The organism is uncultured Mailhella sp. (assembly GCF_944324575.1).
In the GTDB taxonomy this organism is placed as follows: Bacteria; Desulfobacterota; Desulfovibrionia; order Desulfovibrionales; family Desulfovibrionaceae; genus Mailhella.
This window is the reverse complement of record NZ_CALUWV010000170.1, coordinates 1-40965: the sequence shown is the minus strand read 5'-3', so window position 1 is coordinate 40965 and position 40965 is coordinate 1. Positions and strand designations below refer to the sequence as shown.

The window sequence follows — 40965 nt, the reverse complement described above, 5'->3', positions numbered from 1 at the left end:
CTGCTAGGGCGCGGCTGGTAAGAAAGCCTTACAGGCGCATAAGAGGAACCACCGGCTATGCCGGTGGGGCCCCATTTGTGACTGTCCGGGCGCATTCTGGGATCGGGTGTGGTTTCCCGTTGAAAATCTCCTCGTCCGTGCCAGAGAGACGGAAGCACGGAACGTCGTGCGCTTCCCCTGCCGGGACGCCTTGCAGAAAAAGGGCGAGGTGAAACGGCGCTTCGGAAAGTGAGGAGCCGGGGACTGTTCATCGGGGGCCGAGCGGGCTATACTTTTGAACAGAAGCCAGTTCTTTGGGCTGCCGCTCGGCATGACGGAAGTTTTTCAGGCAAGGATGAATTCAACTGAGGGAGCAACGATGAAGCATTTTGTCGTGGATGAAAAGGTATTTGACGCTCTGCCCGGATACTGCCTCGGCGTGGTGGCGGCCCGGGGACTGGACAATGCCCGTGAAAACGGAACCATTGCCCGTATGCTGGAGAAAAGCGCCGCCGAATTTGCCGGAGAGTTCCGGGACGTGAACGTGAGGGAACTTCCTTCCGTTGCCGCATACCGCGCGGCGTTCACGAAGCTGGGAATGAACCCCAACAAGTTCATGTGCTCCATCGAGGCCCTGACGAAGCGGGTGCAGAAGAGCGGTCATCTGCCGCACATCAATCCCGTGGTGGATCTCGGCAACGCGTTTTCTCTTAGGTATCAGCTGCCCATGGGCGCGCACGATGTGGACAGGCTGGAAGATTGCGGCATGGCCATACGTTTTTCCACGGCACAGGATCATTTCCTCGGCATGGGGGAGGAGAAGGCTGAAGCCATGCCGGAAGACGAACTTGTGTATGTGAGCGGCCGCACCGTGAAGACAAGGCGCTGGATATGGCGGCAAAGTGACGACGGCAAGATTACGGAAGCGACCAGTCATGTCTTTTTCCCCATCGACGGCTTTGAGGACGTCAACGGGAAGGCGGTGCTCGCGGCGCGCGACGAGCTTGCCGGATTCCTGCGGCAGGAGTTTCACTGCGAGGTCTGGACGGGATGGATCAACGACAAGAATCCTGTGTTCGACTTCTCCTGGACATAGCGGAACGTTTTTCACGTATTCTGCATGACAAGATCCGCCGCTCCGAAAAACGGGGCGGCGGATCTTGTCATGCAGGTTCCGCAGCCGGGAAGGGAAACGCCGCAGGCGTCCATGAGGTGCGGAGAAGAGGGGTGAACGTCAGCTCTTCGTGAAAAGTCCGGGCCATCTGTGTTTTTGCCGGAAATTTCCCACGAGGCGGAGGGAATGAGCCAGCGCAGGGGCACGGACGTCCATCATCGTTTTGCGGTGTTAACGCTCCTGCCGCCGACGGGGATGGCGTCATTTTTCCCGGGGCATGGGCAGGCCGAGCTGCTTCATTCTGGCCCGCAGGGTGGTGTAGTGAATGTCGAGTATCTGCGTGACGCTGTTTTCTCCGGTCAGCTTACCTCCGCATTTGTCCAGCACGGCACGGATATACCGGTTTTCCATTTCCACCAGCGTGGGCCAGTCTGAGGAGTTTTTGTCCGTCCCGGCGGAAGGCCACGGCGCCTGACCGGAGTCATCCCGTTCGATCTGAAAGTGCAGAGCTCCGCTTTTGCCGCGGGCGAGAATCATGGCTCGCTCTACCACGTGTTCCAGCTCGCGCACGTTGCCCGGCCAGCTGTAGGCATAGAGTCTGGCCAGCTCTTCTTTCGGAATGCGCATGGTTTCCGGCAAATCGAACTGTGCCGCCTTGGTGTGCAGAAAGTGGCGCAGCAGTATGGGAATGTCTTCCTTGCGTTCGCGAAGAGGCGGTACGTGGATGGGAAAGACGCTGAGGCGGTACCACAAATCCTTGCGGAAGGTGCCTTCCCGTACTTTTCGCTGCAGGTCGGCATGGGTGGAGGCTATGATGCGTACGTCGAGGGAAACGGCGTGGGGGTTGCCGACGCGCATGATGCTTCTGTTTTCCAGCACGCGCAGCAGTCTCACCTGAGCGGAGAGCGACATTTCTCCGATTTCGTCCAGAACGATGGTTCCTCCCTGAGCCGCCTCAAAGTAGCCCCTTCGCGTGGTCAGAGCGCCGGTGAAGGCTCCTTTTTCGTAGCCGAAGAGTTCACTGTCCAGCAGAGTGTCCGGGATGGCGCCGCAGTTGACCTTGATGAGCGGACCGTTGCGCCGGGGGGAAAGTTCGTGGATGGAATCTGCTACGGATTCCTTGCCTACCCCGGTTTCCCCCATGATGAGTACGGTGCTTGAACAGGGGGCTACCTGTTCCACAAGATGACGAACATGGGAGAGGCCGGAGCATTCCACAAGCTTGTCGCTGCCGCAGGTCAGAGAGCGGTTGGAGGGAAGTGCCGGGCCTTCCAGGTCGTTGGCGAGTTCTTCGGCAAAGCCGCTGGTCACCTTCTGAAGGACGGACAGGTCTTCTTCCCGGAAGGCATTGTATTCGTCCGACCAGAAGTTGATGACGAAAATATAGGATTCTGTTCTGCACAGCGGCAGTCTTGCCAGAGAGCAGTGGCGCAGGAAGGGAAGCTTTTCCGCCGTGGGGTCTCCTTCCAGGTGTTTTTCCTTGTATGGGTCGAGATTGGCCACAATGAGGGGACTGTCCAGTTGCTCCCATAGCAGAAGAGGCAGCTGTCTTCCTTCTCTTTTTATATTAACAGGACGATTTTCCTGCGTATCCACCATGGTGATGACGTTGGACCAGTCCGCAGGAATATACAGGCCGTTGATGTGGGAAACGGCCAGCGGTCCTTCCAGAAAGTCCCGCAGACAGGTGCAGGTCTGAAAGAGGCCGCGGGTACGGTAGATGAGCTTGAAGGAAAGGGCACTGGCACGCAGGGAATCTTCGTCGAAATACATGGGGGAAAACCGGGTTCTTCTGAGGTGGAGTGGAGAGAAAAAACTATAGGCCGTTTTTTATAAAAACGCAAAGTTAAATGATGAAAACGCAAATAAAACGACAGGAATGTATCAGATAATACTGTGTTTTTATTAGATAATTATTTTGGTATGCATTTTGCATTGAAGACAGAGCAAAATTCATCAATACGCCCTCCATCGCAATAAGGAGAAACACATGCCCCCGGTCATCAATCAGGATTTATGTATCGGCTGCGGTACCTGCGCCGACATCTGTCCCATGAACGTCTTTGAGCAGGAAGCCCCGAAAATGGTTCCGACCGTCGCGTACGGAGAGGAATGCTGGCATTGCAACGCCTGTGTGCTCGACTGCCCCAAGAAAGCGGTATCATTGCGCATTCCCCTCAACTACATGCTGCTGCACGTGGATGCGGCCCAGTTCAAGGAGTAGGTCATGCTCACGCTGAAAAATACGTTGGAAACGGATGTTCTGGTTATCGGCGGCGGCATCGGCGGCCTGTGTGCGGCCATTTCCGCAGCTCAGGGCGGTGCAAAGGTCATCGTGCTGGAAAAGGCCAACAGCAGGCGCAGCGGTTCCGGTGCCACCGGCAACGACCATTTTACCTGCTATTATCCCAAGGCTCACGGCAACGACATGGCTCCCATTCTGAAGGAGCTTCTGGACAGCATGCTCGGTCTCTGCCACGACACCAGGCTGTCGGTGCGTTTCCTCGAACGCTCCATCAGCATTGCGGACAAGTGGCACGAATGGGGCATCAACATGAAGCCCTTCGGTGACGACTATGTGTTCATGGGGCATGCCTTCCCCAACCGTCCGCGCATTTTCCTCAAATATGACGGCCACAACCAGAAGCAGGTGCTCACCGCTCAGGCAAAGAAGGCCGGGGCCGTCATACTGAACCATCATCCCGTGCTGGATCTTCTGCGCAACGATGAAGGCATTACCGGCGCCCTGGCCCTCGACATGAGCGGCAAGGAACCTTCCTACACCGTGGTTCGTGCGAAAAAGGTAATTATCGCCACGGGTGCTGCTTCCCGTCTCTATCCGCCGGCGGGTACTCCGGGCTGGCTGTTCAATACCGCCTTCTGCCCTTCCTGCACCGGCGCGGCTCAGGCGCAGAGCTGGCGTATCGGCGCCAAGCTCGTGAACATGGAGCTGCCCAATCGTCATGCCGGGCCCAAGTATTTTTCCAGAGCCGGCAAGAGTACCTGGATCGGCGTTTACCGTTATCCCGACGGCAAGCTGCTCGGCCCCTTTGTCACCAAGGCGACGAGGGAAGTGGGCGACATCACCTGCGACGTGTGGAACTCCGCCTATTCCGACGTGCTCATGAACGGCAGAGGCCCCGCCTACATTGACTGCACGGGAACCGGTCCTGAAGACATGAAGTTCATGCGTGCCGGTATGATAAGCGAAGGTCTCGGCGCGCTGCTCGATTACATGGACGACAAGGGCATAGATCCCTCGAAGCACGGCGTGGAGTTCATGCAGTATGAACCTCACCTCATCGGACGCGGCCTTGAAATCGACATCAACGGCGAAACGTCCGTACATGGCCTCTATGCCGCCGGCGACATGGTCGGCAACTTCCGTTCCGACATTTCCGGCGCCGCCGTCTGGGGCTGGATGGAAGGCGAGCACGCCGCGGCCAATCTGGAAAGCGGCTCTCTGGTCGAAGCCGAGAAGTCGGAATGGGCGCAGGAGCGCATGGCCTACTACGACTCGTTCCTGACCCGTCCTTCCGGGGCGCACTGGAAGGAAGCCGCCCTCGGTCTGCAGCAGATCATGGGCGACTACGCCGCCGCCGGTCCGCACAGAGTCCGCTCCGAAACGCTGCTTTGCGCCGGTCTGAAATATCTTGCCGACCTGCGCCGCAATGCCGAAGCCAACGTGAAGGCGGCCAACGCCCACGAACTTCTGCGTGCCGTGGAAGCCTTTGAACTCATGGACAACGGCGAAGTCATCATGCACGCCGCCCGTGAGCGCAAGGAAAGCCGCGGCATGCATCAGCGCTCCGACTACACCTTCACCAATCCTCTGCTGTCGGATAAGTTCCTGACGGTACGCAAGGAAAACGGAAACGTCATTACGGAATGGCGTCAGCGCTGGTCCGCGTAGCCCGGCCCGAACCCTTTTCTCTCCGGACCGGTTCAAAGCTCGGCTCCAGACCGGTCGGGAGATGTTTTCTTCTTCATGAGAAGAGCATGCGGAAGGCGTGAGAGGCCTTCCGCTACTCCGAAGTCCCCGTGCACGCACAGCCGGGCGACTTTGTGAAAGCCGTATACTGGAGACATCATGGCACTGGAAAAACTGCTTACCCCGGGGCGCATCGGCGGCATGGAACTCGACAACCGCCTTGTTTTCGCCCCCATAGCCACCCGCGGAGCCGGGCCGGAAGGCACGCTCAGCGATGCTCTGGCACGTTTTTATGAGGAAAGAGCAAAAGGCGGCATGGGACTTGTCATCATGGGCCACACCTACTGCTGGCGGGAGGAACAGACCGACGGCGCCATGGGCCTGTGGTGCGATGCCCATATCCGTCCTCTTGCCGAGTTGATGAAGCGCATGCATGCCTATGGTCCCAAGGTGGCCGTGGAGCTCGGCGGTCGAGGTACGCGCCGTCCCGACGGGCATTCCATCGCTCCTTCGCCCGTGCGTTTCGCTTTTGAAGACAGAATTCCCAAGGAAATCTCCGTCGAGCAGATTGAATATTTCGTGGAGTGCTACGGGCAGGCCGCCCGCCGCGCGCGTGAAGCCGGTTTCGATGCGGTGGAAATACACGCCGCCCACGGCAAGCTGGTGAGCCTTTTCCTTTCGGCCTACAGCAACAGACGTACCGACGCCTACGGCGGGAGCCTTGAGAAGCGCACGCTTTTCCCCCGTCAGATCGTGCAGGCCATACGCAGGCAGGCAGGCGAGGATTTTCCCATCATCTTCCGCTTCAGCGTGGACGACATGGTGGAGGGCGGAAACACGCTGGAGGACGGCAAGGAAATTGCCCGCATCATGGCGGCCGAGGGTGTGGACGCCTTCGAATGTTCTGCCGGCAATCAGGAAAAGGGCTGGAACACGTCCTTCAACTATTTCTTCCCCCGCAACTGCCTTGCTCATCTGGCCCGTCCCATCGGGGAGGCTTCGGGCAAGCCCGTCATCACCGTAGGCAAGGTTCACGACCCGCTTGCCGCCGAACTGCTTCTGGAAGAGGGGGCGGCGGATTTCATTTCTCTCGGTCGCCCCTTCATCACTGATCCCGAGCTGCTCATCAAGGCCAAGGAAGGACGCTACCGCGACATCAAGCGCTGCATCTACTGCCTGAACTGCTTTACCTACAAGTCCCGCAAGGACCGCATCCCCACGCCCGGCATCACCTGCACGGTGAACCCCGCCGCCATGCGCGAAGCCGAATTCCCCACGCCCGAACCTGCCGCGACGCCGAAGCGCATCCTCATCGCAGGCGGCGGTCTGGCCGGCATGGAAGCCGCACATACGCTGGCCGAGCGCGGTCATCACGTGGATTTGTATGAAAAGGCCGACGAGCTCGGCGGTCAGTGGATTGTTGCCGGCAAGGCGTCCTACAAGTCCGATTTCCGCACGCTCATTCCGTGGATGATGAATGCCATGAAGCAGGCCGGCGTGCATGTCCATACGGGCGTGGAAGTGAACCGTGCACTGCTTGAGAAGGAACACCCGGACGTGGTGGTACTCGCCACGGGCGCCGTGCCCCGCGGTCTTCCTCCGGTGGACCGTCCGGCTCACGGCGGACCTTCCGTAGTGCAGGGCATGGACGTCATCATGGACCGTGCCGAAGTCGGGGATCGTGTGGTTGTCGTCGGCGGCCGGTACATCGGCATGGAAGTGGCCACCAAGCTCGCAAAGCAGGGCAAGGACGTTTCCCTGCTCGAAGCTCTGGAAATCGGACATGGCGGCATTCCGCGTCTTGTGGGCATCTACCGCAACGAAATGGTGCAGGCCAAGGTCCGCTTCTATCCCAATTCCCCTCTCCTGCGTCTGAACAGCGAAGGCGTGGATGCTGCAAACAACGGCTCCATGCTCACGCTTCCCTGTGATACCGTGGTGCTGGCCATAGGCACGGTGCCGGTGAACAGCCTTGTTGCCGATCTTGAGGCGCTTGGTCTGGAATATCATGCCATCGGCGACTGCCGCCAGATTGGGGATGCGCTTTACGCCATCCGCGAAGGCGCGCTTCTCGGTCGCAGACTCTGATTTTTGCATTCATGGCGAGAGCCATAGATTAACCTGTTTTTCCAAGGAGATTCTTATGAACACCACGTTCCGCAAACTCGGTAAGGTCTGCGCTGCCGTCCTGCTCGCCCTTGGCATGGTTGCCCCCGCTCAGGCCGCCTATCCTGAAAAGCCCATCACCGTCATCATCCCCTTCGGCGCCGGTACCGGCGCCGACAACAACTTCCGTGCCGCCCAGCCTTTCTATGAAGAGGCGCTGGGCGTGAAGATCGTGACCGACTACAAGGCCGGTGCGGGCGGCGTGGTCGGCGCCAACTACTACATGAGCACCAGGCCCGACGGCTATACGCTGCTCTTCTACAATTTCCCCCACATCTCTCTGCAGCAGGTCTTCCAGAAGACCTCCTACAACACCGACAACCTCGTTCCGATTGTGTCGTCCGTGCTTTTTGACGAAATCATCACCGTTCGTGAAGACAGCCCCTTCAAGACGCTTGAAGACCTCATCAAGTACGCCAAGGAGAACCCCGGCAAGGTGACGGTGGGCAACACCGGATCCTACAGCTCCAACCACCTCACCTTCGCATCCTTCGTCAAGGAAACCGGTGTCGACATGGTCCGCATTCCCTTTGAGAACGGCACGAAGCTGAACGTGGCTCTGCTTGACGGTCAGATTGACGCCGCCTGCTCCAACGCTCAGTGGCTGACTACCCACAAGGGCAAGATTCGCGCTCTGGCTTCGGCCTCCAAGGAACGCATCATCGAAGGCGTGCCCACCTTTGCCGAATACGGCATCAACATGGACGGCTGCACCATGTTCAACTGCCTCATCGGCCGCGCCGACATGCCCAAGGAAGCCCTGGACTATCTGACCAGCCGTCTTGCCACCCTGCGCGACAACAAGGACCTGGCTGCCTCCATTGCCAGAATCGGTTCCACTTACGGCTTCCAGGACAGCAATGATCTGAAGGAAACCATCGCCAAGATGGACGCCAAGGTTGAAAGTCTGAAGGATACCATCAAGGCTACGGCGGATTGAGGTCGGCATGGTGGAAGCCTGCATCGCAAAGAGTCTGTGCTTCCTGAAAAATATGTGATTGCCGGGAAAACAGTGTTCCCGATACGTTCCTTTTTTCTGGGAATTGTCAGTGAAGAAAAAAGAACCGTCAGACAGGTTTTGCCTGACGGTTCTTTAAAAATTGGCCAAGCCCTTATCGTAAGGATATAGTATGTTAGAATTACTATGGGACGGACTTGTAACATGTCTTGCACCTATCAATATACTGGCGATAGCGCTTTCCGTGTCGCTGGGAATCATAGTGGGGGCACTGCCCGGTTTCGGCGCCTCCATAGGCATGATTATTATTCTGCCGTTGACCTATACCATGGACCATACAACGGCCCTTATAGCACTTTCCGGTGTTTATGTCGGATGTGAATATGGCGGGTCGATTTCTTCCATACTTCTGAATACACCTGGAACATCGGCGGCCATGGTCACGGCCTTTGATGGCTATCCCATGGCACGGCAGGGAAAGGCGAGAGATGCCCTTCTTATTTCCAATATTGCCTCCTTTACGGGCGGCATCATGTCGGCTTTAAGCATGCTTTTTTTCCTGCCGCTGCTTGCTCCTTTTGTTATTAAATTTGGTGCCGTGGAACTCTTTTTGCTGGCAGGTATGGGCCTTTTTCTCGTTGGAGCCATCAGCTCGCAGGACCCTCTTAAGGGTATCATTTCTGCGGCACTCGGAGTGTTCACCACGTGCATAGGTGTAGACGCCTATGTTGGCAATCCCCGTTTCACACTCGGAAGCATTGAGCTTATGGGCGGTATTCCGTTCATTCCCGTCATGCTCGGTACGTTTTCTCTCCCCAGCCTGCTGTCCATGGTCATGAGTACCAACTGCACGCTGGATCAGGAAATCGTTTTTGAAAAGGTCAGAATGCGCGACAATATTTCGGCGTTCAGTCGTCTATGCCGGTTGCTTTTTGGCAAAATGAAGATGCTTCTTTTCCGCTCTGGACTTATTGGTGTCGGCGTTGGCATCGTTCCCGGCGTTGGCGGCTCCGTGGCCACCATGCTTGCCTACTCGGATGCAAAGCGTTCCTCCAGCGAACCGGAAAAGTTTGGCAAGGGGTCGGCTGAAGGGATCGTCGCTTCGGAATGCTCCAACAATGGTCTTGTGGGCGGCGCCTTCATTCCCGTGCTTGCGCTGGGCATTCCCGGGTCTCCCGCCGCTGCGGTGTTTATGGCCGCCATCTTCATGCACGGCATGACTCCCGGTCCGAATTTCCTTACAGAACAGGGACCTGTCGTTTACATGGTTATTATGGCGTTGTTCCTGTGCGCGGTGATGCAGCTCCTCCTCGGTCTGTTCACCATAGGTTCTCTGGCCAACATCCTCCGCATTCCTTCGGACAAGCTTTTTCCTGCGGTTATCGTCATCTGTGCCATCGGCGCCTATGTTGTTCGAGGTCTTAATTTTGATATCTGGATTTTCGTCCTCTTCGGTATCGTCACATACTTCCTTGTCAGACTGGGCTTCAATCCCGGAGCGTACGCGCTCGGCGTCATTCTCGGTCCCATAGTGGAACGCTCCATGCTGGAGGCGCTGTCTCTGGCCAAGGCCAAAGGGGCGTTAGTGTACTTTATGAGCCGTCCCGTGGCTCAGGTCATGCTGATACTCATCATCCTGTACGTCGTATTCCGCGTGTATCAGGCTAGGCGTTCCGGTAAAACGGTGGCAAAGAAGGCTCTGGCTGGTGATATTCCCGGACTTTTCGAAGGAATGCGCGGCGCCGACCTTATTTCGGGCATCATCATGTTGCCGATAATCGGTGCTCTTGCCTCAGCACTTCCCAGCTATCCCGTCAAGACGGCCATGTTCCCTGCCATCGTGCTGGGCCTGCTGGCGCTGCTTATGTTGGCTGTTATTCTCAAGGCCGTGTTCAGGCCCGCAAAGTATGCCGGACAAACGGCAGCTCCCTTTGCCTGCATAAACTGGAAAGGCATAGGCATGCACGCCGTGCTGCTCATCGCCTATGTGCTGGGCATAAAGTACATCGGCTTCTACGTCGCATCGGCCGTGCTCATCTTCGTGCTCTGCAACATTCTGAAGAAGGACGAGCTCTCTTCCAGAGACGTGCTGTGGAACGTGGTGTTCACGGTCGTGTTCGTGGCCGTATGCTACGTCATCTTCTCTCTGGGCTTCGGCGTCGCCACGCCGAGAGGCATTCTGTTCTAGGCCCTTTATTCCCGTAAGCGGAACATCCGCCGGGGGCGGCATGCCGTACCGGCGGATGTTTCATATGTTTTTCATTCAGTATCGTCCGGAGAGATCCGACTCCTCGGGCGTACGAAGTTATGGCGTCACTGAGCGCCGCTTCGATAATGAGCTCTTTTGCGGGAAGGGGCTACTTTTCCGAAGAGCTCTTCCGGAAACGCGGGACGTTTCCCTCCAACCGGTTCAGAAGGAGCCGTACCATGTCTTTTTCTCATCTTTTCACTTCTGCAAAACTGGGCAATCTGGAAATTCCCAACCGTTATGTGCAGACTTCCGTGCAGACCAGAGGCGGAACGGAAGATGGTTTCGTAGGCCAGCCGCTGTTTGATTTTCACAGGGCGCGTCTCGGGCAGGCCGGACTTGTTACCGTGCAGCAGACCTTTGCCTGGCCTTCCGTAAAGCTGGCCCGCGGCCTTGCCCTGTGGGACGACAAGTATATCGAAAAGCTGGCCGAGCTGGCCGCGCTCATCAAGTCCGGGGGCGCAAAGGTATTTCTTCAGCTCGGAGGCGCAGGTTCGCGCGCGGGCACGAAAAAGGAATGCATCGCCCCTTCTCCGGTGAGAGGCTCGTGGGATCTTGTGGTGCCCCGGGAAATGACTCGTCAGGAAATACTGGACTACATCGAATGCTATGCTCAGGCCGGCAAAAGACTGTACGAAGCCGGGTTTGACGGTTTTGCCCTTCATGGCGGCTCCGGCAAGTTCATCAGTCAGTTCCTGTCTCCCTACAGCAACCGTCGTACCGATGATTTCGGCGGAAGCGCCAGAAAGCGCATCACGCTGCCCCGCATGATTGTGGAAGCCGTCCGTGAGCGTACCCGGTCGGACTTCCCCGTCTATATCCGCTTCCCCAAGTGCGATTACATGGAAGGCGGCATGACGCTGGAAGAGGGCATTGAGGAAATGGGATATCTGGCGGAAGCCGGAGTGGACGCCTTTCTCATGGCCGCAGGCGGTCAGGAACGCCTGTGGCACGGTGTGCCCATCTATGCCGAGGGCGAGGAGAGAAACGTTGAGGATACGGCCAAGGTCAAGAAGGCGCTTCCCGATGTGGCCATCATCGCCAGCTGCGGCATGCACGACCCGCATCTGGCGGATAAGATGATAGCTGAGGGTGTGGCCGACTTCATCGGTATCGCCCGGCCGCTGCTGGCCGATCCGGATTATGTGGGCAAGCTGCGCCGGGGCGAGGAGAACAGCATTCGCCGCTGTGTGCGCTGCAACAACTGCCAGACCTGGGCTTCCCGCCCGAGACTCGCAAACCGCGGCATGTGCTGTACCGTCAATCCTTCTCTGATGATGGAAGGCACCTATGTGCCGACTCCTGCTCCGACGCCGAAGAAAATTTATGTCGTCGGCGGAGGTCTTGCCGGAATGCGCTGTGCGCTGACGCTGGCCGAGCGCGGGCATCAGGTGGAACTTTTTGAAAAGACCGGGGAACTGGGCGGTCAGTGGCTGGTCGCTTCCGCCGGTAAGGACAAGGCAACCTTCCGCACGCTGGTTCCGTGGCTGCATGAGAACATGTTGAAGGCGGGCGTGGCCATCCATCTCAATACGGAACTGGACAGAGAGCGCATTCTCAGCGACAGACCCGATGACATCGTGTTGGCCACGGGTGCTACGCCCCGTCCGCTGACGGGTGTGGACGGGCTGGATAGCGGCATGAATATCGTCTATGCCATGGACGTTCTGCGCGGCAAGGTCGCCACCGGCGAGCGCTGTGTGGTGCTCGGCGGCCGGTATATCGGTCTGGAAACGGCGCTGGAGCTGGCGCGCGACGGCAAAAAGGTCTGCCTTGTGGAGCTGAATGAACTCGGGCGCGGACTCATTTCCCGCATCCGCGGCTGGCTGTTCAAGGAAATAGCCGCCTGTGACAATATCCGCCTCTTCCCCAACTCCTCCCTGTTCCGTCTGACGGAACACACGGTGGAAATTGCTCATGGTTCCGCGCTCTTCCCTGTGAAGGCCGATACGCTGGTGCTGGCCATCGGCACCGTGCCGGACAAAAAGCTGGAACAGGCACTGGAAGGCTGCGACATTCCCGTACATGCCATAGGAGACTGCGATCACATCGGCGATGCCTACGAGGCCATGGACCAGGGCCTGGCTCTGGGATTGAAGCTGTAACGTTTTTGGGGCGGGGTGTCTTTTAGCGCAACGCCTGACATGAGTACATAAGGGCCCCGCTTCCCGTGAAGCGGGGCCCTTATGTTCAGGCAAGGTGAGGCAGCACGGTGAGCGTATGGCTTTGTTTGTCCGGCAGCGCATCATCGCGTTTAGGCCGGTCTTGTGCAGGAGAATGTCAGGAGAATGCACGCGCCCAGATTCCTTTCGATCATGGAGGTCGATGATATCTCCTGAATCTTTTTGAAGAGCAGTCGTTTCGCTGTGAGGGAGCGCGACTGGCACAGGGCGTCCGGTACGCAAGAAAGAACATTGGTCCAGAGAGTGCCGGAGAGCGAGTATCTTTACAGGAAAGATGCGTGAGAGGCAGGACGTGGAGCCTGCTGCGGAAGTTGCAACGAAAATCCGGAAAGCGTCTCAGAAGGACGCTTTCCGGATTTTTACGGAGCTTTTTAGCAGGAGCGGAGTTCCGAGAATACAGCCTTATTTCTGTTCCTTGCTCTTGGCTATGGCGACCACTACGCCGGAGAGGGCCAGCAGACCTATGAGGTTGGGCAGCACCATGAGGCCGTTGAACATGTCGGACATGTTCCACACAAGGTTCACCTTGAGGCCGGAGCCGATGATGATGAACACGACCACGATGGTGGCGTATATTTTGACGTATTTTGCCCCGAAGAGCGCCTTTACGTTGGCCTCGCCGAAGAAGTACCAGCCGATGATGGTGGAGAAGGCGAAGAAGAACAGGCAGATGGCGATGTAGATGTTGCCGAAGGAGCCGAACACGGTGTCAAAGGCGATCTGGGCGAGCTCAGTACCGGTGCTGCCGCAGTTCCACACGCCGGTGATGACGATGACAAGGGCCGTGCAGGTGAGAACGACGAAGGTGTCGATGAACACGCCCATCATGGCCATCATGCCCTGATCGTCGGGATGGTCGACCTTGGCGAGCGCGTGGGCGTGCGGCGTGGAGCCCATGCCTGCCTCGTTGGAGAAGAGGCCGCGGGCCACGCCGTAGCGCATGGCTTCGCGCACGGTGATGCCGAGCGCGCCGCCGCCCGCCGACTGGGGATCGAAGGCCATGACGAAGATGGTCTTGAAGGCCCCGGGCAGCGCGGTGATGTTGGCGAAAATGATGACGAGGCAGCCGCCCACGTAAAGCAGAGCCATGAGAGGCACGAGCTTTTCCATGACCCAGGCGATGCGTTTGGCGCCGCCTATGAAGATGGCCGCGGAAATGATGGCGACCACCACGCCCACGAGCACGGGAGAGAGGCCGAAGGCCGTGCTGAAGGCCGCGCCTATGGAGTTGGACTGCACCATGTTGCCCATGAAGCCGAGGGCCAGAATGATGGCCACGGAAAAGAAGCCCGCGAGCAGCCTGCCGAAGGTGCCCGTGAAGGCCGCGCGGATGTAGTAGGCCGGTCCGCCGACGGTTTCGCCGCGTTCGTTGGTGGTTTTGTAGCGCTGGGCGAGCACGGCTTCGGAATAGTTGGTGGCCATGCCGAAGAAGGCGCTCAGCCACATCCAGAATATGGCTCCGGGGCCGCCGGCGGCAATGGCCGTGGCTGCGCCGGCGATGTTGCCCGTGCCCACCTGCGCGGCCACGGCCGTGGCCAGCGCCTGGAAGGAGCTCATGCCGGTGTGGTCAGCGCTTTCACCGTGCAGGGAAATGTTGCTGAAAAGACGGCGGAAGGCATGGGGAAACCTGCGCAGCTGTATGAAGCGCAGCCGGAAGGTGTAGAAGATGCCCGTGCCGCAGAGCAGAAAGAGCAGAAGCCAGCCCCAGAGCACGCCGTTGACCGCATCGACTATCTGACTGATGATTTCCATGGGAACATTCCTTCGAGCGCATGGGGAAGCGCTGCCGCTCCCGTGCGATCTCTGTTTCAGGGTACAAAAAAAGAGCAAATCCATGAGATTTGCTCCAGAGAAACGCTTAGGGATGAAGCGGCAGGTATGGTCGAGCGGCAGGATCCTAAGCTCTGTCCTTTGGCCTGAGAGTTTCAGCTTTCGCCTTGCACCTTCGGCACCCAAACGGGATTCTCCAGAGCTCCCTCCACTGCTAGTCGGCCTTGCGGCGTTCAGGCAGCTTCTACGGGATCATGTGCCTTCCCCGGAAAGGCGGACAAAAAAGTAGTATGATTTGCTCATAAATGTCAATAATGTACCGGCGTTCAATTAATATGCTGTTTTTACTGTTATTTTTTAATACATACATGATATTTCCCAAAGATTGCCTGTCCCGGTCCCTGCGTCTTCCGTGTTTCGTGTCTCGGCCGGAGTGCCTGAAGGGCTCATGCCTCGGCGGGCGAAACTGTGAAAGCCGCTGGGAAATAAGGCCGCTCCCTCTTGCGCCTTTTAACGAATTCTGCCAATCTGACCGCAAAAACAACAGGAGATCGTCATGCTTCAGACCATTGCTCCGCGCAAGGCGTACGAGATGCTGCAAAACGGGCAGGCCCGTCTCATTGATATCAGGGAAACCTCGGAATATGCCGAAAACTTCATTCCTCAGGCGCGTCTGGTACCGCTGTCCATCGCCCGTCTGTACTCCGTCAAGGACGAGGATGCGCCGGACAAGCCGGTGATCTTCTTCTGCCGTTCCGGCAGGAGAACGGACAAGGCCGCCGATGAGCTTAAGACCCTCGCGGGCGACACGCAGGCCTGGCAGATGGAAGGCGGTCTCAACGGCTGGATGAAGGAAGGGCTGCCGGTACGGCATGAGAAGACGGTCATGCCGCTGTTCAGGCAGATCCAGATAGGCGCGGGGTCTCTCGTGCTTCTCGGCATACTGGGCAGCTTTGTGTGGCATCCCATGTTCTGGCTGTCCGCCTTTGTGGGGGCCGGGCTGGTCTTCGCCGGGGTCACGGGCTTCTGCGGCCTCGGGCTTCTGCTGGCGAAAATGCCGTGGAACAGACGCTGATTGTCGGCATAGGGACGCAAAAAACGCCGGGAGATGTTCTTCCGGCGTTTTTTCATGTTCGGGGAAGATGACGGGATGAGCCGAGACAGAACGGCTCAGGATTCGCAGAGCCGCGTTTTTTGACGCCCCGTTCGGATCAGGAACGTCCGCGCCCTTTTTTCCCCGTTTTGAAAAGAAAGGCCCCCAGAGCAAGACACGCACAGGCGCCGACCACGATGAGCAGCGCGTTTTCCAGACCTTTTCCATGGGCGATGAAGCCGAGCATGGGCGGGAAGAAGAGAAGACCGCTGTAGGAGAGAATGGAGACCACGGCGCTGGCTCTTCCCGCGCTGATGCCGGGGCAGTTTCCCGCGCGGCTGAAGAGCGTGGGCACGATGGGAGAAAGCCCCGCGCCCATGAGTGCGTATCCTGCAAGGCATGCGACCGGCAAGGGAGAAAGCAGCACGATCAGCATTCCGGCCAGCGCCAGCAGTGAGCCTCCGAGCATGAGTATGAAATCGCTCAGCGTGCGGCGCAGGCTGTCGCCGAAAAGACGGCAGAACACGGTGGTGACGGAAAAGGCCGCGAACACGAGCGCGGCGGTGTGTTCGCCGGCGCCTTTGACGGTGAAAAGCAGAAGGCTTCCCCATTCTGCCACGGAGCCTTCAGAGGAGTAGGCAAGCATGGCAAGAATGCCGCAGACGACCACAAACGGGGGCAGCGTGCGGGAAGTTTCCTTTCGTTCGGCGGGCGATGCGGGAACGTCGTCGAGAAGCCGCGGCGAGGCCCATGTCCGAAAGCAGGCGTAAAGCCCCAGAATGCAGACTGCGTTGAAAAAAGGACTCAGACCGAGCCCCGCAAAGGCCGCCCCGGTCAGCGACCCCGTGACGCCTCCCAGACTGTAGGCTGCGTGCATGAAGGACATGCACGAGATGCGGTAGCGCTGCTCTATCTGAATGCCCTGCGTGTTCATGGCCACGTCCGCAAGTCCCATGCTCGCGCCGGTGAGCAGGCATCCTGCACCGAGCTGAAGGGGAGTTCGGGCAAGACAGCACAGGGGAATGGCGGCAAGCAGAACCAGGGAAGCCCTTGTCAGAATGAGCCGGCTTCCCCATCGGGCAATGAGATGACTGCTGCTGAACAGGGCGGCAAGACTGGACAGGCCGAGGCACAGCAGAAGAAGTCCGATTTGAGACTCGTCGGCCCCGGTCTGCATTTTCAGCGCCGGCAGTCGGGAGGTGAGCAGGCCGTAGGAGAGGCCCGGGCAGAGAAAGAAATACGCGCATGCCGCGCGTGCGGAGGAAAGTTCGGTCCGTTTCATGTGATGGCAGCCTTGGCGGGTTGTTCGGTGAGCCGGAAGACTTTTCTCCGGCGGTTCTCGAGCGTAAACTACCGGGTAACACAAGGGTCAAGGAGAAAAGCGTGGGAAGCAGAACTTTTTTGAACATCGGGGAATTCGCCCGCCTGTGCCATACGACCAAGGAAACGCTCCTGCACTACGACAGAAAGGGGCTGCTCAGACCGGATCACGTGTCCGGGAACGGCTATCGCCGCTACAGCATGAAGCAGTTCTTCGATTTTGATCTCATTTCTCTTTTGAAGGAAACGGGGAGCACGCTGGAGGACATACGCAGGCACAGGGAAGGCTGCGGACAGGAAGGAAGACTCGGACTTGTCACGGAGCGCATTGCCGTGCTGGAAAAAGAGCAGGAGCGCCTTGCCCATCGTCTTTTCATGCTGAAGCAGCTGGCGGCCATGGCCGGAGAAGCGGTGTCCGCCGAGTACGACCGCCTGTTTTTCGAGCACAGGAGTGCGGCGGACATTCTTGTCTATCCGGTGGATTCGGAGAAGATTGCGGGCCGGGAATCGAGCGTGGAATGCTATTCCCGGTGTCTGATGCAGAGTCTCATGGACGGCAACGCCATTGATCCGCCGCTCGGCGTTATCATTCCCCGGGAATATGCCCGGACGGGGACCTTCCGCATATGCAGCATATTTACTGCCGCATGGCAGCGTTCCGGTCTGGAAAATTCAGGGCGAGTGGATGGGGGAGAGCATGCCTGCCTTTTCCACAGAGGAGACATGCAGAGTCATGCACAGGCCTTTTTGCGGATGATGAGGGAGCTTTCGGACAGGGGCATGACGATCTGCGGGGATGTGTATGCCTATGATCAGATGAACTATCTGCTCGCTCAGCAGGATGACGACTACGTGGCAAAATACACGGTGCGGATAGAGAAGCGCTTGTCGTGAGATGTTCGTGGGGCACGATGCAGGGGCCGGGGGGCGGATTCCGGTCCTTGCGTCGTGCCGTGTTCCGGCGTCGTTCAGCGCAGCGTGGGGTCGAGCCTGTCGCGCAGCCAGTCGCCCAGAATGCAGGCCGAAAGGGTCACGCAGAAGATGACCGTACCGGGTGCGACGGATATCCACCAGGCGTTGATGAGATAGTTGCGGCCTTCGCCCAGCATGGCGCCGAGGCTGGTCAGGGGCGGCTGTATGCCGAGTCCGAGAAAGCTGAGGGAGGACTCGAGCAGCACCGTGCTCGGAAAGTTGAGCGTGAACTGAACGATGAGCACGCCGGCGATGTTGGGAAGTATGTGCCGAAGATAGATGCGCAGGGGAGAGGCGCCCATGGCCCGCACGGCGGCCACATAGCCACGGGCGGAGGCGGAGCGGGCAAGGCCCCTGGTGAAGCGGGCGAAGCGCTCCCAGCCGTTCAGTCCCATGACGGCGACAAACAGGCCGAGACTGTTGCCGAGAAAGGCCAGAATGGCCAGAGCGATGAGCACGAAGGGCATGGATGCCTGAAAGTCCACCAGCATCATGACCATTTCGTCGGTCCAGCCTTTTCTGTGCGCCGCAAGAAAGCCCAGAATCGTGCCCATGGTGCAGGAAATGAGCGTTCCGGCAAAGGCGACGAGCAGGCTGATGCGCACGGCGTAGAGCAGACGGGAGAAGATGTCCCTGCCGAGGAAGTCCGTGCCGAGAAGTCCGGACTTTCCGCCCAGCCATACGGGCGGACTGAGCCTGGAGGCAAGATCCTGCGTGGCGTAGCCCGTGGGAGCGAGCTGTTCGGCGAACAGGCCGCAGAGAAAGAGCGTGGCAAGAACGAGCGCACTGATGACGACGAGCAGCGGATAGCGCACCGGAGGTTTGCAGCGGAAGTTGTCGGCATCGTCGTGCTGTGCGAAGGGAGAGCGCTCGTCGGCAGACGGCGCGACATTCATGGATGCGGCGGAAGCGGCGTCGATGGCTTTGTTCATGGCGTTGTCCTTGTCAGTTTCCGGCCCGCTCGGAGCGGATGCGGGGGTCAAGCCAGCCGTAGGCCATGTCCACCAGCAGGTTGCAGATGATCATGCTGGCCGCGATGATGAGAACGATGGTCTGCACCACGGCAAGATCGCGGTAGTTGACCGACTGCACGAGAAGGCGGCCTATGCCGGGCCAGGCGAACACGGTTTCCGTAACCAGCGCGCCGCCGATGACGGAGCCGAGCTGAAGCCCGAGAATGGTGATGACGGGTATGGCGGCGTTGGGCAGAACATGACCGAAGATAAGTCTTGAAACGGAAAGCCCCTTGGCTTTTGCGGCCATGACGAAGGGCTGCCCCAGCACGTCGAGCACGGCGGTACGGGTAAAGCGGGCCACGATGCCCGCCGTGGCCGTGCCCAGCGTGATGACGGGCATGATGAGATGTTCCGGCGTGGCGGAGCCTGAGCTCGGCAGCAGGCGCAGCTTGAGCGAGAAAAGCAGTATGAGCAGTATGCCGAGAAAGAAGTTTGGCATGCTGTAGCCCATGACGCTGACCGATGTGGCCAGTCTGTCGAGAAACGTGTTTCTGCGGAAGGCCGCACACAGGCCGAGAGGAATGCCGAGGCAGATGGACAGCGCAAACGAGCACAGGCCGAGTCTGAGGGTGGCGGGAATGCGTTCCGTCACCACATCCAGCGCCGGGCGGGAGTCGCGGAAGGAATAGCCGAGGTCGCCGTGTCCCACGCTGATGAGATACTTTGCAAACTGTTCGGGCAGCGGACGGTCCAGTCCCCATGCCGTGCGGTAGGCGTCCTTGACCTCCTGCGGGACGTCGTCGGGAAACATGACTTCCGTGGGGTCGCCGGAAATGCGGAGGATGAGAAAGGTGAACGTGACCACCAGAAACATGGTCAGAAGTGCGCGAAGCGTTTTTCGCAGAATGAAGGCAAGCATGGTCACAGAGTCCCCGTGTCGGCAAAAAGTTCCGTAAGCACCCGCCCCTGCATCCGTTCCGGCACGGGAACGCCGAGCATGGTGAGCACGGTGGGCGCGATGTCGGGCAGGGCTGAAGGCTTCAGGCTTTCGTATCGGGAGCGCAGGAGTCGTCCCCCGGCAAGAAGCAGCGGGTTCATTTCACGTTTTCCGCATCCTCCGTGAAAGCCGATTTTCACGGAGCCTGAGGGAGCTCCGGGATTGCCGTCAGAGCCCGCCAGCGTGAATCGTATCTGAGGGCCGAGAGCATGGCTGCAGCGCGCGCCTGAGAGGGGGCGGACGCCGGGGTCCGGGAAGCGCTGCAGCAGAGCGTCGGCAAGAAACACGTCGTGACAGAGCGGTTTCAGCGTTTCGATCAGAGCGCGAAGGGGCTTTTCCCCGCACGGCCCGTCCAGCCTTGCGTGGCCGCTGGCGGCGTTCAGAATACGAAAGGTCGAGCCGTCCATGACGGCGGTGATCGCCTGTCCGTCCTCGGCAACGGTCGTCTCGAATCCGGCCGCCTGCAGGGCTGCGGGAATGTCGCGCTGAGCGTCGGCGTCGTCCATGCCGTGGTCGGCCATGAACAGAAGCTGCCAGCCCTGATCCCTGCCCTTTTTCTCCCACCATTCCATGACACGGCCGCACTGTTCGTCGATGACGGAAAGCGCCCTGTCGTGCTGCATGCTTCGTGTGCCGAAAAGATGACCGGCCATGTCCGGCTCGGGAAGCCAGCAGAGCGCGACGTCTGGCATGTCCGCGTCGATGCGTCCGAGCAGGACGGAAACGGTGTACGCCATGAGCGCCGGAGAATACGTGCCGTCGGCCTCGCGCACGGCAGGAACTGGACCGAACGCGCGTACCATGTCTTCATGACTTCCGTCCGGTGTGCACAGAGACGGTGTGCGCACCACAAGCCGCGTATGGCCGAGGGCTGCCGCGTCCCAGTCAAGAAGACTGCAGCAGCCGTCGGAGGCGGCCGCCACGGTAAGAAGGCTTCGTCCTGCTCCGGCGAGCGCTCTGCCGAGGTCCGGAACGGGCGGAACGCAGAGCGCAGGTTCGCTCAGCCTTTTTTTCCACTCCCGCAGATCTTCGGGAAGCCCGCTGTTGAAAAGACGTCCGTCCGGGGGAAGAAACTGGTAGTTTGCCGTGATGCCGTGCCGCTCCGGCCAGCAGCCGCTTGCCAGAGAAGAGGCGCACACGCGCGTTTCGCTGGGAAAGACGGAACGAGCCGCAGGAACGCTCGTCCACTCGCGGGCGAATCTTTTCAGATTCGGGGTGAGCTTCTCGCTCAGCATGTCGCTGCAGAAAGCGTCCAGCACCATGACGAGAACACGGGCCTTCATGCCGCAACGCCTCCGTTTTTGCAGGGGCCGATCAGCGAGGGGTCGTTGAGCAGAACGGCCGAAGCGCCGAGCTGTCGCAGACAGGCAAGGCGGGGAAGGGTGATGTCGCCGCAGCCGTGCTCCCTTGCTCCGGCCATGACCCAGAAGGGGCGGCCTTCGGCAAGACGGACGAGGCGCGGGTCGGCGGTGAGGTCTTCCTCCCAGAAGCGGACTGTGGTGCCGCCTGCAGCATAGAAATCGGGGATTTCCTCCGTGTGCGCAAGAAAACCCAGAACGGGATGCCGGGCGTCCATCTTCCGCCATTCCTTCACCTGTGAGGTGCAGCGCAGTCCGAGCGTCACGGCGTCGGCAGGCACGGCCATGGAAACAAGGAGCGCGTGTATCTTCGGCAGAGCGTCCTGTGCCTTCACGTCGAGAAGCAGGCGTCCTTTGCGTTCAAGCGCGAGGGCAAGGGCCTCTTCAAGCAGGCAGAGGTCGCGTCCGGCGTCGCAGAGCGTCTGACGTATGTCCGAGAGCGGCGTTCTGGCCACGGATTTTTCCGACCGGGCCAGACGTTCCAGCGAGGCGTCGTGCAGGCAGACGGGCACGCCGTCGGCGGAAAGACGAACGTCGGTTTCCACGGCCAGCACGCCGAAGTCGTAGGCGGCCGCGAAGGCGGCAAGGGTGTTTTCGGGAAAACGGGCGGAGTAGCCCCGATGGGCTATGGGAAGAAGCGGATGCATGGCGGTTGTCTCTGAGGGATGTTTTCAGTCGGTTTCGGGATAGTGACAGGCAACACGGTGGAAGAAGGGCGTCGAAGACGGAATGCCGGGCGCGGGACGCAGTTCGGGGACAAGACGGCGACAACGCTCATGAGCGCGGGGACAGCGCTCGATGAAGCGGCAGCCGGGCTGAATTTCAAGAGGACTCGGCGGTTCCCCTTTCAGAGAAGGCGAGTGACGCTTCATGCCGGGAACCGGCACGGGATTGGCGTCGAGAAGTGCTTTCGTGTAGGGATGAGCTGGATGGGAAAAGATGATGTCCACGGTCGCTTCTTCCACGATTCTGCCGAGATACATGACGGCGACGCGGTCGCATACGGTTCGCACCACGCCGAGATTGTGCGAAATGAAAAGGTAGGATACCCCGGTTTCGGCCTTCAGGTCTCCGAGAAGGTTGACCACCTGCGCCTGTATGGATACGTCGAGCGCGGACGTCGGCTCGTCGCAGACAATGAGCTTCGGCCGGGTGATGAGGGCGCGGGCCACCACGGCGCGCTGGCGCTGACCTCCGGAAAGCTCGTGCGGATAGCGGGCGGCCATGTCTTCGTTCAGTCCCACCTGAAGCAGTGTTTCGTTTACGCGGTTACGGATGCTGCGGGCATTCTTTTCGCCGTGTATGCGCAAAGGTTCAGCCACCTGTTCTCCTATGGACAGCCGGGGATTGAGCGTGCCCGCAGGATCCTGAAAAATAACCTGAAGATTGCGGCGCAGATACGAGAGCGATTCTTTCCGGCGCGAGCGGGAAAGGGTTCTGTCGGGAATCCGATGCTCTTCAAACCAGACTTCCCCCTCGGTCGGAGCAAGCAGGGCGCTTACCATGTTGCCCACGGTGGATTTGCCGGAGCCGCTTTCTCCGACGAGCCCCAGCGCCTCTCCGGGCATGATGGCAAAGGAAACGCCGTCCACGGCGCGCACCTTGCGGCGCGGACCGAACAGTCCTTCGCGTCCGGCGTCGAACGTGCGGACGAGGCGGCAGGCCCGAAGCAGTGCTCCGTGGTCGCCGGAACATTCAAATTCGTTCATGAGGCTCTCCTGAGCGCGGGTTTGAGGCAGGCGCACAGATGCTCGTCCCCTTCGTCGGCACGGAAGGTCGAATGTTCCCCCAGTCTCATGAGGGGAGGAACGCTTTGGGAACATTCGGTTGAGGCTTCGCTGCAACGCGGAGCGAAGGTGCACCCCGGCATGGCCTCGGTGAGAGGGGGGACCGTGCCGGGAATGGCCTCCAGTCGGCGCACGGTGATGTCGGTGCGGGGGCAGGCTCGCAGAAGGGCGCGGGTGTAAGGGTGCGCCGGGTGAGAAAAGAGTTCTTTCACGGGAGCGTTTTCCACGATGCGCCCGGCGTACATGACGGCCACGCGGTCGGCTGTCTGTGCCATGACGCCGAGATCGTGCGTGACGAGGACTACGGCCATGCGGCGCTCTTCGGAAAGACTTCTCAACAGATCGAGAATCTGTGCCTGCGTCGTCACGTCGAGTGCGGTGGTCGGTTCGTCCGCAAAAAGAAGACGGGGATTGCAGGCCAGGGCCATGGCAATCATGACACGCTGGTTCATGCCCCCGGAAAGCTGATGCGGATACTCGTCCATGCGCCTTGCGGAATCGGCAATGCCCACGCGGCGCAAAAGTTCCCGGGTACGATCCCTGAGCTCGTGCCGGGATGCTTTGGGATGGGCGAGACGCAGCGATTCTTCGATCTGGCTGCCGATGCGCCGTATGGGATCGAGACAGCTTGACGGATCCTGAAATATCATGGCGAGCGTTCTGCCGCGGAGTCGGCGGCGTTCCGATTCCGGCAGGTCGAAAAGCTCGCGGCCTTCAAGGCGCACGGAACCGGTAACGTGTGAAAAACGCCGCGGCAGAAGTCCCATGACGGCCATGCAGGTGACGCTCTTGCCGGAACCGCTTTCTCCGGCAATGCCCGCGATTTCTCCCGGACGAACGTCGAGACTGACATGACTTACGGCACGGACAATGCCGCGGGGACTCCAGAAGCGGACGCCGAGATTACGAATGGAAAGCAGCATGACGCGTATTCCTGAAGGCGGCGTGCGCCCGAAGGCGCACGCCGGCGGGCGTTATCTGGCGGAAAAGCTCAGATTGTAGGGACGCAGATCCATATAGTAGAAGCTGTAGGGCTTCCAGTGCACGGATTTCTTCACGCCGTAGCTTTCAAGGGGCTGATACAGGGTCATGCCGGGAGTTTCGTCTTCCCACAGATCCAGCATTTTTCCGAAAATGGTCTTGCGTGCTGCCGTGTCTGAGGTGCGCTCAAGTTCGGCGATGAGCTTGTTGAAGGCTTCGGCCGCAGGACCGGTCCAGGTTTTCCACGAGGTCTGAGGAGCGCCGTTGGCGCCCCAGAGCACGGCGAGCGAGCCGAGCGGGTCGGGATAGCGGTTGGAGTTGGACCAGTTGCGGATCATGATGTCTTCTTTCTTGACGGCCTTCCAGTTTTCAATGACCTGGAGCTTTACGTTGAGTCCGACGGCCTTCCACATTTCCTGCATGATCTGGGCGGCGGAAAGGGCGTTCACGTAGTAGTTGGCCTGCGTATACATGATGATGGGCTCGCCGCGGTAGCCGGCTTCCTTCACAAGCGCTCTGGCCTTTTCCGGATCGTACGTCTGTCCGGGACGGGAAGAATCGTACATGTCGCCGAATTCTGGGAACTGATGTCCGTTGGGAATGACGGCCTGACCGCCCCAGAGTGCATCGTTGAGGGCTTTGCGGTCCACGGCCAGGGAAAGCGCCTGGCGGATTCTCTTGTCCTTGAGCGGGCCGACGCTCGTGTTGAACACGAGCATATGCGTGTTGGAGAGCACCACGCTGCGCACGTCGATGTCGGAATAGGCCGTCAGCGTGGAAATCTGGTCGGGCGGAAGATTGGTAATGATATCGAACTCGCCGCTCACCAGACCGCTGATGCGCGCGGCCACTTCAGGCACCATGCGGAAGGTGACCCTGCGGGCCGTGGGTCTGCCGCCGTAGTAGTCGTCGTTGGCGTCGAGGACGATGCTTTCGCCGGAACGCAGACTTCTGAGTTTGTAGGGGCCGGTGCCCACGGGAGCGCGGCCGAATTCGTCGAAGCCGAGCTTTTCATAGGTACGCTTGTTCACGATCCAGCTGGCCCACGAGGACAGGCGGTGTTCGAGCAGCGTGTCGTAATATTTGGTGTAGATCCGCACGGTATAGGGATCCACGGCTTCTATGCGGCTGAAAATGGAGAAGTAGGCTTTGCCCTCCGGTGCGGGATAGTCGGGCTTGAGCATGCGCTCGAAGGTGAACACCACGTCGTCGGCGGTGAGCTCGTCGCCGTTGTGGAATTTGACGCCCTTGCGCAGGTGCAGTTCTATGCCGTTGTTGTCGATGCGCTTCCAGCTTTCGGCAAGTCCAGGAACAAGCTTTGCCGCAGTTCCGGAACCGTCAGCCAGAAAGTCGCGGCGGATGAGCGTGTCAAAGATGTTGTAGGTGATGCGGGTTCCCATGTTGGAAAGTTCCTTGGAAGGCTCCAGTCCTTCGGGAATTTCCGCCACGGCAACGACAAGCTCTGGACGGGAATCGGCGGTCGCGGCAGACGCGGAAAGGGGCGTCAGAGCGCACATCAGGGCTGCCACGGCGAATTTCAGCCATCGGGAAGCGGGAATCATGTTTCCTCCATAATGCGTTAGAGCTGTTTCAGATGGGCAGCCCCTGAAAACACCGAGAGCGCAATCGTTTCGGGCATTGCCCGACTTTGTTGTTTTTCTTGGAATTTCCAAAGGTTCAAGCCGATCTGAAGAATCGTGCTGAACATTAGATGCGTCCCTTGAAGTACGCGTGACGTCCTGATGACGTTTTCATGACGATTGAAGAGGAAAACGTTACATGAACGTCATCATGAGAGAAATGCGTAATTCTCTGGTACTTTAAAAGAACAGGCTGACGGAAAATTGCTGCTGCGGGAAAAGGTGCGTCGGCATCTGACGATGAGGGCAGTGACGGAATGTGGGGTCGGAAGGCCTATGTACAGCCTGCTCATGGATGACGGCACACCTGGCAGAGGGGCGGTCGACTATGAGCGGCAGCGTTTGTCTTCCTGTGTTCATGAAGCGCGGAGTGCCATGCCGCCCGGGCCTTTTCAGCGCGGTCTTGACGGATCGTGGCGGAAATGCAGCCGTATTGCCGGACGTTCGGCAGTGCCGTGGAACGGGAGCGAACAAGATGCCATGCGCCGGGAATGCCTCTTTCCTTTTCGGACATTGCGTTTCCTTTTGTTCGCGGGCGGCGTTTCGACCTGTCTTTGTCATGTATGGAAACGCGCTTTTCGTTACAGCGTGTTGAATATCATGGCAAAGTGTTACAATGGATTGTTCCGGGCAGGGTTTGCGGCTATAATGGAACAATACTCATGATTAGATGAAAGAAGGATCATGAACAACATTTCCCGTCGTACATTCCTTGCGCTTGGCTGCTGCGCCGCAGGAGCCGCCATTTGTTCTCCTCTTGTTTCCACTGCAAAGGCCGCCGTTCTGGAAACTGCGGAAGTCAATCGTCTTTTTGCGGAGCTCGGAGCGAAGAAAAAGGCTCCTGCCGCTCTGGATGCCTGGATAAATGATCCCGCCGCGCAGAAGATCGCTCCCTATCAGGCGTTCGACAATGTCTGGCAGGTGGGCATTGCGTGGGTTTCTTCCTGGGCCATCAAAACCAGCGAAGGTTGGGTGCTCATTGATACCACGCATGAGCCTTATGTAGATGCTCTCATTGAGAATCTTCACACCGTGGGCATTGCGCCGGACGACGTGCGTCTTGTGCTCATGACGCATGGGCATTTCGATCATGTGGGCGGCTATTACCGGCTGAAGCCGCTTTTGAAAAAAGCCCGTTTCGTCATGACGGAACGCGGATGGAACGAAGCTTTCCGGTACTCGAAGGCGAGCGTGGGCACGGCAAAAGAGTGGAAGATGCTTGAAGAGAAGGATGTCGTGGCAAAAGACGGAGACACGCTGCGCTGCGGCGATTCCCTGTTCACCGTGCTTGAAACGCCGGGACATACCTGGGGCACGGCGTCGTACATGTACGACGTGCGCCGCGGGGACAAGACGTACCGGGCCGTGACCGTGGGCGGACAGGGCCTGAATGCCATTGAAGGCCCCGATCAGGTTCGCGCCTACATAAAGAGCATGGACAGACTGTCTGTCGGAAGATTCGCTGAACATTGAAGTGGATCTTACGGCTCATCCCTTCTCCAACGGTCTTGCGGACAAGATTCCCGCGCTGCGCAGCCTGAAGCCTTCCGATCCGCATCCGCTCATCAACAGAGCAGCTTATGTCGCCCGACTGAAGAAGCTCAACGAAGGCGCGGCCGAGAGGCTGAAGCTGGAGCTTGCCAAGAACGCGGGGTAATGCTCCTTCCTAAATTTTGACAGGAGATAAAAGGCCCGGTCTGTCGAATCATATCGACAGGCCGGGCCTTTTTGTGCATGGTATGGCACGGGAAAGGAATATTTTATAATTATGCATTTCTATTTGAAATAATTGATAATTTCAGAATGTTGTCCCAAAAGACTCAGTTCGGATGGAAACGTTGGAGCAAATGAAATTAATAACGTGATGAAAATTTTTCAATTGACTCCTTTTTCAAATAATGGTCTATAAGCATTATAGAAGTATTCTATACCTTGCGCACGGTTTTAGAATTCTATTGTGGCAATTATTGTTGTATTAATTGTCGTAAAACTGGAGGTCTATAATGAAAAAACATCTTATTATGTTAAGTATTATATGTGCAGTTGTTTTTTCCGGAGGAGCATATGCCCAGGAAAAAAGGTTTGAAATATGTAGCGGTGCGTTTGGAGGTACGGCTTTCCAGTGCGGATTTGCTATATCTGAGATAATTAAAAAGGTCAATCCTGAATATGAGATACTTCCCGTTGAAACAAGCGGCTCTCATGGAACGTATATGCGGGCGGTTTCTTCACCTGAACGAATGCTCATCAGTGCCGCGGTAACCCCGTTCCGTGAAGCCATCATAGGCAAGTCCCCCTATCCTAAGGCGTATCCGAATCTGAAGCTGATAGGCTTCATGACTTCCAACGTGCAGACGCTCGTGACATATGATCCTGAAATACAGTCTGTAGAAGACATGGCGGGAAAACGCATTGGTCTGCGCGTACGCAATACGACAACGGGGAAGTATCTGTGGTCGGTCATAAAGCACGGCATTCCGGATTCTGAGAAGAATGAACCCATGTACATGAACTGGGGAGCGCTGCAGAGCGGCATGATGGACGGAAGCCTTGACGTATGTGCCATGGGCGTAGCCGTCAATCCCAACGGGCCGTGGAAGCCCGTATCCATTTACATGGAAATGGTGGCCTCCAGAGGTGCACCCCGCTTCCTCAGCGTCAAGCAGGAATGGCTTGATGCGGCGGGAAAGGAAGATGGCATGATTTATCCTCCGCTGGTCATCCCCCGTGGGGCCATAGCCGAGAACGTACCCGACAGGGACGTACTGGCCTGGGAAGAGCGCATAGGTATTTTTGCCTTTTCTGAAACGCCTGACGAGCTGGCATACGATATTGCCAGGATTCTGTGTGAAAATCAGAAGGAGATCACGGCCATTACTCCGATAGGCCTTCTTATGTCCAGAGAAATCACTGTTCCCGGGGCGGATATGCCCGATGAGCAGATCCATCCTGGCGCGCTCAAATACTATAAGGAAAAGGGCCTGCGCTGAGAGTGATCGAATTTCTCCACCTTTTTCTCGGAGAGCCTCATGGAGAAACTCAATAAGAACATACTGATTCTGGTCACCATTCTGGCAGTATTCATGGTGACGTATCATCTGGCCTATACTCAGGCTTTTTTCCTGACACCCATTCGTCATGCCAATCTTCATCTTATGCTGGGCCTTACCATTTCATTTCTATGGTCCATGTATAAGAAGGAGAAGCCTGTCGAAAAAGCCATAGCCTTCATCTTGGCTGTACTTTCTGTATACGCTACGGGCTATATTTTTGTTGAATATGACGAACTCGAACTTTTACGTTCACCGATTTTCGCTCTGAATACGCAGGATCTTATAGTAGGTACACTGATCATAGGACTGACCGTTGAGGCCTGCCGAAGGGGCTTTGGAATAACTTTTCCTCTGGTTGCGCTTCTTTTTATCGCCTACGCTTTGTTCGGCTATGCTCTGCCTGGACCTCTGCGGGCTCCGAACATCAGCTATCAGGAACTCATCAATGCGTATGTCATGAGTTTCGAGGGCGGCATATACGGCTCAACACTCGGAGTCAGTGCCAATTATATTTTCCTGTTCGTTTTGTTCGGCTCTTTTCTCGGAGCCACAGGTGCTTCAAGCTTTTTCAATAAAATAGGGATGATGGCCGGCTGCAAGCTGGCCGGTGGACCTGCCATTTCGTCGGTAGTGTCAAGTGCGCTCATGGGCTCGGTCACGGGAAGTGCCATGGCCAATGTCGTCGCCACGGGAACGTATACCATTCCCCTGATGAAAAGAGCCGGTTACCCTCCGTACGTGGCCGGAGCCATTGAAGCCGCAGCTTCCACCGGAGGTCAGATCATGCCTCCAGTCATGGGTGTCACGGCCTTTGTTCTCGCGGAGATGGCGCATGTTCCTTATGTAGAGGTACTTCAGGCCGCACTGCTGCCTGCCCTGCTGTATTTTCTCGGCGTGGGCCTTTACGTGCAGTTTCAGGCCAAGAGGCTTGGGCTGGGCTCGAATTTTTCCATGGAGTGCTACAGTGCCATGGAACTCATGAGGGAAGCTCCGCTTTTCCTTGGACCGCTGGCCCTGATCATTGCCATGCTGTTCATGGGATATTCCCCCATGTTCACCATCTTCTGGGCCATCCTGCTGCTGGTCGTCTGCGGCATATGGAACATCTGGAGGCAGAATCGACTGTCTTCCCTGCTGGAAATATTCATCCCGGCTATCCGTGAAAGCGCCGTGACCGGTGCGAAAATTGCCGTAACCTGTGCAGTGCTAGGACCGGTCATCACCACCATGACCAAAACGGGACTGGGAATGAGGCTTCCTGGAATCATAGCCATGCTCAGCGGAGACAGCATGATCGTTGCCCTGCTCATAACGGCAGTCGTGTGCATCATTCTGGGGATGGGGGTTCCCACCATTGCGGCATACCTTATGGTGGCCATGGTCGGTCTGCCCACACTGGTGAAGCTTGGGGTGGAACCTTTTTCCGCTCATATGTTTGTGTTTTTCTTCGCCGTGTTTTCGGGAATCACGCCTCCCGTGGCGGCAACGGCCATTCCCGCCGCGGCGCTTGCTGAAAGCAAGTATATGAAAACGGCCGTAGAGGCGGCAAAAATCGGCGGCGTAGGTTTTTTCCTGCCGTTTTTGCTGGTCAGCTCTCCTGAAATCATGCTCGGACAGACGTCTTCCAGTCCGTGGTATACGCTGTTCTTTTTCCTGGTGGGGGTGCTGATGCTTGTGCTCGGAGCCGGAGGACTCAGCTTCTATCTTTTCAAGCCTCTGCAGCGGTGGGAAGCGGCGGCAGCCGTTGTCGGTGCCATAGGGCTGCTTTGGGCGATGTTCAAGGAAACAACCATAGCTTACGCCGTCAGTCTCGCCTATGTGTTTGTAGTAACGGCAATGATTTACTTCAGGAAGGGTGCTGGCAATACAGAGAAAGATCTTTCTTGATGAAAAGAATTTGTATTCAGTCTTTGTGGATATAACTATCAATGTTATAAAATATCGTTTTTGTGTGTGGAACAGCCATATTTAGTCATCCTTAGCTATTTTTTACATGGAAGGAAATAATGAACAGAGATGTCGTATTTCATGACGCGGACGTGCTCGTCATGGGGGCAGGGGCCAGCGGATGCGGAGCGGCACTGGCTGCACGTGAAGAGGGGAAAAATGTCCTTCTTGTGGATAAGGGAAAACTGGAAAGCTGCGGAAGCATAGGCGCCGGGAATGATCATTTCATGGGAGTTCTCAACAGCTCCGATCCCTATGACAGCGTTGACGATATGGTCAACTTTTTCTGCAAGCCCGGAAATGGTGTGCCTCCTGAGACGGTACGAGCCTGGGGAGAGGCCATGCCGCATCTTATTGAGTTTTTGACGGACGTCGGTGTGGAATTTCAGAAAAATGAGGATGGTACCTTCAAGCGGTCTCAGGGATTCGGCCAGCCGGGGCACTGGTGGATACTGATTCACGAGGGACAGTTCATGAAGCCGAAAATTGCCAGACGCATCCGGCAGATCGGCGTTGATGTGCTTGATCATGTCATGTTGACGCGTCTTCTGGTGCGGGACGGCTGTTTTGTCGGTGCCATGGGTTATCATGTCTTGGACGGTTCGTTTCATGTCATTCGGGCCAAAACCGGTGTTCTGGCCATGGGGCCGAGGGTGCAGAGGGCCTTTACCAATTCGACTTTGAATCCTTTCAACAGCATTTCCATGCCGTTCAACGTAGGAGCCCATTATATTCTTGCCTATGAAGCGGGTGCCAGACTCGTTAATTTCGACACGAAGCAGACCGCTTCCGTGGAGCCGAAGAGTTTCGGCTGTCCGGGGATGAACGGTATTACCGGCTCCGGCGCGCATGCGCTGAACAGTCTCGGGGAGCGCTTCATGACGAAGTATCATCCTATGACGGAACAGGCTCCCCGGCATCTTTTTGCGCGGGGACTTGTGGAAGAGTCCCTGAAGGGAAACGGCCCGCCTTTCTATATGGATATGAGGCATCTTCCTGATGATGTCCGTAACAACCTTGAATTTGATCTCATGCCCGGGGACAAGGGAACTTGGCCGGACTATTCGGCCCAGAGAGGGCTGGATTTCAAGACCAAGCTGATGGAAGTGGAGGTCAGCGAAATTCGTTTGGAAGGTATGGTGTTCAGAGACAAGAACTTTGAAAGCACAGTGCCGGGACTTTTTGTGGGAACAGGTTTCCATGCATTTTCCGGCGCCATGTGCGGCGGATATGCGGCGGCGAAGAACGCGGCAAGACAGGCCGACGCCAAAGTCATGCCGGACTTTCCTAGTCGGGAAGAAATTGATGAGGAGCAGACCAGGGTCATGCTTCCGCTGGAGAGCGGAGGGGAAACCAGTGCAGCGCTGTTTGAAAAGGCCATACGTCAGATCATGCGCTATTATATGGGATATGTGCGCAATGAAATCGGCATGAAACAGGGACTTGAAAGCTTGGATCGCCTTGCTTCGAAAGTTGATGATCTGTATGCCGCCAACATGCACGAACTCATGCGTGTTCATGAGGCGCAGAATCTTCTTCAGGTGTGTCGTCTGTTCACCATGGCAAGCATTGAAAGGAGAGAAACCTCGTCCAAGACGCTTTGCCTGCGTTCGGATTATCCTGATCCCGATCCTTCTTTTACGGTGCTGGCCATCGAAAAAAGAGGAGAGAATCCCTTCCTTTACTGGATGTAATTACAAGGATATGCATTATGCCGCCAAGATTCAGCAAAGAACATCTGCTTCCCCTCATTCATGGAAACGATTCGTACAGACAGCACAGAACTTCCCCCTGTGAAGCGCATTGTCCAGCCGGAAACCATATTCAGCTTATGGAAAGTCAGGTGGCTGCCGGACATCACGTGGAAGCGCTGATGACGCTTTTGAGCCGCAATCCCTTTCCGGGAGTGACCGGCCGCATTTGTCCGCATCCGTGCGAAAAGGCCTGCAATCGTCAGCATTACGATGAGGCGCTCTCCATTCAGGCATTGGAACGCTTTGCATCCGATGCGGGGCATACCCTTACGCCGACCCCTGCACCTGCCACGGGCAAAAGGATATCCGTGATCGGCTCGGGGCCGGCGGGAATGAGCTGTGCCTGGTTTGCAGCACTGCTTGGTCATGAAGTGACCGTCTTTGAATCTTCCCCTGTTCTCGGAGGTGTTCCCCGCCTGGCCGTTCCCGATTTTCGTCTACCCAAGCATGTGGTGGACAGGGAAACCGGACGCATTCTGGCGCTGGGAGTAAAAGCATTCACGAATATGGCAGTAGGCAGGGATATTTCCCTGGACGCCGTGCTTGAAGACTGCGACGCCTGTGTCATTGCCGTCGGCAGCTGGAAGGAGCGCAGACTGACATGTCCCGGTGCAGAGCTTGCCCGCCCGGCAGTGGCGTTTCTTCAGGAAAGTAATCTGATCAGAGAGAGACTTGACGGAAAACAAGTTGTCATTCTCGGTGGCGGAGGTGTGGCTTTTGACTGTGCGTTTACAGCAAAAAGACTGGGAGCGTCGAAAGTAAGTCTTGTTTTTCCCGAGTCTCTGGAGAATGTCCGGGCTCCTGAGGAAGAGAAGAAACAGGCTGTTATGGAAGGGATACGACTTGTTCATTCTCATATATCCGAGCAGATCGGCAGCAACTATGTAAAGGCCGCCATGCTTCGTTCATTCTCTTTTGACGAGTGTGGCAACCTTTGTGCGGAAAAGTATGACGGCGAAGGGGAAACGTTGCCCGCAGATATTGTTATTTGTGCAAGTGGACTCAGCACTGAGCTGTCATTTTTGGAAACGATGAATCTGGCCGTCGACAGGAGAGGGCGAATTCTCGTTGATGAGCATTACCGCACTTCCTGCGACAAGATTTTTGCTGCAGGTGATGTCGTGACGGGCCCTTCCTTTGTGGCTGACGCCGTAAGCAGCGGAAGAAAGGCCGCCATGGAAATTCATAAGGCTCTGACTGCCTGTGCTGACTCCATGAGCATACGGATAGATGAAAACTTTAAGGTTTTGATGGAGAATTCGACGGCTCGGACACGAGAAGTGCATGTTGTGGAATTCAAGGAGATAGGAAATCCCGGTTATCATGAAAAGGCTCCTCGCCGAGTGCCTGAAAAGCGTGACGGACCGGAAACGGCCTTTGCTGAAATACAGGCAGGTTTTGATGCCGAGAACGCGGAGGCGGAAGCGAGCCGCTGCATGCACTGCGGCCACTGCATTCACTGCGGATCTTGTCTTGAGCGGTGTCCTGGATATATTCTGGAAAAGGATGACAGAGAGGAGCCTTTCGTTAGATATCCAGAAGAGTGCTGGCATTGCGGCTGTTGTCGGACTGCCTGCCCTACGGGCTCCATCAGCATGGAATTTCCCATTACCATGCTTGTGTGATGCCTTATCGTCTGGTAAATACTCATCTGGAGGTGTAGCATTCAGTTGTATAAGGGCAGCTTTTTATAGTGATGTTTGCAGTTATAATTTAATAATTGTGTAAAATATATCATAAATTAATCCCAGGTAGTTGATAAATCATTTATCTTTCCTGGGATTAATTTAATTTAAAAGGATATATTTATGATTAGAGAATTGAATGGTGATTTTTTGCAGTGGTTGAGAGGCTTTTATTATGTTGCAACCCTTGGAAGTGTTTCCAAGGCTGCTGCATATATGCATAGAAACCAAAGCTCTATCACATATCAGATACGTTCACTTGAACGGGCGTTGGGAAATGCTCTTTTTTCCAGAGTGAATAAGCAGATGATCTTGACGGCAGCGGGTGAGGCTCTTTTAACAAGATGTATTGCGATTTTTGATCTTCTTGATGCCATGTGTGACGATTTGGCCTGTATGGACGGATGCCTGCGGGGGATCATTCAGATTTCTGGAACGAGGCCGACATTTCAGGCTGCTATTTTTAGAGATGCTTTAAAAGAGTATACGGAGGCTCATCCGAATGTACGGGTGCAGCTGCTTCCGGGAGAGCCGGAGCAGATTATTTGTGACATAAAGATGGGGAAAAATGATTTTTCTCTTATCGGAGTACAGAAACCTCCGTCAGTATGTCTTTTTAATCCGCTTTTTAACTCATCTCATGTGCTTGTTGCGTCTAAAGAAAGGAACTTTGAGATTTCATCCGTTCCTACTCGGAAGGAATTGGAACATATTCCTTTGATCATGCCTATTCATCAGAAGGATGGTGTTCCTTCTTTGCGCTTTATATCCGATGATGTTATGTATTTATTTAAAAATTTTTCAAATATATATTGTAAAAATCTTCAAGTAGCTATGGAATATGCCGCAAATGGTTTCGGATGCGTTATTATTGACTTATTTTCTCTGCTTTCTTTTTGTCACTATCGCGACAAGATAGATGTGTTCTGTCTTGATAACTATCTTCCCAGGCTCCATTATGGGATTTTATCCCGGCATACGAGAGAAATGACGAGGCCTGCTAAAATATTTTTGGAAATGCTTCAGGACAGACTGCGTCATATGGATTTATCCTTGTCGTTGTTTTATCATGAGAACGGCTGACCATTGCGTACTGTCTTGTGTCGCCTGTATAAAAGAAAATATTGTTGCAGCTTTGAACCGGTCGACAAATATTTCCAAAGCTGGCGGAAGCTGCAGCCGGTACCGGTTTGGTATGGAGGGAAACAGTATTTTTAACGGACTTTGAGTAAAGAATATTGAAAATAAATAAGCGTGTGTGTGCGGTGATATTTTTGAAGAGGGGGAGACCAATGTCACTCAGAATGAAAAAAGCCCTCACGTTTTACCGTAAGGGCTTGATTTCACTGGAGCCAGCTTGGAGACTTGAACTCCAGACCTACTGATTACGAATCTATAGGTGTATAATTTCATACGACTTCACTGTGCTAAAATAATATACTTTTTTTACAGATGGTTATGTTATAACAAGGGCGAAGTCAACTTCATTCAGAGTCATTGACTTTACCTCTTTTTCACGCAAAAATTAGGGAGAAACAAGGGAGAAGATCGAACAGGTGAGTTTGTGTATGGCAACCTCACTCGATGCAAGAGAAGACTGTGGAGGCAACAGTGAGTGGTCAAAAATGGATTACCGAGGAGCGTGGCATCCGCTACTACGAGCACGAAACGCGAATGCATGGAAAAAGACGAGATCGGTATTATACGCTCCGTTTCACCGTCGATGGTAAGCAGATAGAGGAAGCTCTTGGTTGGTTATCAGACGGCTGGACGTTGACGAAAGCTCGCATAGAACTTGCTAAGCTCAAAGAAGCCAAAAGGATAGGTAATGGAGCAGTTACACTTCGACAAGCACGCAACGAAGCAAGGAAGAAGCGGACTGAAGCGGAAAAGGCAGAAGCTCAGGAACGGGCCACTCGGATCAAGCTTGATGAGTTTTGGGTCACAACCTACTGTCATACTCAGGGACACAAAAAAAAATCAACTGTAAAAAAAGAGGAAGACCTGTACACAAGGTGGTTGAAACCACGCTTCGGCGAAAAGTCGTTGATTGAAATCGATGAGGAGCAACTTGAAAAACTGAAACAGACCATGCTTGCCGATGGGAAATCACCTCGGACTATCGAATACACTTTGGCAATTTATTCCCAAATTTGGCATCTTGCTAACCGTCGAGGCATCGTTGCAGGAATCCCACCGACGCGAAACGTCAAACTTCCGAAATTTGATAACCGCCGAATGCGTTTTCTGAGCAAGGATGAAGCGAAAACTCTGCTTCAGGCATTGAAAACGGTGTCATCTGACCTGTATACTACTGCTCTGCTTTCTCTTGCTTGTGGATTGAGAGCTGGTGAAATCCACGCTTTAACTTGGGCTGATGTAGACTTCACAAATGAAATTCTGCTAATCCGCGATCCCAAAAGCAGTAAAAACCGTCATGCTTATATGAGTCAGGAAGTGAAGGCCGTTCTCGAAGATAAATTCCATGGCCAGCATCCCGGAGAACTTGTTTTGCCAGCCAAAACTGGTGGACAGCGGGGACAGGTTTCAAAAGCTTTTGATAAAGTAGTCAAAGAACTTGGATTCAATGAAGGAATTACAGATCCACGCCAGAAGGTTGTCTTCCATACACTCCGACACACTTTTGCTTCCTGGCTAGTACAGCAGGGGACTCCTCTTTATACGGTCTCGGAGCTGATGGGGCACTCTTCTCTTGCCATGACACAACGCTACGCTCATCTTGCTCCTGATGGAACACGAATCTCAGCCATGCGAATCAACGACATTCTAAAATGAAAAAATGATAATGCCGGAAGGACTATATCTACTTGCTGTTGAATATAATACATTGATTTTATTATATTTTTTTTAAAATATATTGAAATCAATTATGTAAAATTTTCGACGCGTCGAAAATTTTACATGTGTAGAAGGAACATGAGCTCATCATGTTCCTTCTTTTTTTACTTAGCTCAAACGACACGACTTCATATCATAAGGACACAGCCTTACATATCCTTTATTCTCTAAAATATATTCTGTTATACTTCCTCGTAAACAATCGAAAATACTTTTGTCTATGCACATCAGTTTCTTATAATAGTCAATATTCATAAAACTTTCTCGCACAACACTATGGCACAGCTTTTGATAATCATTTCCGTCTTCATAAATCGTTACAGTTGAAATTATAGAAGACCCATCATCAATAACATCATAATAAACATCTATTGATTTTACACAAATAGCTTCAAGAAAAATATGTACTTTTATATCCATTCCTCTGACAAACTCTGGAACCTCATCATAGTGGCGAATAAGCTTCATGGATCACTCCTTTTTGTAATATTGTTTGTTGTTCGGTATCCACGCATTATATATTCTCGAATGTAAAAAAATAAATGAATATATATTATGCAGAAATCTGTCTGTTGAACAATATTTTTATAAGGAGATTTTCATGAATAATTCAGAACCCACGACAAGAAAAAGATTTTACTGCAACAAGAATGATGATGAGTTCAAATTTTACGGTATAGATGACACGCCTGAAGCCATAGAAAACGCCATGAATAAAGGGGCTACTTCTCTTTCTTCCTTATCTTTTTCGTGGCTGCCTGATAAAAATCATCGTGCTCCAATACGCTATGGAAACTTGTACCTGATATTCGAAAAAGGAAAAAGTTTGAGGATAAATCGAACTCAAGCAATAACGATGATTTCTTTTTTATGCGACTACTATAAGGTTGATCCTCTTTCCTTATCTTTTTGGATATCAGCTAAAGAAGGTGTACATATTGAAATTCCAGCAGTCATTTATGGTGGTGAAAAAGGAGATATATTTTTACCTGTTGTTCATAAGGAATTTGTAGACAGGCTTGTGGAGGAGTGTTGTTCAGTAAAAGATCCTATTTCTGCTCTTGATTATTCGGCTTATTCGGTTGGTTCTGGTTATATGATTGATATGTATAATGTCCGTTGTTCAGATAACGATAGATATAAGGTTGAAGTAAGTTGGGATGAGTTATTATGTATGGATTATATTGAACTATTGAACCTAACAAAGTCGCCTCGTAATATAACAATCGATCACCATGATCCTGTAAAAAATGAATCCCTATCTGAACTCTATGAAAAAAGTTACTCAGCAGCACATATATTTCCTGATGTAAAGAATCAGATGGAAAGATTAGCAGGGATGGAGAATTGTGCTTATCTGAAATATTGCATCGAACATATAAAAATCCTATCTGAAGAAGAGTGGCGTATGATGGTCAGTCTTCTTGTACGCTGTGGGAAAAATGGACGCGAGTTAGCCATGGAGCTTAGTCAGGGAGTTAGTCTCAATGGCAGGAATATAAGTGAAGAAAAGCTTACAAATATAATCAATCATCTTGCTTTCTCTAATGAGTCTTGTACCTGTGAAAAAATAAAGAAAATATTTGATTGTGGAAAAGAGTGTTATGTAAAAACTCCAATTGACCTTTTTCAGAATAATTTGAGTGCTGATGCTGCTGTAGTTGCTGATTATCTACTGAAAACAGATGGACTTTATTATATTGAGAACAGTGGTACAGAAGAGGCTAGAGAAATAAAAATCTCGTCACCTATATCTGTTACGCATATGACTCGTGATGTTGATAGCTGTTCTTGGGGAAAAAGAGTGGAATTTCGTGATATGGATGGTGTTGTTCATAACTTTACCATCAAAAATGCTGAATTGATGAAAGAACGTGGAAGTACTGTTATCGAAAAACTAGTTGATAGTGGCCTTGTACTTACTCCAAACAGCAGAGCCTCTAAACAACTGAAAAATTATTTGATTTCAGCTTATCCCAATAAAAAAGCCATCGAGATAGACAGGTGTGGATGGCATAAAAATTGCTTTGTTTTGTATAATGAATGTATTGGTGGCAGTGATGAATCTACTTATTTTCCAGCATTCAAACTAAAAGATAACTTGTTTCAGAGTGCAGGATCATTTGAGGATTGGAGAGACAAGATTGCGAGGCCTATTACCGGTCATTTGCTTCTTGAATTTACTATAAGTCTTGGATTTGCTGCTGTACTGCTGACGCCTTTAGGACTGGATACTTTTGGAGTGAACTTGCGTGGAGAAGGTTCAACAGGCAAGACAACAGCTTTGAAGGTTGCAGGTAGTGTTTGTGGTGGTTCAGGTTATTCGAGTGGCTATTTACGGCAATGGAGAGCCACGGATAATGCATTGGAAAATATTGCAGCCAAACATAACGATATGCTGCTTGCTCTTGATGAACTTGGACAGGCTGATGGGAAAAGTATAGGCAAATCGATCTATATGATTGGCAATGGAGAGACGAAAAGCAGACTGAATCAAGATGCCGAGGAGAGAGGTACTAGACGATTCAAGACTGTGGTGTTGTCTTCCGGTGAGATTACGCTTCAGGACAAAATCAGTGAAGATAAGGGGGCAACAATCAAAGCAGGTCAGGCAGTCAGAGTCATTGATATAGATATTTCAGCTATTTCAGAAAACGGTATCTTTTCTTTTGTACCCGATGATCAATTACTTATGGAGTTGGGAATTGATAACGTTTTTAGTATGTCAGATAAAGCCAAATTAGCCGCACTGAGTGACTTTATAAAGGATAAATCAGTCAAGTTTTATGGTCGTGCAATACGTAACTTTTTGGAAATATTTATCAGTAATTATGATGAAAATGTTTTGAATCTGCGAGAAAGACACCAGAAGTATATCAACCAAATGAGTCCTTCTGATGCTACTGGACAGGTCATCAGGGTCATTCGTAATTTTGCTCTGATTGCTGCTGCTGGTGAGTTTGCGATTGAACACGATATCTTGCCATGGAGTAAAGGTGAAGTTGAAAAAGCTACTTTATTTGTTTTAGGTCATTGGCTAAAACAAAGGAATGGAGCGAAAAATCTTGAACTTACTCAGGCTATAGAACGGTTGAAAGAAGTAATACAGCAAGACACACTACACTTCAAAACGATTTATAAAAAAGAATATCCATATCACGACGAGGATTTTGAAAGAGCCTCTAGATCACCAATTGGATATAAGTATAAAGAAGGTGACAGATGGATATACTTCATCGAGAACAATCCACTCAAGAATATTTACAGAGGTATCAGCAAAGACAGCTTTATGAAGGAATTGGATGCTAGAGGTTGGTTGGTCAAAAATAAGAATGGTAAACCTCTTGAGTCTAGAAAAGTACCTGACAAAGACACTGCTCATGGTATTGCAGTGTATCAAGATATGATAGGAAATTGTGCAGATTGATAAGAAAAATGGTGCAGGTTTGAAAGCTGCACCAAATAGAACAAAATCCCCTGTAAAATAAGGGGATTTTTTATTTGTGCAGGTGTGCAGCCGTGCAGGTAGAGTTTTATGACAAAGGATCACAAAAAAAAGATGAAGCAAAAAATGAGGATAGAAAAACAGAATTGCAAAAAAATGGAAATGTAATCTGCACACCTGCACAGCTGCACCAGAGGAAAATAGCATGATATAGTTGGACATTTTGATGATAAAAAGCGTGCAGCTACCTGCACCAGGAGCTGCACCGATATAATAATTTGATATATAAAAAAATATAAAAATAATTATTATAAATAAATATATATTTTTTTATTATTTATTATTTATATTGTTTTTTTATTATTTTATTTTTTCTCTTATTATCTTTCTTTTATATATAATATGAAAAAATATTATTCGAATAACAATAAAAAAAACAAGGAATGAAAAAATGAATAAAAACAACAATTCTATTTCAAACAATGATATCTCTTCTCTTGATATCAAATCACTACATACTCAACTCATCATATTCCCCAATGAATCCAACAATCACACCTGCATATGCTCTGCCACACTCGAAACATCTGATGGCAAGAAATTCACTGATCTAGGCGAATCTACACACAATCATCTGACTGCTGCTTCTACTGACCAACTCATCACTATGGCTGCTGATCGTGCTAAATCACGAGTTCTGTTCACTGCCAGTCATATGCCAGCGATACCATGCCGATCTGATGCCATAGACACCACATGTTCTCAGGTA

General features: G+C 54.1%; 31 protein-coding genes and 1 riboswitch. Of the genes, 20 read left to right on the top strand and 11 right to left on the bottom strand.

Going from position 1 to position 40965, the window contains the following annotated elements; translation table 11 throughout:
• The first annotated feature begins 358 nt into the window (after positions 1-358).
• Positions 359-1075 carry a phenylalanine--tRNA ligase beta subunit-related protein gene (locus tag Q0J81_RS11580; protein ID WP_294448045.1) on the top strand — a complete coding sequence of 239 codons (717 nt, stop codon included), beginning with the start codon at positions 359-361 and terminating at the stop codon, positions 1073-1075.
• Between the two features lie 279 nt (positions 1076-1354).
• On the opposite strand, the gene Q0J81_RS11575 is transcribed toward Q0J81_RS11580, so the two are convergent.
• On the bottom strand, positions 1355-2866 hold the full coding sequence (locus Q0J81_RS11575) for a sigma-54 dependent transcriptional regulator (protein WP_294448036.1): 1512 nt from the start codon (positions 2864-2866) through the stop codon (positions 1355-1357).
• Positions 2867-3083: 217 nt separating this feature from the next.
• On the opposite strand from Q0J81_RS11575, the gene Q0J81_RS11570 reads away from it, so the two are divergent.
• From Q0J81_RS11570 to Q0J81_RS11545, 6 genes are all read left to right on the top strand, one after another.
• A complete protein-coding gene (locus tag Q0J81_RS11570; protein ID WP_294448034.1) occupies positions 3084-3317 on the top strand; it encodes a ferredoxin family protein in 234 nt (77 codons plus the stop codon).
• A 3-nt stretch (positions 3318-3320) separates the two neighbouring features.
• Positions 3321-5006, top strand: a complete 1686-nt coding sequence (locus tag Q0J81_RS11565; RefSeq protein WP_294448032.1) for an FAD-binding protein — start codon at positions 3321-3323, stop codon at positions 5004-5006.
• Between the two features lie 177 nt (positions 5007-5183).
• Positions 5184-7112: an FAD-dependent oxidoreductase gene (locus tag Q0J81_RS11560; protein WP_294448030.1), complete on the top strand. Its 1929-nt coding sequence runs from the start codon at positions 5184-5186 to the stop codon at positions 7110-7112.
• A gap of 55 nt (positions 7113-7167) precedes the next feature.
• Complete coding sequence (locus Q0J81_RS11555; protein WP_294448028.1) at positions 7168-8130, top strand: tripartite tricarboxylate transporter substrate binding protein; 963 nt, start codon at positions 7168-7170, stop codon at positions 8128-8130.
• A 190-nt stretch (positions 8131-8320) separates the two neighbouring features.
• Positions 8321-10336 (top strand): tripartite tricarboxylate transporter permease, encoded by a 2016-nt coding sequence (locus Q0J81_RS11550; RefSeq protein WP_294448026.1) that lies wholly within the window; start codon positions 8321-8323, stop codon positions 10334-10336.
• A 239-nt stretch (positions 10337-10575) separates the two neighbouring features.
• Complete coding sequence (locus Q0J81_RS11545) at positions 10576-12501, top strand: NAD(P)/FAD-dependent oxidoreductase (protein ID WP_294448025.1); 1926 nt, start codon at positions 10576-10578, stop codon at positions 12499-12501.
• A gap of 480 nt (positions 12502-12981) precedes the next feature.
• On the opposite strand, the gene Q0J81_RS11540 is transcribed toward Q0J81_RS11545, so the two are convergent.
• The gene (locus Q0J81_RS11540) at positions 12982-14331 is read right to left on the bottom strand and encodes a sodium:alanine symporter family protein (protein WP_294448024.1); all 1350 of its coding nucleotides are present in this window, start codon (positions 14329-14331) and stop codon (positions 12982-12984) included.
• Between the two features lie 142 nt (positions 14332-14473).
• Positions 14474-14559: riboswitch (glycine riboswitch) on the bottom strand.
• A 346-nt stretch (positions 14560-14905) separates the two neighbouring features.
• Between Q0J81_RS11540 and Q0J81_RS11535 the strand changes: the two genes are divergently transcribed.
• On the top strand, positions 14906-15424 hold the full coding sequence (locus tag Q0J81_RS11535) for a rhodanese family protein (RefSeq protein ID WP_294448023.1): 519 nt from the start codon (positions 14906-14908) through the stop codon (positions 15422-15424).
• Positions 15425-15560: 136 nt separating this feature from the next.
• On the opposite strand, the gene Q0J81_RS11530 is transcribed toward Q0J81_RS11535, so the two are convergent.
• Positions 15561-16808 carry an MFS transporter gene (locus Q0J81_RS11530; protein WP_294448022.1) on the bottom strand — a complete coding sequence of 416 codons (1248 nt, stop codon included), beginning with the start codon at positions 16806-16808 and terminating at the stop codon, positions 15561-15563.
• A 17-nt stretch (positions 16809-16825) separates the two neighbouring features.
• Here Q0J81_RS11530 and Q0J81_RS11525 point away from each other — a divergent pair, with 17 nt between their 5' ends.
• On the top strand, positions 16826-17656 hold the full coding sequence (locus Q0J81_RS11525; protein WP_294448021.1) for a MerR family transcriptional regulator: 831 nt from the start codon (positions 16826-16828) through the stop codon (positions 17654-17656).
• A 74-nt stretch (positions 17657-17730) separates the two neighbouring features.
• On the opposite strand, the gene Q0J81_RS11520 is transcribed toward Q0J81_RS11525, so the two are convergent.
• Genes Q0J81_RS11520 through Q0J81_RS11490 form a run of 7 tightly spaced genes read right to left on the bottom strand, consistent with a single transcriptional unit; the run spans position 17731 to position 25375 of the window.
• Positions 17731-18666 carry an ABC transporter permease gene (locus Q0J81_RS11520; RefSeq protein WP_294448019.1) on the bottom strand — a complete coding sequence of 312 codons (936 nt, stop codon included), beginning with the start codon at positions 18664-18666 and terminating at the stop codon, positions 17731-17733.
• A 13-nt stretch (positions 18667-18679) separates the two neighbouring features.
• Entirely contained in the window at positions 18680-19609 is a 930-nt protein-coding gene (locus Q0J81_RS11515; protein WP_294448046.1) for an ABC transporter permease, read from the bottom strand.
• 2 nt (positions 19610-19611) lie between these two features.
• A complete protein-coding gene (locus tag Q0J81_RS11510) occupies positions 19612-20970 on the bottom strand; it encodes an alkaline phosphatase family protein (protein ID WP_294448018.1) in 1359 nt (452 codons plus the stop codon).
• Positions 20967-21692, bottom strand: a complete 726-nt coding sequence (locus Q0J81_RS11505; protein WP_294448017.1) for a glycerophosphodiester phosphodiesterase family protein — start codon at positions 21690-21692, stop codon at positions 20967-20969. Before Q0J81_RS11505 ends, Q0J81_RS11510 begins: the two co-directional genes overlap by 4 nt.
• A gap of 24 nt (positions 21693-21716) precedes the next feature.
• Entirely contained in the window at positions 21717-22754 is a 1038-nt protein-coding gene (locus Q0J81_RS11500) for an oligopeptide/dipeptide ABC transporter ATP-binding protein (protein WP_294448015.1), read from the bottom strand.
• The gene (locus Q0J81_RS11495; protein ID WP_294448013.1) at positions 22751-23755 is read right to left on the bottom strand and encodes an ABC transporter ATP-binding protein; all 1005 of its coding nucleotides are present in this window, start codon (positions 23753-23755) and stop codon (positions 22751-22753) included. The genes Q0J81_RS11500 and Q0J81_RS11495 overlap by 4 nt, the downstream gene beginning before the upstream one ends.
• A gap of 51 nt (positions 23756-23806) precedes the next feature.
• Positions 23807-25375, bottom strand: coding sequence for an ABC transporter substrate-binding protein (locus tag Q0J81_RS11490; protein WP_294448011.1), 1569 nt, complete (start codon positions 25373-25375; stop codon positions 23807-23809).
• 762 nt (positions 25376-26137) lie between these two features.
• Here Q0J81_RS11490 and Q0J81_RS11485 point away from each other — a divergent pair.
• The 8 genes from Q0J81_RS11485 (at position 26138) to Q0J81_RS11450 (ending at position 36688) form a co-directional block, all read left to right on the top strand.
• A complete protein-coding gene (locus Q0J81_RS11485) occupies positions 26138-26926 on the top strand; it encodes an MBL fold metallo-hydrolase (RefSeq protein ID WP_294448009.1) in 789 nt (262 codons plus the stop codon).
• Between the two features lies 1 nt (position 26927).
• Positions 26928-27110 carry a hypothetical protein gene (locus Q0J81_RS11480; protein ID WP_294448008.1) on the top strand — a complete coding sequence of 61 codons (183 nt, stop codon included), beginning with the start codon at positions 26928-26930 and terminating at the stop codon, positions 27108-27110.
• A gap of 346 nt (positions 27111-27456) precedes the next feature.
• Entirely contained in the window at positions 27457-28443 is a 987-nt protein-coding gene (locus tag Q0J81_RS11475; RefSeq protein ID WP_294448007.1) for a TAXI family TRAP transporter solute-binding subunit, read from the top strand.
• Positions 28444-28482: 39 nt separating this feature from the next.
• Positions 28483-30393: a TRAP transporter fused permease subunit gene (locus Q0J81_RS11470; protein ID WP_294448006.1), complete on the top strand. Its 1911-nt coding sequence runs from the start codon at positions 28483-28485 to the stop codon at positions 30391-30393.
• A 119-nt stretch (positions 30394-30512) separates the two neighbouring features.
• On the top strand, positions 30513-32147 hold the full coding sequence (locus Q0J81_RS11465; RefSeq protein WP_294448005.1) for an FAD-binding protein: 1635 nt from the start codon (positions 30513-30515) through the stop codon (positions 32145-32147).
• Between the two features lie 17 nt (positions 32148-32164).
• Positions 32165-33832 carry an FAD-dependent oxidoreductase gene (locus Q0J81_RS11460; RefSeq protein ID WP_294448004.1) on the top strand — a complete coding sequence of 556 codons (1668 nt, stop codon included), beginning with the start codon at positions 32165-32167 and terminating at the stop codon, positions 33830-33832.
• Between the two features lie 183 nt (positions 33833-34015).
• The gene (locus Q0J81_RS11455) at positions 34016-34975 is read left to right on the top strand and encodes a LysR family transcriptional regulator (protein ID WP_294448002.1); all 960 of its coding nucleotides are present in this window, start codon (positions 34016-34018) and stop codon (positions 34973-34975) included.
• 528 nt (positions 34976-35503) lie between these two features.
• Complete coding sequence (locus tag Q0J81_RS11450; RefSeq protein ID WP_294448000.1) at positions 35504-36688, top strand: site-specific integrase; 1185 nt, start codon at positions 35504-35506, stop codon at positions 36686-36688.
• A gap of 171 nt (positions 36689-36859) precedes the next feature.
• Here Q0J81_RS11450 and Q0J81_RS11445 read toward each other — a convergent pair whose 3' ends face one another.
• Positions 36860-37219: a hypothetical protein gene (locus tag Q0J81_RS11445; protein ID WP_294447999.1), complete on the bottom strand. Its 360-nt coding sequence runs from the start codon at positions 37217-37219 to the stop codon at positions 36860-36862.
• A gap of 133 nt (positions 37220-37352) precedes the next feature.
• Between Q0J81_RS11445 and Q0J81_RS11440 the strand changes: the two genes are divergently transcribed.
• From Q0J81_RS11440 to Q0J81_RS11430, 3 genes are all read left to right on the top strand, one after another.
• Complete coding sequence (locus tag Q0J81_RS11440) at positions 37353-40178, top strand: DUF927 domain-containing protein (RefSeq protein WP_294447998.1); 2826 nt, start codon at positions 37353-37355, stop codon at positions 40176-40178.
• Between the two features lie 92 nt (positions 40179-40270).
• Positions 40271-40405 (top strand): hypothetical protein, encoded by a 135-nt coding sequence (locus Q0J81_RS11435; RefSeq protein ID WP_294447997.1) that lies wholly within the window; start codon positions 40271-40273, stop codon positions 40403-40405.
• Between the two features lie 242 nt (positions 40406-40647).
• Positions 40648-40965: hypothetical protein (locus Q0J81_RS11430; protein WP_294447996.1), on the top strand; the 318-nt coding region annotated here is incomplete at its 3' end.

Bases quoted from the DNA above. Each gene is read 5' to 3' on its own strand.
- Q0J81_RS11580 (WP_294448045.1), top strand. From the start codon at position 359: ATGAAGCATTTTGTCGTGGATGAAAAGGTATTTGACGCTCTGCCCGGA.
- Q0J81_RS11575 (WP_294448036.1), bottom strand. From the start codon at position 2,866: ATGTATTTCGACGAAGATTCCCTGCGTGCCAGTGCCCTTTCCTTCAAG.
- Q0J81_RS11570 (WP_294448034.1), top strand. From the start codon at position 3,084: ATGCCCCCGGTCATCAATCAGGATTTATGTATCGGCTGCGGTACCTGC.
- Q0J81_RS11565 (WP_294448032.1), top strand. From the start codon at position 3,321: ATGCTCACGCTGAAAAATACGTTGGAAACGGATGTTCTGGTTATCGGC.
- Q0J81_RS11560 (WP_294448030.1), top strand. From the start codon at position 5,184: ATGGCACTGGAAAAACTGCTTACCCCGGGGCGCATCGGCGGCATGGAA.
- Q0J81_RS11555 (WP_294448028.1), top strand. From the start codon at position 7,168: ATGAACACCACGTTCCGCAAACTCGGTAAGGTCTGCGCTGCCGTCCTG.
- Q0J81_RS11550 (WP_294448026.1), top strand. From the start codon at position 8,321: ATGTTAGAATTACTATGGGACGGACTTGTAACATGTCTTGCACCTATC.
- Q0J81_RS11545 (WP_294448025.1), top strand. From the start codon at position 10,576: ATGTCTTTTTCTCATCTTTTCACTTCTGCAAAACTGGGCAATCTGGAA.
- Q0J81_RS11540 (WP_294448024.1), bottom strand. From the start codon at position 14,331: ATGGAAATCATCAGTCAGATAGTCGATGCGGTCAACGGCGTGCTCTGG.
- Q0J81_RS11535 (WP_294448023.1), top strand. From the start codon at position 14,906: ATGCTTCAGACCATTGCTCCGCGCAAGGCGTACGAGATGCTGCAAAAC.
- Q0J81_RS11520 (WP_294448019.1), bottom strand. From the start codon at position 18,666: ATGAACAAAGCCATCGACGCCGCTTCCGCCGCATCCATGAATGTCGCG.
- Q0J81_RS11515 (WP_294448046.1), bottom strand. From the start codon at position 19,609: ATGCTTGCCTTCATTCTGCGAAAAACGCTTCGCGCACTTCTGACCATG.
- Q0J81_RS11510 (WP_294448018.1), bottom strand. From the start codon at position 20,970: ATGAAGGCCCGTGTTCTCGTCATGGTGCTGGACGCTTTCTGCAGCGAC.
- Q0J81_RS11505 (WP_294448017.1), bottom strand. From the start codon at position 21,692: ATGCATCCGCTTCTTCCCATAGCCCATCGGGGCTACTCCGCCCGTTTT.
- Q0J81_RS11500 (WP_294448015.1), bottom strand. From the start codon at position 22,754: ATGAACGAATTTGAATGTTCCGGCGACCACGGAGCACTGCTTCGGGCC.
- Q0J81_RS11495 (WP_294448013.1), bottom strand. From the start codon at position 23,755: ATGCTGCTTTCCATTCGTAATCTCGGCGTCCGCTTCTGGAGTCCCCGC.
- Q0J81_RS11490 (WP_294448011.1), bottom strand. From the start codon at position 25,375: ATGATTCCCGCTTCCCGATGGCTGAAATTCGCCGTGGCAGCCCTGATG.
- Q0J81_RS11485 (WP_294448009.1), top strand. From the start codon at position 26,138: ATGAACAACATTTCCCGTCGTACATTCCTTGCGCTTGGCTGCTGCGCC.
- Q0J81_RS11475 (WP_294448007.1), top strand. From the start codon at position 27,457: ATGAAAAAACATCTTATTATGTTAAGTATTATATGTGCAGTTGTTTTT.
- Q0J81_RS11470 (WP_294448006.1), top strand. From the start codon at position 28,483: ATGGAGAAACTCAATAAGAACATACTGATTCTGGTCACCATTCTGGCA.
- Q0J81_RS11465 (WP_294448005.1), top strand. From the start codon at position 30,513: ATGAACAGAGATGTCGTATTTCATGACGCGGACGTGCTCGTCATGGGG.
- Q0J81_RS11460 (WP_294448004.1), top strand. From the start codon at position 32,165: ATGCCGCCAAGATTCAGCAAAGAACATCTGCTTCCCCTCATTCATGGA.
- Q0J81_RS11455 (WP_294448002.1), top strand. From the start codon at position 34,016: ATGATTAGAGAATTGAATGGTGATTTTTTGCAGTGGTTGAGAGGCTTT.
- Q0J81_RS11445 (WP_294447999.1), bottom strand. From the start codon at position 37,219: ATGAAGCTTATTCGCCACTATGATGAGGTTCCAGAGTTTGTCAGAGGA.
- Q0J81_RS11440 (WP_294447998.1), top strand. From the start codon at position 37,353: ATGAATAATTCAGAACCCACGACAAGAAAAAGATTTTACTGCAACAAG.